This is a genomic window from uncultured Polaribacter sp. (assembly GCF_947495205.1).
Lineage (GTDB): Bacteria > Bacteroidota > Bacteroidia > Flavobacteriales > Flavobacteriaceae > Polaribacter.
In genome coordinates this window covers 57,672-115,342 of record NZ_CANLXV010000004.1, presented here as the reverse complement: position 1 = coordinate 115,342, position 57,671 = coordinate 57,672, and the positions used below count along the sequence as shown (strand labels likewise).

Here is a 57,671-nt window from a genome sequence, read left to right as displayed (position 1 = left end):
AAATTATAAATTTATCAAAAGAAAATGAAATATATGTTGGTTATGATTTATTAACCACTAAAGGGGAGGTTGTTTTTGGATCAGGTGATAAATTTAAATGTAAAAGAAATGCGTTATCAGAAATTGTTTGTCATTTACCCCCTAATTTTCTAAATAATAATCAATATCAAATATTTATTTATTTTCATACTTCAAATATGATAGAATTATATAAAAATAGGGAATTATTAACCTTTGAGGTAAAAGATGTTAAAAGAGAACAAAGTTATCTCGGTAAAATTAATGGATTGATTAGACCAAAATTAAAATGGACTATAAATAATGATCAGACATAATGAAAAAAATTTTAATATCACAATCAAATTATATTCCTTGGAAAGGTTATTTTGATTCTATATCTTTAGTAGATGAATTTATTATTTATGATGATATGCAATACACAAAAAGAGATTGGAGAAATAGGAATAAAATAAAAACGGCGCAAGGTTTAAAATGGTTAACAATACCAGTTGAAGTCAAAGGGAAATATTATCAGAAAATAAATGAAACAAAAATTTCGGATGATAAATGGAACACAAAACATTGGGATGTTATAAAACAAAATTATAGTAAAGCTACTTTTTTTAAAGAATACAAGTCTTTTTTTGAAGATTTATATCTCACAATGAACTATAAATATTTATCAGAAATAAACTACAGCTTTATTTCTACAATTTGTGATTTTTTTGAGATTAAAACAAAAATACGATTTTCTTCAGAATTCAATCTCATAGGTAACCCTACAGAAAAATTACTGAACTTGTGTAAAGATTCTAATGCAAAACAATATTTTACTGGACCTGCAGCAAAAAAATATTTAGATGAATTTTTGTTTAATAATAATAATGTTGAAGTAAAATATTTAGATTATAACAACTATAAATATTATAAACAATTATACCCGCCTTTTAGACACGATGTATCTATTTTAGACTTAATTTTTAATGAAGGTATAAATGCTAAAAAATTTTTAAAATTTGTTTAAATGAAAATAACTAATTTAGTAATAATCGGAAATACAAGTAATGCAAGGATCGCTCATTTTTATTTTTCTAGTGATACAAAATATAATGTTGTTGCCTTTTCAGTAGATGAAAAATATATTAATGAAAAACAATTTTGTAATTTACCAGTTGTTGCTTTTGAAAATGTTCACAAATTTTATCCGCCATCTGATTATAATGCTTTTGTTGCAATAGGATATAAAGATATGAACAATTTACGAAAAAAAATGTATCTTTTAACAAAAGAAAAGGGGTATTATTTACCAAATTATATTAGTAGCAAATGTACTTTTTTAACCAATGAAAAAATTGGAGATAATAACTTTATTCTAGAAGATAATACAATTCAACCTTTTGTTACCATAGGATCTAATAACGTTTTATGGTCTGGTAACCATATTGGACATGATGTTTCAATAAAAGATAATTGTTTTATTTCATCACATGTTGTGATTTCTGGGTTTACTTCTATAGAAGACAATTGCTTTTTAGGAGTAAACTCAACTTTTAGGGACGCAATAACTATTAGAGAATATTCTTTAATCGGTGCAGGTGCTTCAATCATGAGAAGTACAGAAAAAGATAGTGTATATTTAGCTCCTAAACCAGTAAAGCTAGATAAAAAAAGTAAAAGCTTAAAAATATAATTTTATGAATTGGAAAAAAGAAGGGCAAATTTTCAAGGTGAATTCTAGCAACCCTGATTTAATTTCCCATGCCTCTAATCCTCTTGCAATTCATTTGAAAGAAGATATATATAGAATCTTTTTTAGTGCCAGAAATATAGAAAATAAATCTTCTATATCTTTTGTTGATATAGATATTCTTAAAAAGAAAATCATAAAAATATCGGGAAAAACTATTATAAAATATGGTATTGATGAAAGTTTCTATTCACACGGTATTAGTATTGGAAATCTATTTAGAGATAAAAAAAATAAACAGTTTATTCTTTTTATGGGTTGGCAAATAAGAGAGGGGAATCATTGGAGGGGAGATATTGGTAAATTAGAATTAATTTCTAATAATAGTTTAAAATTAACTCAAAAAACTCCGTTTATGTCATCTGATAGTGAAGATAAAGTTAGTTTATCTTATCCTTTTGTTATTTTTCATGATGACATTTATAAGATGTGGTATGGGTCAACCATTAATTGGACATCAGAAAATAAAGAAATGATTCATGTAATTAAATATGCAACATCAAAAGATGGAAATATTTGGGAAAAACATGGAATAGCAATACCTTATGAAATAGGGGTTGCTCAAGCATTTTCAAAACCTTCTGTAATAATAGATGAGAATGGTTTTCATATGTGGTACTCTTTTAGAGGTGGTAATGGTTTAAAGTATAGAATAGGTTATGCTTTTAGTAAAAATGGTATAGAATGGCAAAGAAAACATAATTTAACAGGTATAGATGTATCTGATAAAGGATGGGACAGTGAAATGATTTGTTATCCTTTTGTTTTTGAACACAAAGAGAATCTCTACATGTTATATAATGGGAATAGTTATGGTAAAGATGGTTTTGGTTTAGCGCTTTTAATAAAATAGTTATTATGAGTATTTATAAACATATACCTTTTAATAAGCCTTATATGACTGGTGATGAATCTTTTTACATAAAAGATGCTGTTTTGTCAGGTAAGATTTCTGGAAATGGAAAATATACTAAATTATGTCAAAATTTTTTCGAACAAAAGTATGGGTTTGGTAAATGTTTGTTAACTACTTCTTGTACTGACGCCTTAGAGATGGCTGCTATTCTTATTAATATTTCTCCAGGAGATGAAGTTATAATGCCTTCTTATACTTTTGTATCTACTTCTAATGCTTTTGTATTAAGAGGTGCTAAAATTATTTTTATTGATTCAACAAAAGATAACCCTAATATAGATGTTTCAAAAATTGAAAAATTAATAACAAATAAAACAAAAGCCATAGTACCGGTTCATTATGCAGGTGTTGCATGTGATATGGATGTAATAATGGATTTGTCAAAAAAATATAATTTATTTGTAATTGAAGACGCAGCACAAGCCATAGATAATTTTTATATTTCTAGAGATGGTGAGAAAAAAGCTTTGGGTTCCATAGGTCATTTGTCAACTTTTTCATTTCATGAAACTAAAAACGTGATTTCTGGAGAAGGAGGAATGTTAGTTATAAATGATTCTAAATTTTATAGTAGAGCTGAAATAATCTGGGAAAAAGGAACTAATAGGAATGCTTTTTTTAGAGGTGAAGTGGATAAATATGGTTGGGTAGATATAGGTTCATCCTTCTTGCCATCTGATATAATAGCTGCTTTTTTATGGGCACAACTAGAACATATCGAAAAAATACAAAAAAAGAGAAAGCTACTATGGGAATTATATTATCAAAAATTAAAAGTTTATTGTAATAAAAATAATGTGAAAATGCCTTTTATTCCAAAGTACTCTGCTAAAAACGGTCATTTATTCTATTTAGTTTTTAAAAGTAAAAAGCAAAGAGATTTAATTATAAAGAAAATGAAAAATAATAATATTGATGCAGTTTTCCATTATTTAAGCCTGCATAAAAGTGAGTTTTATAAAGATAAATATAAAGGTGAACAACTTTATTTTAGCGATTATTATTCAGACAACTTGTTAAGACTTCCCCTTTTTTATAGTTTAAGTGAAAACCAATTAAATAGAATTGTTAGTATTATAATAAATGAAAAAATATAAAGTTTTATTTGTTGTTTCAGAATTTTTTAAAGGAGGTGCCGAAAGATTTACTTATGAAATAGATAGAGTGTTAGATAAAAGTAAATTTGAAGTTACAATATTATGTTTAAATGGCAAAAATGCGAAAAATTCTACATGGCATAGACACTACCACAAACTTCATTTGGCTTTAGGAACAAAAATTTTGTACAATGACGAGTTCTTAAATCCTCAAAACGCAATTATAAACAAGCTCAGAAAGAAATTAAGAATAAAATCAAAGGAAATTATAAATTATAAATTATTAGTCAATTACTTATCAAAATTTGATTTAATACATTGGATGGGAGAATATACTTTTTATAAAAAATTACCAAACTTTTTAATAAAAAAAAGCCTAATAAATATAATGTCTGCAAAATTTCAAAATCAAAACTTGTATAAAAATTTTGATAAAAAAAAGAAATATAATTTTATTTCTGGTTTTACAGAAAAGGAGGCCATTTATGAATTAAATGAGTTTCCACAAAAAAAACATTGGCACTTTCCATTAATATTTAAAATAGAAGAAAATAAAATATGGAATTTTAAAAATACAGTAATTAAGAAAATTGGAATTTTTACAAGATTAGATAAGTACAAGCCTTTAGACCCTTTTTTTTACGCTTTTCAATTATTGTTAACAGAAAACAAAAATATTGAGTTACATATTTTTGGAAGTGGCGACCCAGAAGAGCAAGGTTTAAATTTAAAATTAAAGAATTTAGATATTCTAGATAAAGTTTTTTTTAGAGGTCATCAAGAAAATATTACAAAAACAGCGATAATAGAAGATTTAAACTTATCTTGGTTTCAGGGTTATAACAATAATAGACCTGCAGGATATGCAGGGTTTGATATATGTTCAGTTGGAATTCCTTTAATATGTTGGGATTTTTATTATAAAAAAATTGAAAAAATTAATGAGGTTTATCCTCATTTCAAAAATTTAAGATATTTCGTAGATTACACAATTAAAATTTTAACAATTAAAGAAGAAGCAATTAAACTCTCTAATAATCAAATTAAAGATGTTATGTGTAATAGAGATTCTTCAACTAAAATTAAACAACTTGAAGCAATTTACCATGAAATTATTAATTAAATGGTTTCAATTATTACCCAAAAAAGTTTATGTATTTTTTAACTTTGTATTATTTGCACTTAAAGAATATAGAAAAATATTAAACTCAGATGTAATTTTTTTCTTTCCTTTTTACCAAACAGGTGGTGCAGAAACAGTTCATGTAAATATTGTTAATACTTTTAAAGAACAAAAAACTTACATTTTTTTTGAAAAACTATCTAATTCGGAAAACAATAAATCAAGTTTTATTAAATATAGCAATTTTTTTGAAGTTTATTATTTTTTAAATACTACAAATATTAGCCAAAAACTTTTTATTAAATATTTAATAGTAGTAATCAATAAATCAAAAGCAAAATCAGTTTTTGCTAGTAATAGCAATCTTTTTTATAAAATATTACCTAATTTAAAAAATAAAATAAAAAAAATAGATTTAACACATGCTTTTACACATTCAAATTACGGAGGTGAAATAGTTACTTTGCCTTATGTTAAGTATCTTACTAACAGGGTGGTTATTAATAGAAATACACTATTAGATTTTAAAGAATTATATTTAAAACATAATTTACAAAAGTATTACAGCAGGATTTTAATAATACAAAACGGAATAAAAATAGGAAATACTGATTTTATTGAAAAAGATAAAAAAGTAATAAATATTGGCTTTGTCGGAAGGTGGGCAAAAGAAAAAAGGCCAGAATTGTTTTTAGACATTGCAAGTAAAATAACATCCTTTGCAACTAACTATAATTTTTATTTTATAGGTAACAATAAAACTGAGAAATCAAAAGATATAACAAGAAGTAATATAATTGATCTTGGTGAGATTTTCAAGAAAGACAAATTATTTAGCTATTACAGAAAATTTCATTTTATCTTTATAACATCTAAAAGAGAAGGTTTTCCAGTTGTTTTAATGGAGGCTATGAAATTTGGAGTTGTGCCAATATGTACTAACGTTGGTGGCATTAGTGAGCATATTTTTAATAATAAAAATGGGTACTTGATAGATAATTGTGATAACGAAAAAGTAATTATAGAAAAATTTATTGAAAAATTGATTAGCATAAAGATGGATTCAGATTATTTAAAATTGTCCGGCAATGCAAAAATATATGCAAATAATAATTTTAATTTAAAAGAGTTTAAAAATAATTATAGAAAATTATTATTAGAGTAAGATGAAAACTATAAAAATAAATTTTGTTGACTTTTGGCCAGATATAATTAAAACAGATAATTATTTTTATAACTTATTAAAAGAATATTATTTAGTAGTTATAGATACGAATAATCCTGAAATTCTTTTTTTTTCATTATTTGGTAAGGAACATTTAAAATATAATTGTAAGAAAATTTTTTTTACAGGAGAAAATATAAGACCTAACTTTTTAAGTTGTGATTTTGCTTTTTCTTTTGATTACAATAAAAGAAAAAACCATTTCAGGTTACCTTTATATTCCCTTTATATTGACGATCATAAAAAGAAAGATACTATAGAAATTGTAAAATCTAAAGAGAAATTGAAAGAAATATGGAGTAAAAAATCGAAGTTTTGCTCAATGGTTGTCTCTAATCCTAGGGCCAAATTTAGAATAGAGTTTTTTAAGAGATTATCTAAAATTAGACAAGTAGATTCAGGTGGAGGTGTTTTAAATAACGTAGAGGGTAAGGTTAAAGATAAATTATCTTTTATAAATGATTATAAATTTGTGATTGCTTTTGAAAACGAAATTCATAACGGGTATACAACAGAAAAAATAATAGAACCTATTTTTAAAGATTGTATCCCAATTTACTGGGGTAATAAGTTAGTTAATAGAGATTTTAATCCTAATAGATTTATAAATTATCATGATTTTGAATCTGAAGAAGATCTATTTAATAAATTAATAGAAATAGAAAATAACCCGGATTTAGCTTTAAATATTATTTCACAGCCTATTTTTAGTATAAATAGGTTAAAATATTCAGAAGAAAGAATAGCTGTTTATAATTGTATAAATCAATTGTTTTTATCAAATAAAAAACCTGTTTCTAGACGCTTTCTTGGTAAATTATATTATTTAAACATAAAATTATGTTCAATATTAAAAAGTTTAAAAAAGAAATTTAAGTTATAAACTTATGATTAAAAAAAAACCAAAAGTATCTGTAGTTATTCCTTGTTATAATGATAAAGATTATATAGAGGAAACTTTGGAGTCAGTTTTAAAACAGACATTTAAAGATTTTGAAATTATAATTGTTGATGATGGCTCTAATTATGAAACTAAAGAAGTTCTTAAAAAATTAAACTTTAAAAATGTAAATATTTTAGAGCAAGAAAATAGAGGTTTGAGTAATGCAAGAAATAACGGCTTTAAAAAAGCTAAAGGAGAATATGTTTTAACAATTGACTCAGATGATACTTTTGATAAAACTTTTTTAGAAAAAGCAGTTTTTATTTTAGATAAAGAAAAAAAAGTTTCAGCTATTTCCTCTTATTGTAATATTTTTGTAGAAGATTATAAAATTATAAAAAAACACATCCCCAAAGGTGGTAATCTAAATAATTTTCTATTCGACAATAATAGTACCTCTTTTGCTTTAATAAGAAAATCTGTATGGAATAATATTGGTGGTTATGATGAGAAAATGATATACGGTTTTGAAGATTGGGAATTTTGGATTTCATTAACTAAACAGGGAGGTGAAGTTTATATTATAAAAGAGTTTTTATTTAATTATAGACATAAAAAAAGGTCTATGTCTAAAATTGCTAAAACAAATTATAGAGAAAAAAATTTAAGCTATATTTACAAAAAGCATAAAGATATCTATAAAGAACATTTTGAAGAAGCAATTGATTTTATAGCAGATTTAGCCATTAGACATAAAAGGAACGAAATAAAATATAAAACTTCAATAGACTTTAAAATTGGTAGAATTATATTATTCCCTATTCGTTTTGCTAAAAAAATTATACTTAAATAAATTAAAATATACGAAGATTTTTAATTTGGTTAATTTATGCGGTAATAAGCAATGTTTTATTAAGTTATTATAAAGTTTTTTGTTAAAAAATTAAGGTCTTATGATATTGAAATAAATTTAATTGAACTTTGTTTAAATCGAGTTGGTAACAATTTCTAATTAACTGATTTAATGAAATTGAAACCTGTCTTTTCTAAAGAGTTGAAGGCGATAATGATTTTTAACGTCATTATTTTAAATAAGTGATAAAACTCATAGAAAAATCAAATTAAATAATTTAAAATTTTGTAAATTTTACACGCTAGATAGTTCATGATAATATAGTTAATTAAAAATAATATAGGCCAAAAGGTCACAGAACCATTAAAAATTATTTAATTGAATGAGTAAATTTATCTTTTCAGTTTCGGTAATAATACCTACTTTTAATAGGTCTAAATATTTAGAAGAAGCTATACTTAGCGTAGTAAACCAAACATATGAGGATATTGAAATATTAGTTATTGACGATGGATCAAAAGAGAATTACGCAGAAAATATTTGTAGAAAATATAATAATTGTTTTTACTATCACAAAAATAACGGTGGTTTATCATCTGCAAGAAATTATGGGATTTCTAAAGCAAAAGGAAAATATATAGCATTCTTAGATGATGATGATGTTTGGAAGAAAAATAAATTAGAAGTTCAATGTAAAATTTTAGATAAAGATACTGATATAGCTTGCGTACATAGTTCTGCAATTGTAATTAACGAAAAAGGAAAAGTAACAGGAAAAGTAATTGGTGCCTCAGAAGCAAAAGCATACAAAAGGTCTGGAAATGTTTTTTGGAATGCTTTAGGGGTTTGGGTAGTAAAATCTCCAACGCCATTAATAAGGAGAAAAGTTTTCACAAGGGATTTGTTGTTTGATGAGACCATTAAAATCGGTGAAGATTTAGATTTTTATCAAAGAATGTTTTATCGTCACAAAGTAGTATATATCAATAAACCTTTAGCTTTTTACAGAGAATACCAAGATGTAACTAGACTTTCTTTACAGAAACAAAAATACATAGGAATTGAAAGGAAAATTTATAATAACTTTGTTAAAATGGGAATTAAAAACCCATTTGTACTACAAAAAATAGCTTCAAAGCTTTTAATTTCTGGCGTAAAAAGATACAACCTTTTGTATCCTAAAAAACCAATAGAATTAAGTTTTTTAGATAAATATATTTTTCCTCAAAAAAAAATAAAAGAATTAATTTAGATAAAAGATAAAATAAAGATGATAAATATTTTAGTTACAGGAGGAGCTGGAAATGTTGGAAGTTACCTAGTCGCAAAATTATCACAAAATAATAATAATACAATAGTTGTATTTGATAATTTGTTAACTGGTGATATTAAAAAAGTACCCGTAAAAAAGAATGTTATTTTTATTAAAGGTAATGCAAATAATTACAATGATATTTCAGCAGTTTTCCATAGATATAATTTTAATTATGTTTTTCATTTTGCTGCAGTAGTTGGCGTACAAAGAACTCTAAATAATCCTCTTTGGGTTTTAGAAGACATTAAAGGTTTTGAAAATATCTTAAGTTTATCAAAAAACACAAATGTATCTAAAGTTTATTTTTCATCATCTTCTGAAGTATATGGAGAGCCTTTTGAAATACCTCAAAATGAAAAGACAACTCCTTTAAACTCTAAATTACCTTACGCAATTGTAAAAAATTTAGGAGAATCTTATTTAAAGTCATATCATCAAGAATTCGGTTTAGAATATTCTATTTTTCGTTTTTTTAATACCTACGGACCAAATCAAAGTGAAGATTTTGTAATTCCAAAATTTATTAAATTAGCAAAAGCAAATAAAGATATTACCATTTTTGGAGAAGGAAAACAAACCCGCACCTTTTGTTATATAGATGATAATATAGATACTATACTTAAGATTCACGAAAATAATTTAGTAACTAATGATGTTATTAATATTGGAAATGATAGTGAGATAACAGTTTTAGAACTTGCAAAAACAATTATAAAAGTGACTAATAGTAAATCTAATATTGTCTTTTTACCGGCTCTAAAAGAAGGAGATATGTTAAGAAGGTGTCCAGACGTTACTAAAATGAAAAAAATTCTTAAAAGAGATTTATTGCCTCTAGAAGAAGGAATTAAAAAACTTATTGATTATTATGAGAATAGGGATTAATCCAAATAATCACAAAAATATAGATCTTTCCATGAAAGGTCATAGAGTTATTATACCAGTTTATATTCCTAATTTTGAGGGATATTTTAAAGATTCTTTAAATGTTTTTAAAATTTGTATAGAATCATTAATAAAAACAATAAATAGTGATATAGCTGTGACTGTAATTTCAAATGGTTCTTGTTTAGAGGTAAACAATTACATTACAGATTTGTATAAAGCTAATAAGATTGATAAAGCTGTATTTAATAAAGAAAATATAGGTAAAATGAATGCAATTATGTCTGAAACTAGAGCTTGTTTTGAAGATTTTATTACATATTCAGATGCAGATGTTTTTTTTGATAAAGGTTGGTTAAAAGAAACTTTTGAGATTTTTAAAACAATTCCTAAAGCAGGTTTTGTTTCTCTGAATCCAACGCCAGGTCATTTTAGTTATTCTAATTCTACTTTATTATCAAATATTAATCTTTTTTTTAAAAAATCAAAAATCACAAAAGAAGTCTGTAATTTCGAAGATCTCTTACATTTTAACACAAGTATAGGTAAAGATTTAGATTTCACTGAGAAGAAATATAATTCAAAAATATATTCAATAGAAAAAGGTAATAAAAGAGTAATTCTTGGCGCTGGACACTTTTGTTGCACCATAAGAAGAAACCCTACATTAAAATATGTTCCTTTAGAGTACTCAAAAAAAGGAGTTTCAGGTGGTTCAGAAGCAAAATACTTAGATGAGCCTTTTGATAAAACAGGCCTTTTAAGGCTTTCATCTACAAAAGCTTTCGTTTGGCATATGGGAAACATATTAGAAAATAGTTGGGCTAGAGAAAAAATTAAAAGTTTAGAAACATTTAAAGAACAAGATTTTAGTTTTAATCTAATTCCAGAAAAAAGTACAACATTAATTAACAGGTTAGTACCTTACTTTATTATAAAAAGAACAGTAGGTGTTTTAAAAAAAATAAAATTTATATGAAATTAATTCTTTTTTTTAAAAAAGTGATTTATCATATATTAAATAAATCAGAAATTAAACAAAATGTAAAACTTTCTGGTTTTTCTAGAGGCCTACAAAATGTTACTTTTAAAGGAAAAAATGCAGTCCCAGATAGGTGTAATTTTTCTGGAAAAATAACTATAGGACATGCCACTACATTAGGTTATAATAATTTATTCAATGGACAAATAAAAATTGGAAAGTATTGCCAATTTGGATCGGATGTTGCCTTACACGCAAGTAATCATCCTATAAATTATTTATCAACCTATATAAATAAAAATTTATTTAATGGAGAGTTAAAAACGCTAAAAGAGGAGAAAAAAATTGAAATTGGCAATGACGTTTGGATTGGTCATGGTGTAATTATAGTGGGTAATGTTAAAATAGGTAATGGAGCAATTTTAGCTGCAGGTTCTGTTATAACTAAAGATGTAGCACCATATTCTATAATAGCTGGTGTTCCAGGAAAAATGATTAAAAAGAGATTTTCGGATAATATAATTAAAGAGGTTGAGGAATTGAAATGGTGGGATTTCTCAGAAAAAGAACTTGTTGAAAATAAAGAATTATTTTTTAAAAATCTTAAAGATGTTAAAACAATTTACAGTTAAAATATGAATTCTCCCTTTATTATAGCAGAAATAGCACAAGCACATGATGGTAGTATAGGAATATTACATTCTTATATAGATGCTTTGTCTAAAACAGGTGTAGATGCTATAAAATTTCAAACGCATATTGCAGCCGCAGAAAGTAGTATTTATGAACCTTTTAGAGTACAATTTTCTAAACAAGATAAAACAAGATTTGATTATTGGAAAAGAATGGAATTTTCTCTTGAACAATGGAAAAACATAAAGCAACATTGTGATGATGTAGGGTTAGAATTTATGAGTTCTCCATTTAGCAATAAAGCTGTTGATCTTTTAGAAAAAGTGGGTATTAAAAGATATAAAATAGGATCTGGAGAAATTACAAACCTTTTATTACTAGAAAAAATAGCCAAAACAGGCAAACCTGTTATCATTTCTTCTGGCATGAGTTCTTTAGATGAATTGGATAGCACCACTAAATTTCTAAAAGAAAAAAAAATTAATTACGCTATTTTACAATGCACAACTGCATATCCTACAAAACCTACACAATACGGTTTAAATGTAATTAATGAGTTAAAAGAAAGATATGATGTAAAAGTAGGTTATTCAGATCATTCATCCTCAATTGGTGCATGTATTGCTGCAACTGTATTAGGAGCAGAAATATTAGAATTTCATGTGGTGTTTGATAAAGAAATGTTTGGCCCTGATGCAAAAGCTTCTTTGACAATTAAGGAAACAAAAAAATTAGTTAAAGAAGTTAGAAAAATAGCAATAGCAAATGCAAACCCAATAAATAAAAATAACAATACTAGTTTTAACAAATTAAAAACTATTTTTGAAAAATCGCTTTGTGTAAATAAAGATTTACCAAAAAATCATATTATTAATTTTAATGATTTAGAAGCAAAAAAACCAAGTAATAGAGGAATTCCTGCAAATGATTTTAATGCTGTAATTGGAAAAAAAATTAGTCATGCTATGAATAAGTGGGATTTCTTAAATGAATCGGATTTAATATGAGTAAAAGAAAAATTTGTGTTGTAATTACAGCAAGACCATCATATAGCAGAATTAAATCAGCTTTAACTGAAATAAAGCTGCATCCTAATTTAGAATTACAACTTGTAATTGCAGGTTCCGCATTATTAGGAAGATATGGAAACGCCATTGACTTTATAGAAAATGATGGTTTTAAAATTGATGAAAAAGTATTTATGGTTTTAGAGGGTGAAAACCCAACATCTATGGCTAAAACCACAGGTTTAGGTGTTATGGAACTGGCTAATGTATTTTATAAATTGCAACCCAATGCAGTAATTACAATTGCAGATCGTTTTGAAACTATTGCAACATCTATTGCTGCAGCTTATCAAAACATACCATTAGTACACATACAAGGAGGAGAGGTAACGGGAAATATAGATGAAAAAGTTAGACATGCTAATACAAAATTAGCAGATATTCATTTGGTGGCATCAGAAGAAGCAAAAGAAAGAGTTATAAAATTGGGAGAAAATCCAACTACAGTTTTTAATACAGGTTGTCCTTCAATAGATTTAGCAGCAGAAGTAAATAAAAAACCAACATTAAATTTTAATCCTATTCAAAAATATGGTGGCGTTGGAGAAAAAATAAAATGGGAGAATGGTTATATAGTTGTGATGCAACACCCAGTAACAACAGAATATAAATCTGCAAGAAAACATATAGAAGAAACGTTACATGCTGTTTTAGAATTAGGCATTCCAACTTTTTGGTTTTGGCCAAATGTAGATTCAGGTGCAGATGGCACATCAACAGGAATTAGATCTTTTAGAGAAAGAATGAAACCAAAAAACATTCATTTTTTTAAGAACATGGAGCCCAACGATTTTCTTAGGCTACTTATAAATAGTAAGTGTTTAATTGGTAACTCTAGTGTTGGAATTAGAGAGTGCTCTTTTTTAGGTGTTCCTGTAGTTAATATTGGCACTAGACAAAGTAGAAGACAAAGAGGCAGCAATGTTATAGATGTAGCCTATAATAAAGAATTAATAAAAGAAGCAATTTTAATAAATAGTGATAAAGAATTTCCTAACAATAAAATTTATGGTGATGGAAATTCTGGAAAAAAAATTGCAGAAATACTGGCAATTACAGAGCTTAATTTTCATAAAACCATTACCTATTAAATGAAATTTTTAGGAATAATACCAGCAAGAGGAGGATCTAAAGGAGTTAAGAAAAAAAATATTCGTTTGGTAAACAACAAACCTTTAATTGGTTATACAATTGAAGCTGCTCAAAAAAGTAAATTGCTTACAGATTTTTTAGTAACTACAGATTCTGATGAAATTATAGATGTTATTAAAAAATACAATTGTAACTATCAAAGAAGATCTTCAAAAAACGCCCAAGATAAAACGCCAATAGAACCTGTTTTAGTTGAAGTATTAGAAAATATAACAAAACAATATGATGGTGTTATACTTTTACAGCCAACAGCTCCTGCAAGAACTGCAGAAGATATAGATAATGTTATACAGATGTTTTCTGTAGACAAAAATGTAGCATGTGTGGTTTCTGTGGTAGAATTAGAAGACATTCATCCTGCAAGAATGTATACTATAGATAAAAATATGCTACAACCATTGCAAAAAGAAAATGAAAAAAAAAGAAGACAAGATTTAGCACCTGTCTACTTAAGAAATGGATGTATTTATGCCATTACAACTAAAGCATTTTTAGAGCATAAGAAACTAATTTTAGATACCAAAAAACCTTATATAATGCCAGAGTCTAAATGGATTAATATAGACACAGAGAGAGATTTATTGGTTGCAGAAACTTTATTAAAACATTATGGCTATTAATTTTTATGAATAAATTAATTACAAATATTTCTGGAATAAATAAACTGACCAAAGAAGCATTTGAATATTTGTCAGAAGTTTCAGATATTAATTATGTTACAATTTCAGGACAATATGAATTACAGAAATCCTTAAGTGAATGTGATGTTTTTTGGTTTAGATTAAACCATAAATTAACAGACGAAGTTTTAAAAACAGCCAAATGTAAGTTTATTTTGTGTGCAGTAACAGGTTTAGATCATATAGATTTGGAAGCTTGCAAAAAAAACAACATAACTATTGTTAGTTTAAAAAATGAACAAGAATTTTTAAAAGAAGTAAGAGCCACAGTAGAACACTCTTTTGGTTTAATGTTAAGTTTAATTAGACAAAACAAAGTTGCGTTTAAACATTCCGAAGAATACAAATGGAACAGAAACTTGTTTCAAGGAGAAGAGCTTTACAGAAAAAATATTGGAATTTTAGGTTTTGGTAGATTGGGTAAAATTATGGCAGATTATGCCGCTGCTTTTGGAATGAAAGTTTTTTACTTTGATAAAATTGAAGATAGAAACACTAGTTTTACAAGGTGTAACTCAATTAATGAGTTAATTAGCAAGGTGGATTTTTTATCTATTCATATAACATTCGACAGTTCTACACAATTTATTGTAAATGAAAATGTCTTAAAAAGCATACAACAAAAGTTATACATTATAAATACCTCTAGAGGTGGTGTGGTAAATGAAGACGATATTATAAAGTATTTAAAACTTGGTAAAATTAAAGGATATGCCACAGATGTATTATATAAAGAACCAGACATTCAAGAAAATAAATTAATAGCATATGCAAAAGAGCATACTAATGTTATTATAACACCACACATAGGTGGTTTTACAAAAGAGTCTATCGCAAAAACAGAAATTTTTATAGCGCGTAAGTTTATTCAAATTTTAAAAAAAAATAAATTTTGAAAATATTATTTTTAGTTCCTGATGGGGTAGGAATAAGAAATTATTTATACTCAAACTTATGCAAAGAACTTATTTCTAAAGGTTTTGAGATACAATTATACCATAAAGTTTCTAAAGCTGCATTGTTAGAAATAGAAGATGTTTGTTTAAATATTTCTAAAAATCATAAAAGATTACCAGATTTAAAAGAAGGTTTTATTTTAAGGTTTTTAAGGGAAGCCCCTGCATATGCAAGATTAGTTTATTTCTCTAAAGTTTTAAAAAATGATTCTATAAAATTCTTTTGGTCTAAGAAGCCAAAAACTTTAAAAATGAAGTTGTTTTATTTTTTATGTAAAACAATTGGAAAATTAATGTCTATTAATTACAAGTTAATACGATTTTTTGAGAAGAGATATGAAATACTTACAACAAAAACTTCAGCTTATAAAAATGTCATAGCAGATTTAGAAGAAATAAAACCAGATTTTATTATCAACTTGCATCAAAGAGCGCCAATTACTACTCCTGTAATAATGGCAGCAAAAGCATTAGGTATTAAGAATAGTACAGTAATATTTTCTTGGGATAATGTGCCCAAAGCTAGATTAATTTCTAGACCACAAAACTATTTTGTTTGGTCTGCGTTAATGAAAAAACAATTGTGCTTATTGTATAGAGAAATAAATCCTAAAAATGTTTTTGTAGTAGGATCTCCTCAGTTTGAGTTTCATAAAAGAGAAGAATTTAGATTAACAAAAGAAACTTTTTTTAAAGAATACAAGTTAAATAGCAACAAAAAAACGATTTGTTTTTCTGGAGATGATGTGATGACTTCACCATATGATCAAATATTTTTAGAAGATTTATGTGATGCTCTTTTAAATTTTAAAGAAGAAGATAGACCACAGATAATTTTTAGAAGATGCCCTGTAGATTTTAGTACAAGGTTTGATGCTGTTTTAGAGAAATACAAACACATTATTACAGTTATTCATCCAGATTGGAGGGTAGAAAAGGAGTCTGAAAAAAATTCCTTTTCATTAATTTACCCATCTTACAATGATTTAAAATTACTTGTTAATACTTGTTTACATTCAGATTTAGTAATTAACCTAGGAAGTACAATGGCACACGATTTTGCTGTTCACAATAAACCTTGCCTATACTTAAACTACAATCCAAAAGCGCATAAATATTGGTCGGTAAAAAAAACATACAAATATGAACATTTTAGGAGTATGACTGGTTTGGATGCAGTAGGTTGGGTAAACAGTGCAAATGATTTTTATCCTTTGATAAAAAGGATATTAAAAGATAAAAATTCTGTAGGAAAAGACAGGGAAATTTGGTTGAAAAAAATTGTAAATTATCCTATAGAAAAAAATGCTTTTTTGTTAGCCAATACTATTATTTCAGAAATTCATAAAAATTAAAAGATGCATATTTGTTTTATTGCTAGTGAATATCCTTTACCAAATAGATCTTTTGGAGGTATTGGTACATTTTTATTAACCTATTGTGATTTATTAATTAAAAGTGGTCATAGAGTTTCAATTGTTGGTGTTATAAAAGAAGATGGTGTACAAAAAAAAATAAATGGCGTGCATATTTTTTACAAAAAAAAATCATCAATAAAAGGTATATCTTGGCTTATTAACTCTAAAACAATTAGTAGTATTATAAAACGAGTACACCAAGAAAATAAAATAGATATTATAGAAGCACAAGAAGGAGGATTGGCTTTTGTAAAAATACCTAAAGAAATTTGTAAAGTGGTTAGAATGCATGGTGGGCATCATTTTTTTCATAGTTTTGAAAACAATAAATTAAGTTTAAGAAAATCTATTTTAGAGAAAATTACTTTTAAAAAAACAGACGCGGTAATTGCTACTTCAGATTTTGTAAAAACACAAACTTCTAAATTTTTAGACTTTTCAAACAAAAAAAATATTACTATCAATAATCCAATTCCTGTAGAACAATTTTACATAGGAGATAAGAATAAAGTAGTAAAAGGAGCAATTGTTTTTGCGGGCACAATATGCGAAAAAAAAGGGATACGACAGTTGTGTTTAGCGCTGCCTAAAATAAGAAAAAAGTTTCCAGAAGTACATCTTTATATTTATGGCAGAGATTGGTTTTTTCCAGACGGAACATTATATAAAGATTGGATGTTGAATCAATTTTCAGATGAAATAAAACAACATATTACATTTAGAAAACCTGTTCCCTATAAAGAATTACCTCAGGTTTACGAGTTTGGCGAAGTTTGTGTTTTTCCCTCTCACATGGAAGTACAAGGTTTAGTGGCTCCTGAAGCAATGTGTATGGAAAAGGTTGTGGTTTTTACGGAATATGGTCCAGGACCTGAAACTATTGATGATGAAATTAATGGATTTTTATGTAGACCCTTAGAAATTGATAATATTTCTGAAACTATTATTAAAGTTTTAAATAATAGAAAGAATAATAGATCCATAGAAACTGCTGCAAGAGAAAAAGTATTACAAAAATTTTCACCAGAGAAAATTTTAAATAAAAATTGTACTTTTTACAATTTTTTATTACAATAAGTTTAATCTAATTAAATTTTAAAATAGTGAAGTTTGCAATTATTACCCATGCAGTTCATAAAAAAGTAAATAATACATTATTTGCTTATGAGCCTTACGTACGTGAAATGAACTTGTGGCTTCAATATGTAGAAAAAGTTAAAGTTCTTGCTCCAATTTCTTCAGAAAAAATATCTGAAATTGATGAGAAGTACAACCATAAAAACATTTTACTTTTAAAAATTCCTAGTTTTAATGTTATTACTTTTTTTAACAAAGTAAAATCTATAATTCTAATTCCAATAATATTTATTAAGATATTCAAAGTAATGTTATGGGCAGATCATATTCATTTAAGATGTCCTGGAAATATAGGATTATTAGGCTGTTTTGTACAAATATTATTTCCTAATAAACCTAAAACAGTAAAATATGCAGGGAATTGGGATTCTAAAAGTAAACAACCTTTTAGTTATCGGTTACAAAAAAAAATTATCTCTAATACTTTTTTAACTAGAAATTGTAAAGTTTTAGTGTATGGAGATTGGAAAAATCAATCTAAAAATATTATCCCTTTTTTTACAGCATCTTATTATAAAGATGAAGTAGAAAATGTCTCTAAAAAAGAATTAGATGTTACTATAAATTTTATTTTTGTGGGCAGTTTTTCTAAAGGAAAGCAACCTTTGTTAAGTGTTAAAACAGTTGAAAAATTATTGCTTAAAAATTATGATGTTAAATTAAACATGTATGGAGATGGCGCTGAGTTTTCTACTTTAAAAAAATACATAGTTGACAAAAAATTATCTAATAATATTATTTTACATGGTAATCAACCAAAAGAAATAGTAAAAGAAGCATTTAAAAAATCTCATTTTTTAATTTTTATATCTAAATCAGAAGGTTGGCCAAAAGTAGTTGCAGAAGCCATGTTTTGGCGGTGTTTACCAATTTCTTCTAGAGTTTCTTGTGTAGATTATATGTTAGGAAACGGCAAAAGAGGAACTACAGTTCCACCTAACGTTAGAGAAGAAAATCTTGTAAAAATTATAGTAGACTATATGCATAATAAAGAAATTTATCAAAAAAAGGTTTTAGCGGCTCAAAAATGGTCTCAGAAGTTTAATTTAGATACCTTTGATATTGAAATAAAGAAATTATTGCTTAGTGAGTAAAATTGGAGTAATACAAATTATAGATTCTTTAAATACTGGTGGCGCAGAGGTGCTCGCAGTAAATATCGCGAATTTATTAGTAAAAGAAAATATTAATTCTCATTTATGCGTAACAAGGCAAGAGGGTAAATTAAGAGAAAGTATCAATAAAAATACGGGGTATTTATTCTTAAATAAAAAAAGAACAATAGATATTAAGGCTATTATAACCTTTAAAAATTATATTAAAGCTAATAACATTTCTATCCTTCATGCACATTCAAGTTCTTTTTTTCTTGCTTTTTGTGTAAAATTAATATGTCCAAAATTAAAAATTATTTGGCATGATCATTTTGGGAAAACCCAAGAACTAAAAAAGAGAAATATTTTTCCATTAAAACAAATTTCTTTTTTTTTTAAAGGAATTATAGCTGTAAATAATCAATTAGAAAAATGGTCTCTACACAATCTTTATTGCAAAAGAGTTTATTTGCTTAATAATTTTGCTGTTTTTAATAATTTTGAAAAACACACCATTTTAGAAGGAATTGAAGGTAAAAGAATTGTTCATTTAGGTGCATTTAGAGCGCAAAAAGATCATGAAAATTTGATAAATGCTTTTCATTTATTTCAAAAGGATTTTAAAGAATGGTCTTTGCATTTAATTGGTGGCTATATAGAGGATACTTATTATAAAAAAATCAAAAGAATGATTAGTGAAAAAGGATTAGAAAAACATATTTTTGTGCACGGAGTTTGCACAGATATTTTTAATATTTTGCAACAATGTTCTTTAGGAGTTTTATCTTCTAAATCTGAGGGTTTACCAATAGCACTGTTGGAATATGGTTTGGCAAAACTGCCAGTAGTTGTTACCAATGTTGGTGATTGTAATAAAGTAATTGTCAATAATAAAACGGGTTTTATAATAATGCCGAATAATAGTACGCTTTTAGCAGATAAGTTGAAACAATTGGCAAACTCTAAAAAATTATCGGCTTATTTTGGGCAAAACTTAAATATTCAAATAAAAAATAATTTCTCGCAAGAAAATTTCATGAAACAAGTGTTACATATTTATAAAAGTTAAATTTGATAGAAAAGATACTGAATAACAAATTATTATTTATAGGAATCCATATTGTATTTGGTTTTTTAGGTACGTTGCCTTTATTTCCGAAACTTTACGGTTCCTTAGTTATTATAATCCCTGTAGTACTTATTTATCTTTCACAAAATAATAATGAAGAAGCTTTTATATTAGCAGCTTATATTGCGGGTGCAGAGGTTTTTATACGAATGACAAAAGGTTTTATATTATATGAAACAGGAAAATATGGTGTCATTTTATTTTTAGTGCTCGGGATTTTATTTGGAAAGTACAAACAAGTTTTTTCTTTACAATACATTTTTTATATTTTACTCCTTTTATTGGGTATTGTATTTACACAAGTACCAGAAGGTGAATCGATAAGAAAAGCAATTGTTTTTAATTTAGGAGGCCCCATAGGGTTGGGTATTGCTGCTATTTATTTTTATAAGAGACCTATTAAAAAACAGGAATTTTTTAATGCACTTTTTTTTATGTTGTTGCCTTTATTTTCCATGGTGACTTATATGTATTTTAAAACCCCAGATTTAAAAGAAATTGTTTTTCATTCTGAAGCAAATTTTGTGACATCTGGAGGTTTTGGACCAAACCAAGTGGCTACTGCAATAGGTTTAGGGATGTTTGTATTGGTAGTCTTTATTGCTTCTAAAACAAAACTTTCGGGTTTTTTATTTCTAGACGCAATTTTTCTTATTTATTTTTCATATCGTGGTCTTTTAACATTTTCTCGAGGCGGTATACTCGCAGCAACGATATCTATAATTTTATTTTTGTTTTTTTATAGTTTATATAAAAAAGTTTCTATAAAAATACTTACAAAATATATTTTTATAGGAGGTTTTTTCTTAGTAGCAATATGGTTATATACTTCCAATATCACTGGAGGCATGTTAGACAATAGATATGCCGGTAGAAACAAAATAGGTGTTAAAGAAGATATTACCAGCGGTAGATTAGATATTATACAAGTGCAGTTTAACAATTTCTTAGAATACCCTTTGGGTATTGGTGTAGGAAATGGTAAATATGAAAGGCAAAAAAGTATTGGAAAAGTAACTGCAGCTTCGCATAACGAAGTAGGAAGATTGTTAGAGGAACACGGTATCATTGGTTTTTTCATATTAATTATGCTGTTAACAGTTCCGTTATTTAATTTTCTCAGGGGAGATAATTTTCAGAAAGCCTTTATCATTTCGTTTTATGTAATTTGGTTTTTAACCATAAATCATTCTGCAATGCGCATTGCAATTCCTGGCTTTATTTATGCATTAAGTCTTATTAGAATTACAGATTATGAAGAAGAAACCTAAATCTATTCTATATATTGGTAATAATTTAACCAAAAAATCCAAGTACAATTCTACTTTAACGGTTTTATCTAATTTATTTAAAAAAGAAGGTTTTACGGTTTACATTTCTTCAGACAAAACCAATAAATTTCTGCGACTATTGGCAATGCTATTGTCTGTTGTAAAATATAGAAATAAAGTAGCTTATATATTAATTGACACGTTTAGTACTACAAATTTTTATTATGCTTTTTTAACAGCTCAATTGGCCAGGTTTTTTAAAATTAAATACATACCTATTTTACATGGAGGTAATTTGCCTTATAGAATTTCTAAATCTGTAAGAATGTCTAATTTACTATTTAAAAATTCTTTTGCAAACGTAGCGCCATCCAATTATTTAAAAACTGAATTTGAAAAAAAGGGATATACTGTAAAATTTATTCCTAACATTTTAGAAATAGAAAACTATCCCTTTAAAAAAAGAGCAGATTTAAAACCAACATTACTGTGGGTTAGAGCATTTAAAGAAATTTATAATCCTACAATGGCAATAGAAGTATTGTTTTTATTAAAACAAGTATACCCAAATGCAAAATTATGTATGGTTGGTCCTTTTGTAGATAGTTCTTATGAAAAATGTCAAAAATTAGTTGAAAAATATCAATTACAAGCTGCTGTAGAATTTACAGGAGTTTTACCTAAAGAACAATGGCACAAAAAATCTAAAGAATTTGATGTTTTTATAAATACTACAAATTTTGACAATACACCTATAAGTGTTATGGAAGCCATGGCGTTGGGTTTACCTGTTGTAACTACAAATGTTGGCGGAATTTCTTATTTATTAGAAAACAATACAGATGCGCTTTTAGTAGCAAAAAACAATGCTATGGAGATGGTAAATGCAATTAAAAATATAGTAGATGGAAAACATAAAACATTGCCACTAAAGGCCAGACAAAAAGTAGAGAAATTTGATAGTTCTATTGTTATGAACCAGTGGAAAGAAATTTTAAATTAATGCGTTTCTTATTTAAAATATATAGCTTTTTACCACACCAAATTCAAAACATTGGAATTAGTATTTATGGTTATTACTGGAAAAATAGAAGACTAGGAAAAGAGTTTAAAAAAGAATTACTTTTATTTAAGGAAAGAGAAAGTTTTACTTTCAAAGAATGGGAAATTTATCAAGAAACGGAATTAAGAAAATTATTAATTTATGCTTTTAAAAATGTTCCATTTTACAAAGAAAAATATGCTAAAGCAGGTTTTTGTTTAAATGATTTTAAGCATTTTAAATTAGCTGACCTGCATAAATTACCGTTTTTAGAAAAAGAAGAATTAAGAAAGTACGGCACAACATTACTTTTATCAAAAAAGAAAGAAAAAGGAAAATTTTATTACAGTAGTGGCAGTACAGGAACGCCAGTAAGTATTTACTTTTCAAAAAAAACACATCAAAAATGGTTTGCAGCATATGAAAGCAGAGTATTAAATTGGGCTGGAGTTTCTATAAAAAATGCTAGAGGAATGATTGGTGGTAGAAAAATTATACACAAAACCAAGGCAAAACCACCGTATTACAGGTTTAATAAAGCAGAAAAACAAACTTATTTTTCTGCTTATCATATACATGAAAAATCGGTTAAAAATTATGTTAAAGGCATTGTAAACCATAAAGTAGAGTTTATGGTTGGCTATGCAATGAGTAATTATTTTTTGGCAAAACTAATTGCAGATAAAAATATTAAAGTACCTAAGTTAAAAGCTGTAATTACTTCTAGTGAAAAATTAACAAAAGAAATGAGAACTACTTTTAAAAAAGCCTATAATTGTAAAACTTACGATTCTTACAGCGGTATGGAAGCATGTGGTTTAATTTCAGAAAACCTTTTTGGAGATTTTCTTTTTAGCCCAGATACAGGCGTTTTAGAATTAATAAATGAAAATGGTAAAGAGGTTGTTAATGGAGAAGAAGGAGAAGTAGTTTTAACAGGTTTGTTAAACTTTGACCAACCATTAATTAGATATAGAATTGGAGATAGCGCTACAAAGAAAAAAAATCAACAAACAAAATCTGGTTTGCAAATGCCATCAATTTTAGAAATAAATGGTAGAGTAGAGGATGTTATTATTGGTAAAGATGGTAAACAAGTAGTTAGATTTCATAGTTTGTTTATAGATATTACAGGTTTAATAGTGGGCCAAATTATACAGGAAAATCTCAATGTATTTGTTATTAATTTAACAGTTGATCATAGTTATTCACAAAAATCTGAATCCACAATTTTACAAAGGTTAAATGATATTTTAGGTGAAAATAATACTGTAGATTTTAAATATTTACAGGAAATTCCTAAAAATAAAAATGGTAAATTTAGAGCAGTAATAAATAATATAAAGAATGTCTAAAACAATTTGGATAATAAATCAAACAGCAGGTAATTTAGATTCTGGTTGGGGAGAAAGGCATTATTTTCTTAGCAAATATTGGGTAAAGAAAGGATATAAGGTTAAAATTATATCTGGTTCTTACAATCATCTATTTATAAATCAACCTAAAACTTTAAACAAATGGTTTACCAAAGAAACTATAGAAAATAATATTGAATTTTGTTGGGTAAAAGTACCCGTTTATAAAAACACAGGTTTTAAAAAAATAATTAGCAACTTTGTATATACATTTCGTTTGTTTTTTTTGACAACTAAAATTTTAGAAAAACCAGATGTTATTTTGGTTTCTTCAATGCCAATTTTTCCTATTTTAAATGGTGTTTTTTTTAAGAAAAAGTTTAAAGCTAAAAAACTGATTTTTGAAATTAGAGATCTATGGCCATTAACGCCAATGTATTTAAAAGGCTATTCTAAAAGACATCCTTTTATCATGTTTTTAAGTTTTTTTGAAAAATATGCTTATAATAAATCAGACGAAATCGTATCTGTTTTGCCAAATACCTCTACTTATATTAATTCTCTAATTAAAGCAAATAAAAAAGTACATTACATACCTAATGGAATTGATGAAAACCTACTTAAAAATGAAAAATTAGATAAAGAAGTATTAAATTTAATTCCAAAAGATAAATTTATTATAGGTTATGCTGGTACCATAGGATTGGCAAATGCAATGGAGTTTTTTGTTGAAGCTTCTATCTCTATTAAAAATAGTAATATTCATTTTATTATAGTTGGAGACGGCTATTTAAAAGAATCTTTGCAAAAGAAAGTAATAAAGTCCACAAATATTACTTTTATAGAAAAAATTAATAAAGCTAAAGTGCAACATTTGATAAGTTTTTTTGATGTTTGTTACATTAGTAGATATAAATCTAAATTATACCATTATGGTGTTTCTTACAATAAATATTTTGATTATATGCTAGCTAAAAAACCAATTTTAGAATCATCAGAATATATTAGAGATCAGGTAGAGTTGTCTGGCTGTGGTATTATTGTAAAACCAGAATCAACAAAAGAAATTATAGAAGGAATTACAAAGCTTTATGAGATGAGTTCCAAAGAAAGAATTATTTTAGGTGAAAAAGGATACAATTTTATGAAAAAATATCACAATTTTTCTTTTCTAAGTAATTTGTATGAAAAAATATTTTAAAAGGAACATAGCAAATATTTTTTAATTTATCCTATTTTTGTTTCGAATCTAAATCTCTAGATACCAAACAAACTTATTATTCATTAGATGCCTCAAAAAAACTACTTTAACCTTTCTGAGAGAAAAATATTTTTAAAAATTATAGATTTATTTTTTTTAATTTCAGGTCTTTATGCGTCTTTTTTGTTTTTTGAATTTAACTATTTTAATTTTAATAGTAGTGCCATTTTAGGTTGGGTTTTCCTGTTATTTGCTTACTTTTTACTTTTTGGAGAAATTTTTCAACTCTTTAATTTAAATATTTCTAACAATAGATATCTGGTTGTTAGAAGTGCAGTAGTAACCACGTTTGCTACTGTAATATTTTATATTTTTACGCCTTATATTTCTCCAGAATTACCTACCAATCGTTTACAAATTATTTACTTTTTCCTAGCCATAACAATACCTGTTATAATTTGGCGATTCTTATACATATCTTTTATTTTTTCTCCAAAATACTTTAAAACCATCATTTTTGTAGGTAAAAAAGAGCGTATAGAAAATATGGTAAGACATGTGTATCATGACAATTTCCATAATTTAATTGCTTATTTTTCTAATGAAGAAATAGAAGGTGTAGAAGGGTATAAAAATATAGCAACTGCTAATATCATAGACGCTTTAGGGGGTTTGCCCGTAAACGAATTAATTATTGCTAGAGAAGGTTTAGATAACAAATATGTAGATAAACTAAACAAAGAATTAATTTTATTGTTTAAAAAAGGAATAAACATTGTTGGTTTGTCTAGTTTTTATGAAGAAGTTACGGCTAGAGTGCCAAAAGATTATTTAGACACTAATTTTTACGAATATTTAAATTTCAGTAAAAATAATACCAATAGATTTTATTTGTTTGGTTTACGTTTTGTAGACATTTTAGTGTCTATTATAGGTATTCTTGTTTTTTTATTAATTGCTCCGCTTTTAATTATAGGAAATTTAGTGGGTAATAGAGGTTCCTTATTTTATACGCAAATTAGAGTTGGTCAAAATGGCAACCATTTTAAAATATTTAAATTGCGTTCTATGGTAAAAAATGCCGAAAAAAATGGAGCAGTTTGGGCACAAAAAAATGATAGTAGAATTACAGCTTTTGGCAAGTTTTTAAGAAATACGCGTTTAGATGAAGTGCCACAGTTTTTAAACATTTTAAAAGGTGATATGAGTATTATTGGCCCAAGACCAGAAAGACCAGAATTTGTAAAAGATTTGGAAGAGAAAATCCCTTTTTACGCTATTAGACATGTGGTTAGACCAGGTTTAACAGGTTGGGCACAAGTAAATTATCCTTATGCAAATACTATAGAGGAGCAAGAAACAAAACTTAGGTACGATTTGTATTATATCAAAGAAAGAAATACCTTTTTAGATTTTAAAATCTTAATTAAAACCATATCTACAGTTTTATTTTACAGAGGTCAGTAGATGTTTCGTTAAATATACGTATCTAATTAAGAGTAAAATCAATACAGGAATTAGCGTAATTGGGAATATTTGCACTCCAAAAATCCAAAGTACTAGTGTTGCAAAAAGTAGTACAATAAGCAATTGAATATATTTAGAAACCCATTGTTTAGCATTGGATTTTAATACTATAAAAGCCACATAAATATTAGGTACAAATGCCCAAAGGATATTAAAATTATTTGGTGCTGTTTTGTGTGATGAAAAAAGCCATAAATACAGTAAAATAAGTCCAATAAAACCAGTAATAAAAAAGAGTGTGAAATCTAAAATTTTTGTTCGGTTTTTGGTTTTCATATTTTGAATTGTAATACCAATTACAAGGAGCAATAAGATGGTAAAAATTACAATAGGACTAAATAAAGAAAACGGTGCTTTTTTTTCTTCAAAATTAAGTAAGATATCTTCTCTTAAAATTATTTTTTTGGAATCTTTATTTGCATTTTTAAACAGTAGATATACATAATCAGGAAGATACATATAATCCGTTTGTGGTCTTTTTGTATCTAAAATTGTACCAGCAATTAGGTTTATTCCAAAATTACCCCAAGAGTTCCAATTCAATTCTTTATTCATTAAAGATCGTAAAGATTGGTTTTTTGGTATTTTAGGAGTGTTATAAGTTATCGCATTTTTAAAAACAAGCGAGCTAATATCTCTTAATTTGGTAGCACAATTGTTAAAAAAAGGGTCATACAAATAGGTAGCGTTTTCTTTTAGAGCATTGTTTTCTAAATAATTAAAAAAATCTTGTTTTTCGAATTGGTTTAAGTTTAAAACTTGTTGTTTTACCCAACGTTTGTCCTTTTTGTAACTATTTAAAAAGTATTTAAAATTATATTTCGCCAGTAAATAATACATTTTGCCTTGTGCAAAATTGGTGTAAAAATTAGGTGCATTAAAATCGAAAATACCGTAATTGTAAATAAAGTCTAAATTTAAAACAGGGTCTTTAACGCGTATTGCAGCATGACCAAACTTTTCATACAACTCCTCTCCAGGTCCTGCAATTACAAAAGAAATTTCTGAATACTCAGATAGGTTTATTTGTGCATTACTGTTGTGAAATCCTAAAAAGCTAAAAAGAAATAGTGTTATGTATTTTTTGAACATAAAAAATTATAATCTAAAAAAAGTATAATCAAAAGTAATTGAAAAAATATTAGAAAATAAGGCATTACCCACACTACCAATATTGCTTAAAGCGTAATCTATTTTTATTCCTTTATAATTAAAACCTACTCCAAAATTAGGTTGTAAAGAGAGCGCTCTAGAATCATCAAATTGGGTAATGTATTGCATATTACCAACGCCAGCTCTTAAATAAACAATACGATCATAATCTAATTGAAAGCCAATTGCAGGATCTATACTTGCAAACTCAGAGGCAAAAATATCGTTTGTTTTTGCAAAACGTACATTTAAATCTATTTCTGTTTGTAAATTCATAAATCTGCCAATTCTAAACGCTCTAGCAACGCCCATTTGTAGCTTGGGTTTTGTGAGTTCTGTAGTTTCAGGCAATTCTTGGTTTTGTTCAGGAATAGCATCTCTAATGGTATTAAATTCAGTTTCATCTATAGACCAAGTATTAAATGTAGTGGTAATATCTCTAATCATAAGACCAAACATCCAATTATTTCTTTCAAATTGTAAACCAAGGTCAAAACCAAAACCCCAAGAAGCAGCAAAATCACCAATAGTTCTGCGTATTATTTTTGCATTAACACCAAGTTTTAAATCTTTAAAAATTAGGTTTCTTGCATAAGCAAAATTAAAAGCATAATCTGCGGCAGAAAAAAGGCTAATTCTATTAAAATCTATATTTCCATCAGCATCAATTAATGCAGTGGTGTTTAAAATATCATCTACACCAAAACGAATTATAGAAATACCTAAAGCACTTTGTTTGTCTATTGGCATTGCAAAAGCAGCATGATTGTAGTTTGCGATTCCTGCAAAATAAGAGGCATGCATTAAAGAGCCTTGGTAATCTTCTATTCCTACCAAACCTGCTGGATTCCAGTAAACTGCATTTACATCATTAGTTGTGGCAACTACAGCTTTACTCATTCCTAAAGCAGCAGCATCTACACCAATATTTAAAAATTCGTTAGAATAATTTCTAAAGGCTTGTGCTTGCAATACGAAAGTTGCAAAGAGAAAAAGAACAGATAATTTAAATTTCAAATTTCAATTTTATTTAATGTAACAAATATCTGAAATACTATTAAAATAACAGGAGTTTTAGAAAGTTATTGTTTTAAAAAGTTAAATTCTTATTTTATTTTCAATAAATTTTAATATTCTGTTTTCTAACCATTGGTTTTCTTTTGGTTTAAATGAAGAAATAAACCCACAATGGCCACCATAATTAGGCATTTCTAAATAAAAATGATTTGATTGTAAAGCTTCTTTTCTAGGAAAACACGCCGGAGACAAAAAACTATCGTCTTTTGCATTAATTAATAAGGTTGGTCTATCTATTTTAGGAATATAAGGTTTTGCACTTGCTTTTTGCCAATAATCTTCTGGACTTTTAAAACCAAAAACAGGTATTGTATATAATTCTTCCAAATGTTTAAATTTGGTAGCTTTAAATAACTTTTCCTTATTTAAATTAAATGCAGGAAACTTATAAGCTTTTTCTAAAATTTTGTTTTTCATGGTTTTAAAAAATAATTCAACATAGATTTTATTTTTTAATTTGTCCATTTCTAATTCTGCAGTACCCATATCAATAGGCACAGAAACTGCAATACCACCTTTTATTTTTGATGATAATTTTTCTTGATATTCCCCTAAATACTTCAATGTTAAATTACCACCCAAACTAAAACCAACAATAATTAAGTTTTCGTGATTGTAGTTTTTTAAAAGATGCTTTACTACAAAATCTACATCTTCTGTTTTGCCACTATGGTAAGTTTCTAAACGCAGATTGTCTTCGCCACTGCAACTTCTTAAATTAAAGCAAACGGTGTCTATTTGGTTTGCATTTAATAAATTAACGGTAGCCACCATATAATTAGAAGCTGCACTGCCTTCTAAACCATGAATTAGTAAAACTAAGGTTTTTGAACCTACAAAAGAGCAATCTAAATCTATAAAATCATTATCCCAAGTAGTTATTCGTTTTCTATGATATGCACAAGTGTTTTTCATGAATAAAGGACGATACATGGTATTGAAATGTCCATTTTTAAAAGGCAAAGTAGCTGTAAAGTCTGATTTTAAAATAGGCATTGCTTGTAATTTTATTTTAGATTGAAAATTACGTAAAAAAAAAGAAATTTTTAAAACTTCAAAACAGGATTGCTTACTTTAGCTTTTTTTAAAATAATTATGAAAAAACATATTCCTAATTTAATTACACTTGGCAATCTTTTTTGTGGAACAATTGCTACTATTTTTGCAGTTCATGGTGCTTTTGGACTTGCTGCTTTTTTTGTTGTCTTGGGTATTTTCTTAGATTTTTTTGATGGTTTTGCAGCACGTTTATTAAATGTTTCTGGAGAATTAGGCAAACAGTTAGATTCTTTGGCAGATATGGTAACTAGTGGTGTTGTTCCTGGAATTGTTATGATGAACCTGTTAACTGATAAAAATGGTTTGAATTATTTTGGAGAAGAAACTACAGCAACTTATTTTAAAGATTTAGATATAGAATTATTTCCTTTTTTTGGTTTGTTACTAACTTTAGGTGCTTGTTACAGACTGGCAAAATTCAACATAGATACAAGACAAACCGATTCTTTTATAGGGTTGCCAACGCCTGCAATGAGTTTGTTTGTAATTGCTTTGCCATTAATAAAAATGAATACAGAAATTGAGTTGGTTTATACCGTTTTAAACAATCGTTATTTTTTAATTGCAATTACATTGTTGCTAACTTTTTTAATGAATGCAGAATTGCCTTTGTTTTCTTTAAAATTTAAGGAGTATTCCATAAAAAATAATCTAATAAAGTATTTGTTTTTAGTGGTTTCTTTAGCAATGATAATATTTTTACAATATCTATCAATTCCTTTAATAGTAACACTTTATATCGTTTTATCGGTAATTTCTAATTTTAATAAAAAAAAGGTTGTTTAATTAAGCTTTACTAAGTATTCAGCAGTGATTTTACTAAAATAATTTTCTTTTTTTCAATTCAAAATCTTTACCCAAATATACTTTACGCACCATTTCATCTGCTGCTAAGTCTTCTGGTGTGCCACTTTTTAAAATACTACCTTGGTACATTAAATACGTTTTGTCTGTAATTGCCAAAGTTGCCTGTACATCATGATCAGTAATTAAAATACCAATATTTTTGTTTTTAAGCTGTGCAACAATACTTTGTATATCTTCTACAGCAATTGGGTCTACACCAGCAAAGGGTTCATCTAATAAAATAAAATTGGGGTCAGAGGCTAAACAACGGGCAATTTCTGTTCTACGTCTTTCTCCACCAGACAATAAATCTCCTCTATTTTTACGCACATGACCAATATTAAATTCTTCTATTAAAGATTCTAATTTAATTTTTTGCTCTTTTTTAGACCTTCCTGTAAATTGTAACACAGACATAATGTTATCTTCTACAGATAATTTTCTAAAAACAGATGCTTCTTGGGCTAAATAACCAATTCCTTTTTGGGCACGTTTGTACATGGCATCTTGCGTAATTTCTTCATCATTCAAATAAATTTTACCAAAATTAGGTTTAACCATACCAACAATCATGTAGAAAGATGTAGTTTTACCAGCTCCATTTGGACCTAAAAGTCCAATAATTTCGCCTTGTTTTACTTCTAGCGAAATGCCTTGTACCACTTTTCTGCTGCCATAAATTTTTTGAATATTTTCTGCCTTTAAAATCATATTTTAAATACGTGTAATGGTTTAATTGAGGAAAATTTTAATTGTTGTTTTTGTAAAAGTAATAAAGAATACTTAGTGAGCATCTTAAAGCATTCACAAACATTTACAGGGTTAAATCAATAACAATTATGCTTCATTATCTTCTAGAAATTCCCAATATTCTAAGGCTCTTCTTAAATGAGGTATTACAATTGTACCTCCAACAAGATTGGCTATAGACATGGTTTCCATCATTTCTTCTGTAGTAACTCCATTTTTTTTTGCAGCTTCTAGGTGATATTGGATACAATCATCACATCTTAAAACGGCAGAAGCAACCAAACCTAATAATTCCTTTGTTTTTACAGGTAAATGGCCGGCTGCAAAAGTGTTGGTATCTAGGTTAAATATTCTTTTGATAACTTTATTATCAGTGGCTAGTATTTTTTCGTTCATTTTAGAACGATAGTCATTAAATTCTTGGACTTTTTTGTGCATTTTTTTGTTGTTTTTTAATTACCATTCTAGAAACTTTTATACTAATTTCATATAAGATTAAAATAGGTATGGCTACAATTACTTGACTAGCAATATCTGGAGGCGTAATTATGGCAGCTACTATTAATACTACCACAAGTGCGTGTTTTCTGTATTTTTTTAGAAATTCTGGTGTTATTAAACCTGCCTTTGTTAAGAAGTATACTAAAACAGGTAATTCAAAAAGAATAGAAACACCTAATAACATATTTGTAATTAAGCCAATATGAGATCTTAGTTTAAAACTATTTACAATTTCATCTGTTATTTGATAATTGTAAAGAAAATGTACTGAAATTGGTGCAATAACATAAAAACTAAAGGCAACTCCTATAAAAAATAATAAGGAAGCAATAAAAATAAATCCTCTTGAGCTTTTAATTTCTTTTGAAGTTAAACCTGGTGAAATAAAGCGCCAAATTTCCCAAAGAATGTAAGGAAAAGCCAAAATTACACCTAAAATAAAAGCGGTCCAAATGGCACTCATTAATTGAGAGGTTACTTCTATACTTTGCAGTTTGGTTTCTGAAAAAGAAACTTCACAAAAAGCACTATCGATATTAAATAATTGAAAAAAATCGCAAAAATAACGGTAAGTAACAAACTCTGAATTTAAATGCGCCAGTAAAAAGTGTTCATACACTTCTTTTTGAAAACTAAAAATAAGAATGGCTATTATTAGAATAGCTGCTGCACTTCTTACCAAATGCCATCTTAATTCTTCTAAATGTCCTAAAAAAGACATTTCTTTTTGTGTTTCTGCCATTAGAAAATCCCTTCTTTAATTAAATCGTGTAAATGTACTACTCCTTTATAATTATTTTGGTTATCAACCACTAAAATTTGTGTAATATTATTTTGCTCTAAAAGTTCTAATGCCTCAATAGCCATAGCGTCTATAGCAATTGTTTTAGGGTTTTTACCCATAATATCTTTTGCTACAAAATTATTAATATCTGTAGATTTTGCCAACATTCTTCTAATATCACCATCTGTTATAATACCAATTAATTTTTGATTTTCTAAAACGGCAGTAACGCCTAATCTTTTTTCAGAAATTTCTATAATTACTTTGGCTATAGTATCTGTACTATTAACTTGTGGAATTGCATTGTTTGTGATAAGATCTGCAACCCTTAAATATAAACGTTTTCCTAAAGCACCTCCTGGATGGTATTTCGCAAAATCTTTACTAGAAAAACCTCTTAACTCTTGCAAACAAATGGCTAAAGCATCTCCCATAACCAATTGTGCAGTTGTACTAGTTGTTGGTGCTAAATTATTGCGACAAGCTTCTTTTTCTACAAAAGTATTTAATTTATAATCTGCATTTTTACCTAGAAAAGAAGCTATATTTCCAGTAATTGCAATTATTTTATTGCCGTAATTTTTTATTAAAGGCACTAGTACTTTAATTTCTGGTGTATTGCCACTTTTAGATAAGCAAATTACGACATCGTTTTTTTGAACATTTCCTAAATCTCCATGGATAGCATCTGCAGCATGCATAAAAATAGCAGGTGTACCTGTAGAATTTAAAGTTGCTACAATCTTTGTTGCAATGTTTGCACTTTTACCAATACCTGTTACAATTACTCTTCCATTTGTGTTTAAAATGAAGTTTACAGCGTTTTCAAAATTATGATCTAAAAGATTTGCCATATTTTTTATGGCCTTACTCTCTGTTAAAATAGCATCTTTAGCGGTTTGTAAAATAGTATTTGAATTTTTCAAGCGTTTAGTATTTTATCAGAATAAAAAAAAGTTATACCTTTAGATTAAGAAATAGGCAAATTTACTATAAAAATTAGTTTCATCAAACATTAATATAGTTCGTAATTTGTTTTTAATTATTAAAATAATATTCTATAAATGGATTTACATAGTCCTCTTAAAAAGTTTTTTGGATTTAATAAATTTAAAGGCTTACAAGAACAGGTCGTAAAAAGTATCGTAGATGGTAATAATACTTTTGTAATTATGCCAACAGGTGGTGGTAAATCACTCTGTTATCAACTTCCAGCATTAATGCAAGAAGGTACTGCAATTGTAGTATCGCCATTAATTGCATTAATGAAAAATCAAGTAGATGCTATTCGTGGTATTTCAGAAAATAATGGTGTGGCACATGTATTAAATTCGTCTTTAAATAAAACGGAAATAACACAGGTAAAACATGATATTTCTACAGGAATCACAAAGCTTTTATATGTAGCCCCAGAATCTTTGGTAAAAGAAGAATATGTTGCTTTCTTAAAAACTCAAAAAATTTCTTTTGTAGCTATTGATGAAGCCCATTGTATTTCTGAATGGGGCCATGATTTTAGGCCAGAATATAGAAATTTAAAACATATTATAAAGGCTATAGATGATGTACCTGTAATTTGTTTAACAGCAACGGCTACTGAAAAAGTACAAGAAGATATTTTAAAAACTTTAGGTATAACAGATGCAAACCGTTTTAAAGCTTCTTTTAATAGAGCAAATCTGTTTTATGAAGTTAGGCCAAAAACCAAAGATGTAGAAAAAGACATTATTCGTTTTGTAAAACAAAGGGTAGGTAAATCTGGTATTATTTATTGTTTAAGCAGAAAAAAAGTAGAAGAAATTTCACAAGTATTACAAGTAAATGGTTTAAATGCAGTGCCATACCATGCTGGTTTAGACGCTAAAACAAGAGTAAAACATCAAGATATGTTTTTAATGGAAAACTGCGATATTGTGGTAGCAACCATTGCTTTTGGTATGGGAATAGATAAACCAGATGTTCGTTTTGTAATTCACCATGATATTCCTAAAAGTTTAGAAAGTTATTACCAAGAAACAGGTAGAGCAGGTAGAGATGATGGAGAAGGTTATTGTTTGGCATTTTATGCATACAAAGATATTGAAAAGTTAGAGAAATTTATGGCAAGTAAGCCCGTTGCAGAGCAAGAAATTGGGCATGCTTTATTACAAGAAGTTGTTGGTTATGCAGAAACTTCTATGAATAGACGTAAATATTTGTTACATTATTTTGGTGAAGATTTTGATGAAATAAATGGAGATGGTGCAGATATGGATGACAATTCTAGAAATCCGAAGAAAAAGCACGAAGCAAAAGAAGATGTTGTAAAATTACTTACTACGATTAAAGCAACATTACAAAAATACAAATCTAAAGAGGTGGTAAATACCATTGTAGGTAAAGAAAATGCATTATTAACCTCTCATAAAACCCATTTACAACCCTTTTTTGGTGCTGGAAAAGAAAAATCTGCCGGTTATTGGATGGCATTAATACGCCAAGTATTGGTTGTAAATTATATTAAAAAAGAAATTGAACAATATGGCGTTATAAAATTAACAAAAAAAGGAGCAGCCTATATGGAAAATCCTACTTCTTTTTTAATGACAGAAGACCATGTTTATTCAGAAGAAAATGATAATACAATTATTACAAATGCTAAATCTGCTGGAGGTGCCACAGATGAAAATTTGGTAAAACTTTTAAAAGATTTAAGAAAAAAGGTAGCTACAAAACAAGGAGTACCACCTTTTGCCGTTTTTCAAGATCCTTCTTTAGATGACATGGCATTAAAATATCCCATAAGTTTAGAAGAATTGGCTACTGTGCATGGAGTAGGTGAGGGTAAGGCTAAAAAATTTGGTAAAGATTTTGTAAAATTAATTACGGGTTATGTGAACGAGAATGATGTTTTAAGACCAGATGATTTAATTGTAAAAAGTACGGGTACAAATTCTGGTTTAAAATTATTTGTTATACAAAATACAGATAAAAAACTACCACTAGAAGACATTGCAAAATCTAAAGGTTTAGAGTTGCAAGAGCTAATTAAAGAAATGGAAGCTATTATTTTTTCTGGGACTAAATTAGATATTAATTATGCCTTAGATGATTTTTTAGATGAAGACCAGCAAGAAGAAATACATGAGTATTTTATGGAAGCTGAAACAGATAGTATACAAGAGGCTTTAGATGAGTTTGATGGCGATTATGATGAAGAAGAATTGCGTTTAATGCGAATTAAATTTATAAATGAAGTGGCAAATTAAAAAAGATATTTTTGATCTATAGCATACTTAACCAATTCATTACCAGAAGATAAATTTAATTTTCGAATCATATTTTTTCTATGCGTATCTATTGTTGTTTTGGCTAAAAATAGATTTTCTGCAATTTCTTTTGAGGTTTTGCCATTGGCTATAAGATTTAGAATTTCTTTTTCTCTGTTAGATAAGATAATCTTATCTGATTTGCCAACAGTTACATTTTTATCAATATAACTATTCATAAAATTAAAGGCAACATTAGGATCAAAAAACGTTTTTCCTTGTGCAACAGTTTCTATAGCCTCATGTAACATTTTTATACCAGAATTTTTTAATAGATAACCAGTTGCACCTGCATCTAACATTTGTTTTATGGCGTCTGGTTGATCAAACATAGTCATTGCTAAAACGTTAATATGCGGAAAATTCTTCTTAATTTTTTTGGTGGCCTCTATGCCATCCATTAGTGGCATTCTTATATCTGTAATTACAAGTTTTGGTTGTTTTAATGCAACAAGTTTAACCAATTCTTCACCATTATTTACAGATCCAATGATGGTAATAGCATCATCAAATTCAAAAAAAGATTTTACGCCATCAATTAACATTTGATGATCTTCTGCCATTACAACTGTTATCATAGTTTTTGTTATAAATTTAATATTTTATTTGCTTTTAAAAAATACCTATGATTAGGTAATTATGCAATGGGAATATCTATAATAAATGAACTTCCTTTACCTAAAGTTGTATCAATAACAAAGTTTCCTTTTAAATGATTTACTCTAGTTTCTATAGAGTTGATTCCTATACCATCTTTTAAATTTACTTTTTTAAGATCAAAGCCATCGCCATCATCTTCAACAATTAAATTAAATACATTATCATAAATAGCAATATTTATGGTTGCATTTTTTGCATTTGCATGTTTTAAAATATTCGTAATAAGTTCTTGTATAATTCTAAAAATGGTAATTTCTAAGGCGTTATTAAAACGTTGGTGTAAGCCAAAATCTATCACGTCAATTTTAATTTTATCTGCAGAAGATATTTTTTCTGCCATCATTTGTACGGCAGGTAAAAGACCTTGATTTGCTATAACACCAGCATTTTTGGCATGTGCAATTCTTCTTACTTTTAAATACGCTTCATCAATTAAATTTTCTGTTTTATTAAATAATTCTTCTTGATTTATCTTTTTTGATGCACTATTAATTTTTAAATTATCAAAATGTAATTTTAAAGTGGCTAATACAGAACCTAAATTGTCGTGTAAATCTTCGGCAACTCTTTTTCTTTCTTTTTCTTGCCCTTCTACCATGGCATTTATGGTATTAATTTCTTGTTCTTTTAAAAGGGTAAGGTTTTTTTGACTTTCTAATTTTTTTTCTTGTTCAGCCAGTTTTCTTTTTCTTTTAGAGTTTTTAAGAGACAAAGTTGCTATTGTTCCTCCAAAAATTATGAATAGGATGGAACCAATAATAAGATTTTTTTGTTGTTTGTTTTTTGCTTCTGTTTCTAAATTCTCTTTTTCTAAAGATAAAATATGTTTTTCTTTTTTTTCTGTTTGGTATTTTTTATCTAAATCTGATATGGCAATATTTTGTGCCGTATTGTTTAAACTATCTCTGGCAGTATTATATTTTTTTAAGTATTCAAATGCTTTTTTGTAGTTTAAATTTGATTTATAAGCGTTTGAAAAATTTTCATAAATTATTTTTTTATATTTTAATTGATATGTTTCAATTTTAACGGAATCAGCTTTTTTTAAATATTTTAAAGCATCATTATATTTTTGTTGATTTTGAAAAAAAAGCGCATAATTTATATAGGTTCCAATTAATTGGTTGTTGCTCATTAATTCTTTTAAATCTAATGTTTTTTTAAAATAATAAGCAGCTGAATCTGGGTATTTTTTAGTGTGTAAAAAAGCTAAATTAGAATAAATACTAATGCTATATTTTGATAGTTTTTTATTTTTTGTAAGCTGTAATGACTTTAAATAATATTTTTTTGGTAATTCTATGGAATCTGTGTTCCAGTAATATTCTGCGTATCTATTTAAAGATTTTAAAAGCAGAAAAGAATCATTTTTTTTTAAGGTATACTGATAATAATCATCTAAATAGGGTTTAGAGCTCTTTTCTAAATTGCTTTGAGAAATTATTAACTCAAACAACTCTAAGTTACATTTAGCAACACTATCTTCTAAATTTATTTTTTTATAAAGATTTAGTGATTTAATGTAGTTTTTATAAGCTTTAAAATGCTTATTTTCAAAATCAAACTGTTTAGCTTTTTTATAATAATAGTATGCTGAATCTTTTTTCGATTCTTGAGCATATGAAAAACTACAAATCATAAGTAAGATGATTTGTAGTTCTAAATATTTTAGATGTTTCAAAAAATACACTTTAAGGTCCTTCTACAATTACTCCACCACCAATTTCTCTAGGTTTAAAATAATCAATTTTTATTTTGTTATTTTCTTTTTGAATATGAAAATCTTGTAGTATTGTTTTTATTTCATCTTTATTTTTAGAAGCAAATGAATCATCATTTATTACTATAACCTCTAAAGAATCGCTTTTAGTTAAATTTAAAGATGCTCCAATAAAAGATGAAAAAGAAATTTTTTCTTCTAATAAAAAATCACCTAGAGAACCACTAATAGAAACAGGTTTACTGTCTGTTATTGTTAAAATAATCGTTTTTTTACCATTTAAAACTAAACTAAGAGTATGGTAGATTTTAAAATCAGTATTTGTAACAGGTATTCTTAATTGAAGATGTTCTTCTTTAAGATTAAAGTAGCTTTCACCCTTTAAAACATCTAAATTATTTTTTTTGGCTTTAATATATTTTTCTTTCTCCTTAGTTTTAAATTTTCTGGGAACTTTCTTTTTTTTGACTGTAACTTTAGATTTTAATTCGTTGGTAGTTTCGTTCGATTTTTTTTTACATGAAAATATAAAAATCATTAATAATAATGACAATAAAAATAATTTTTCTTTTTTTTTCATAATTTAAGTTTTAGTTAATTTTATCTTATTCAAATATCAACAATATTCAAAACAAAAACATCCCTACAAGTAGGTATATTTTATTCACTAAAAATAAGTAAAAAATTATAAAGTAAATATGGTTAATAAAATCCCTAAAAGAATTGCCGTAAATTTTTGCAAATTAAATTTATGATTTTCAGAACTTTCAAAAAGAATAATGGTAGAAATATGTAAGAAAACACCAATAATTAAAGCCGTAATTTCTGTAGCGTAAGTGCTAAAAAAGGTAATTTTGTCTCCTAACAAAACACCTAAAGGACTCATAATTGCAAATAAAAATAAAAAGGTAAAAATAGTTTTTTTAGAATATTTTGTATGTATTAAAAAAGTAGTTAACACAATAGCAATCGGTATTTTATGTACCAAAATTGCCCAAAGTAAATTATCATCAGAATTATGAATTGGTAAACCTTCAGAAAAAGCATGCAAAGACAAACTAAAAAATAAAAGTGAAGGAAACGTTTTACTATCTGAGTGCAAATGAATATGCCCATGTTCTGCACCTTTAGAAAAAGATTCTAAAACAGATTGAAATATAATACCAATTAATATAAAAATACCTACTTTTTTGTAATCTGTAGTTTCTGTATACACTTCTGGTAATAAATGTAAAATAGTTACAGACAATAGGTAAGCGCCACTAAAAGCTAGTAATAAGCGAACAATTTTAGTAGTTGGTTTTATTACAAAAACCAATAAAGAACCTAATAATACAGCTGTAATTAATAAAAGATACGTCATTTATTTTGCAACTATTATAAGGCGTTTAGATGTTTGCTCGTTAAAACTATCTAATGTATAATTTCCAAAGATGTTATCAATTGTAAAACCCACTGTTTCTAGGTAAGATTTCATTTTTTCTAAATCTATATATTTTACACGCTCTGTGTACGTATGCTGTTTATCATCAGCAAAAAAAGAAATATGTTTTTTAATAAAACCATTTTCAATTTCTCTTTGTATGTTAAAGGTAATGCCGTCTACAATTTTAGTTTCATGAGCTACCAAATTTTCTTTTACAAAAGATGCATTTAAAAAATCGAATACAAAAACACCGTTTTTAGTTAAACCGTTTTTAATGTTTTGTAAAATTAAAAGATCCTCTTTATCATCTTCAAAATAACCAAAGCTCGTAAACAAATTAAAAACAGCGTTGTAACTGTTTTTAAAAGGCTTACGCATATCGTGTACGTTAAAATTTAAACGATCGTTTTCAAATTTTTTGGCAGCAATTATACTGTTTTCAGACAAATCTAAACCGGTAACTTTATAACCTAAAGAATTTAAATACACAGCATGTCTTCCTTTACCACATGGTAAATCTAAAATAGTACTCGTTTTAGGAAGTTCTAAAAAAGTAGTTATATTTTTCATAAACAACTGCGCCTCAGTATCATTTCTATCTTTATATAAAGTATGATAATAAGCCGTGTTAAACCAATCTGTAAACCAATCTTTCTGTTTCATAAGTTTAAAAAAAGATTTTTTTTAGAAAAAAAACCGTTAAAATAAAATTCCTGTAAAAACAGAAATCTAAAAAGAATTTCTTTAAAATTTTTCTAAAGATGCGCTTTTAAAGTCTGTAAAAGTAGTTAAATCTTACTTCTTGTAAAATACATTTTTAAAAATAAGACAAAACAGCATTTAAAAATCTTTTGTAAAATTGCTTTATCTTATTGTATTTGTTGGTTTTAATGGTTATTTGTTTGCATTTAAATAGAAAATAGTTTACCAGTTTTCAACTTCATTCTTTCAACATATAATAGTAACTTTGCAAAATATGGATAGAGATTTTAAAATGACGGCAACCACACTTTTTGGTTTAGAAAGTGTTTTGGCAGACGAACTTAAAAAATTAGGCGCACAAGATGTTAAAGAAGGCATTAGAAGTGTTTCTTTTAGAGGCGATAAAGGTTTTATGTACAAAGCCAATATTGCATTGAGAACTGCAGTTAGAATTTTAAAACCCATAAAAGTTTGTAAAATTTACGACGAAGAAGATTTATACGAAGCCATTCAGAAAATAAAATGGGAAAATTATTTAGAGGCAGATGGTACTTTTGCCATTGGTGCTGTTGTAAATTCTAAGAATTTTACCTCAAATTCGCATTATATTTCTTTAAAATCTAAAGATGCCATTGCAGATTATTTTCGTCATAAATACCATAAAAGACCCAATGTAGATTTAAAATATCCAGACGTAAAAATTCATGTACATATTCATAAAGAATGGTTAACCGTTTCTTTAGATTCTTCTGGAGATTCTTTGCACAAACGTGGTTACAGAACAGCCACAAATATTGCGCCAATTAACGAAGTTTTGGCGGCTGGTATGGTTTTATTGTCTGGTTACACTGGCGATGAAAATTTTATGGATCCAATGTGTGGTTCTGGAACTATTTTAATAGAAGCTGCAATGATTGCCAATAATATTCCAGCAAACATCAACAGAAAACTCTTTGCTTTTGAGCATTGGAAAGATTATGACGAAGATTTGTATTTTACCATTCAAGACGCACTTTTAAAGAAAATTAGAAGCTCTCATTTTAAAATTATGGGGTTTGATAAAGCACCTTCTGCAGTACAAAAAGCACAAGCCAATATAGAAAATGCTAATTTAGACGAATTTATTGGCGTGCATCACGTTAATTTTTTCAACTCTAAAAAAGAAGTTTTTGGCAACACAACCATTTTGTTTAATCCACCTTATGGCGAACGTTTAAATATAGACACACACGAGTTTTACAAGAAAATTGGCGATACTTTAAAACACAATTATCCAGGTTCTACAGCTTGGTTAATTACTTCAGATACAGACGCTTTAAAATCTGTAGGTTTAAGAACTTCTAAAAGAATTGCACTTAAAAACGGAGATTTAAACTGTAAATTTGTAAAGTACGAGTTGTACGAAGGCACCAGAAAAATTAAAGAACCAAAAAACGATACAGAAGAATAAGATTAGATTTTTGTACTTACAAAACAGCAAGTCATTGCGAGGTACGAAGCAATCTGTAAAATTAAATTCCGATTTTTTTTTAGAAGCCATTTCGCGCTTTCACTACTCGCTTTTTTTCTGAAAAAGAAAAAAGAGCTCAAACAAACCGTTTAATCCCGGCTACACTTGTTTGGAAGTTTTTTGAGAGTTTGAAGTGGTTTTTGTTTTTGCTGACGGTTTTTATCAATTTTTTTGCGCTGATTAAGAACCTAGTTTCATAATTAATTACTGACGAAGAAAATACGCGAGGATTTTCGTAAATAGGCCGAAAACTAGCCATTAATTATACACGTTGCTATCTCTAGTTTTTTAGGTAATCACAATCAGTTTGTCTGTTTAACAAATCAATAAATTGAACCGTCTTTATAGCTCTTTTCAATCCAATTTTAAAAGTAGCTCCATTTGTATAAAACAAATCGTAATGATCAAGAGGATGCCTATGTGGTTTACCTTTATCTTTTGCTTCTTGATGTCCAATAGGATCATTATCATATCGAATATAACCATCTTCATACAACATAAGTTCTCTTATAAAAAACCATAAATCTTCATCATTATCTTCATTTTTTAGCTCATCGAGAGAATCTGCAAAACCAAGTACACAATCGTCTTCAAAGCTATTACAGTTAATAGCAGATTTTGTTTGAGATATTAAATAAGAGTTTACGTTTATGTTGTTTTTGAAAGACAAATCTAAATTTCCATTTATTTCATTAACAATAAAAGGAAATGCAATTGAAAATGATTTCTTTTCCGAAATGAAAAACAATCTACTCATTTTATCAACAACTAATTTAATTTGCCCTTTTGATTCGTTTTGTTTAAGTTTCGGATTTGATATAATATATCTACTGGCTTCAAGTAGAATATTGATAACTTGAATTTTAGTCTTTACCCTTACTTTAGGAAAGAAAAGATCTTTAGAAACTATGTCTATGTTAAAAGTCCAATCTTTCATTTGCTGTAAAACTCTTTATTTGCATTTATAAATCTAACAGTTTGATCTTTGTCAAATTGTTCAATATCAGTTTGTGTTATAGCTTTTTCTATTTTTTTTCTAAACTCATATACTATTTCAAGTTCATCAAAAATTTCGGTCAAAAATTCTTTATAAGATATATTTCTTTTATTCTGTAGCCTAACTAGTGTATTATTTATTTCCTCCTTTTCAATTTCTGTAGGTTCCTTTGTTTTTATTTTATTCTCTTTGTTGATTGTTTTTAATCCCTCTTTTAAAATATTCAATCCGTCTTCTTCTTTTTGAACTAATAGATAAGACTGTATAAAAGATCTTGTAAGCATTGTGTATAGGATATTTCTATATCGATAAGTGTTTTTAATAGAATATGTTATACAAATTACAAAAGGAAACTCTAAACCCTTAACATTATTAGGATTTGTAATGTAGAGTGCATCATTAGTTTTTTCCTTTGTTTCTACACCTCTGTTTACTTTCCAATTAAGCTTGTTTGAAATAGCATAACTTAATTTGTCGATGTAATCATATATTTTACTATTATCGTCTAATATTATAATTCCAACATCTTCTGGTTTTACGGTTGGATGAGTTTTTTTAATATCTTTAAGAATATTAATTACATTTGTTATTTTCGTTGAATCTTGAATAATAGTACTTTTGAAGTCTTCGGTATTCAAATCTTCAAATCGCCTTATTGGTTCCCTAGATAATTCAATTTCATTATTTTGAGATTTATTCATTTTATAACCTAATGCATTCCAATATGAATCTTCAAACCAATTAAGTTTTTTCTCTTCAAAAAGTCCTAAACCAATTGAGTGTGCAAACATTAAGGTTCTTGGGTCAGTTCGATAACATCTATTGAGAATTATATCTACTTCCAACTCGGTTTCTTTAGTGTTTTCAAAAATGTCTTGAAAAATATCTCCAGCGATATAGACTTTTTTACTTGCTACTTTTTCACACAATTCAAAAAAAACGTTTGGAAAATCTTGCCTTTCATCAATTAAAATATAATCAAAAGCATATTTAAAATTTGATTCATCGATTTTGTTAATATGTTCGAGTGCTTGACTGAAAATTTTACTATAATTCGTGGAAGAACTATATCTCAAAAAAGGAATGTTATAAAAATCACATAAATAACTATATAAACCTGAATTTATATCTCTTCTTGATCCCCAAGCTCTATTTACCCATAATTTAGAATTCCATTCAATTTGTTTTTCTACTTTCATAAAGTTGAAAAAAGAAGGTATTCTGCTTCTTAAAGTATTCGCTAAAGCAATATTATGACAAGTGAAGAAAATTTTAGCTTTTTCTTCGGTTACATATAATTCTTTTAATTTATGTAATAATAATTCGGTTTTTCCTGTGCCTGAAAGACCTTGTATAGAAACAGTCTTATTTGTGAATTTTTTATAAATGAATCTAGTTTGGTCACCGTCGAACAGTATAATATTCTGCTTTACTCTTTCAAGTATTGAGCTAGGTTCTTCCGCACCAATTTTGGCTATGTCATTTATACTTCCAGTAAGTAGTGATATTAATAATTCTCCTACTCTGTATTTATCTGAATCTAATTCATTCTGTTTTAGTAATTCAGATATTGATATTTCCCTATTATAATTTTCCTTTACTGTTATGTTTTTTTTCCATTCTCTAGGTCTGCCGATAAAATCTTTATAATTATACTTATCAGATATGTAGCTTAAATCCTCAATAAAATCTTCATAGAATGTTTCGAAGTCATCATTATCATCTTTTAGGTTTAGAAATATAATTTTATGTTTTGGTGATAATAAAACTATTGCGTTTTCAGAATATTCATATTCGTATTTTTCACCTAAAGGTGAGTCCAATAAATATACTTGTCTATCATTTTTCTTATTAGTATATTTTCTAATACTTTCAATGATATTCTTATTTAAGTCATTTTCCTTTATATGGCTGTAGAATAAGCTTTGTTCCATTTTTCTGTTGTTTGTTTAAATTAGAGCTAACTTTAACACGAATATGCAACGTTTTAATGTTTCACCTCCATAGTTAGCGAAGTTAGAATTTTTATAATAGAAAATCAACAATGAAAACAACTGTTTTCAAAAATTGTTTCAGGGAAATAATAAATTTTCAATCTTTAAACGCACTTACTTTTATTCTCAATAATTTCTGCATTTTTAGTTGTTTAAAGTTCTTAAAAATTAAGATTTCCTAAACCTAAGCTTTTTTATTTCAAAATTAATATTGTTTTTAAAACGTCTTAAAATAACTTCATTTTATGTAATTTTGATTTCTAAAAATTCATGGAGCATGTCAGTTCGAGTGATTCCGATTTTTCATCGGAATTGTATCGAGAACTTTTTTAATGTCAAGACATTTTTATCATTTCAATAGAAAAACCAATTTAAGTGACAAACCATTTTATAGACCTTATTTTACCACTTCCACTTCAAAATACATATACTTATAGTGTTACAGAAGAAGAAGCAAATTTCTTGCAAAAAGGAATGCGTGTGGCAGTTTCTTTTGGGAAAACTAAAATGTATACAGGTTTGGTTTTTAACATCCATACAACTGCACCAACTTTGTATGAAGTCAAAGATATTCATCAAATTTTAGATGAAACACCTTTGGTAAACGAGTTGCAATTGCAACATTGGCAATGGATTGCGAATTATTATATGTCTTCTTTGGGTGAAGTGTATAGAGCGTCTTTACCATCAGCTTTTTTATTAGAAAGCGAAACAATTATTAGTAAAAACATTGCGTTTACAGAAGAATCTATTTTAAGCGATGAAGAGTTTTTAATTTTTGAGGCTATGCAACATCAATCTCAACTTACCATTCACCAAGTTGCAGATATTTTAGGAAAGAAAAAAGTAATGCCCGTTGTAAATTCTTTAATTAAAAAATCAGCAATATTCATAAAAGAAGAAATTTACGAAACTTACAAACCAAAATTGGTAAAATACGTTCGTTTAAATGCAAATTATAATTCAGATAATGCTTTAAATACGTTGTTAGAAGAGTTGTCTAGAGCTAAAAAACAAAGAGAAGCCGTTTTAAGTTTTTTTCAATTATCAACCACAAAAAAACCGATAAAAGCCAAAGATTTAGAAAAATCTGCAAATGTTTCTGCATCAATTTTAAAGTCTTTAGTAGATAAAAATATTTTTGAATTTTATGAAATTCAAACAGATAGAATTCAGTTTAAAGGAGATACAAACGATTTAAAAACGCTTAATGAGCATCAACAAAAAGCACTTTTAGAAATTAAAGAAACGTTTACAAAAAAAGATGCAACACTTTTACACGGAATTACAAGTTCTGGAAAAACAGAAGTGTATACAAAACTGATTCAAGAAGTTTTAGATGCAGGCAAGCAAGTGTTGTTTCTATTGCCAGAAATTGCGTTAACTACTCAAATTATAACACGATTACAGTTTTATTTTGGCGATCAAATTTCTGTATTTCATTCTAAATATTCTATAAACGAAAGGGTAGAAGTGTGGCACAATGTTTTAGAAAACAAGACCAAAGCACGCATTATTTTAGGCGCAAGATCTTCGGTTTTTTTACCTTTTTCTAACTTAGGTTTAATTGTGGTAGATGAAGAGCATGAAACTTCTTACAAACAATTTGAACCTTCGCCAAGATACAATGCTAGAGATGCTGCCATTGTTTTGGCAAAAATGCACAAAGCAAAAATATTGTTAGGTTCTGCAACTCCTTCTTTAGAAAGTTATTTTAATGCGCAACAAAATAAATACGGTTTTGTAGCTTTAAATAGACGTCATGGAAATGTACAATTGCCCAAAATAGAACTGATTGACGTAAAAGAAAAGCATAGAAAAAAGGAAATGACAGGTCATTTTTCTGATAGAATGCTCAAATTAATTCAAGAAGCTTTAGATGAAAAAGAGCAAATAATTTTATTTCAAAACAGGCGTGGTTATTCGCCAGTGGTAGAATGTAAAACTTGTGGTGTTTCTCCAGAATGCCCAAATTGCGATGTTACCTTAACTTATCATAAATACAAACACGAGTTGCGTTGCCATTATTGCAATTACCAACGTGCAATGCCAAATAGTTGTGCAGCTTGTGGTAGCAATACTTTAGATACCAAAGGTTTTGGAACAGAGCAAATTGAGTTAGAACTTAAAGATTTATTTCCAGATTATAAAATTGGCAGAATGGATTTGGACACGACTCGTGGTAAATTTGGTTATCAGAAAATAATTGGTGCTTTTGAAGCCAAAGAAATAGATATTTTGGTGGGTACACAAATGCTTTCTAAAGGTTTAGATTTTGAGAATGTTTCTTTGGTTGGCGTTTTAAATGCAGATACCATGCTGAATTATCCAGATTTTAGAGCGCATGAACGTGCTTATGATATGATGGTGCAAGTTTCTGGTAGAGCAGGACGTAGCAAAAAACAAGGAAATGTTGCCATACAAACGTTTAATCCTTATCATAAAATATTGCAACAAGTTTCTACTACAAATTATACAGAAATGTATAAAGAACAATTGCAAGATCGTTGGCAATATAAGTATCCACCTTATTTTAGGTTGATAAAAATTACCTTAAAACATAGAGATTATAACAAAGTAGATACTGGTGTAAATTGGCTATTTAAAGCTTTATATACTTCTTTTGGAGAAAACGTTTTAGGACCAACTGCGCCAGCAGTTGCTAGAATTAGAAATCAGTATATTAAAAATATTGTGATTAAAATACCGCCAAAACAAAGTTTAGCAAACACAAAAGCACAAATTTCTAAAATTAGAAACACGTTTGAAGCTGTTAAAGATTTTAGACCAATACGTTTTATTATTGATGTAGATGCTTATTAATTTAGCTAAATTATGTCAAAAAAAAATTAGGATATAACTGTTTATAACTATTAATTGAAATTGCCTAAACCATCTCTTTAATTTTAGAAAAAAGCTTTTAGGAATAAAATTTTAAAAAATATTATAACTTAAAATTATAGAAGTAGCATTAAAACTACTTTCTATTGTAACAAAATTAGTTGTAAGATCTCTTGCAGAATAATATCTTAATTCAACACTAAGCTTGTTGTTATATTTGTAACCTACTCCAAAAGCATAATTGATGTTCGTTTTTATATCAAAATTTAGTGGCCTATTTACAATAGCAGCAATTGATCTAATCTCTGATTCCATTGTAAAATTTGGAACATAAAAACTATTTACAAAAAACTTAGATTTATCGTTTAAATACATATAATATCTAAGACCAATTGGTATATCTATAGCACTGTAATTTATTGTGGCAGAATTATCAGCCTCTGTTATCCTTTCCGTTAAATCATTATACATAGATGAGTAAGAAAGGTAGCTAGGGTTTACTACAATAGCCCACTTATTGTTATTAAAACCCATTACATACTCTGCTTCAACTCCAAAACCAAGTGCTATTTTGTTATCAAAACTTTCATTAAATCTTGGTTGAGAAATTGAAAAACCAAAAAAATTAGCATTTGCATTTATACCTAAATTAAATTGTGCCTTAGACTTTTTAGTGTTTTCCTTTGTGTAGTTCACAAAAGTGGCATTTTCACAATTATTATAATCTTCAAATAATTTAATTAATTTGCTACTTTTATACTCTAATTTTATGACACGATTTTTTTTGATATCGCTACATTTTAAATTATTTAATATTTGTTGCTTGAATCTTTCGTTTTTTTTGATGGTAAATCTATCTGCAGACGAATAACTTTTAAATACAAGTTGTTCTATGTTTTCTGTTTTATAGAAAAAACGAAGAAGACCAGGTTCAGCATATTTATAAAGACTTGCTTTTCCTTTTATTAATACTTTTAAAAATAATTGTTCATCAGTAAATTTAACTTTTTTGTTTAAACTAAGCTCTTTGTAGTTTTCACTAGACCTATCGATTTTAACAGTATGTCTCTCGTATTTAGAAATTTTATAAATTTCAAATTCCTTTACATTTTCTATTGTTGCAGTATTTTTTTTACCATTTAAAGACAATTTGTAAATAATATTATCTGGATTGTAAAGTAAATCTAAGTGTTTAATATAACATTCTATTCGTTCATCAGAATTATTGATAAAATATCCTTTTTCAAAAGAATTCTGACAATAAAAACTTATAGAATAGAAATTAATTAGTGTAATAAAAATAATTTTTTTCATGTTATTTTTTATAGAAATAGTAAAAATGATATTTAAAATATTTTAAATTTTTAAAGATAGATTTTGTAAAGTTGACAAAAATACTTTTGTAATTTATTACAAAAGTAAGCAATAAATAAGTTATAAATATTGTGATTAAAATTTCGCCAAAACAAAGTTTAGCGAATACAAAAGTACAAATTTCTAAAATTAGAAACACGTTTGAAGCGGTTAAAGATTTTAGACCAATACGTTTTATTATTGATGTAGATGCTTACTAGGAAAACTCAATTTTTTAAAGTTGAAATGCACTAAAAACGATAAGTTAAATAAAGCTCAATTTTACTGTTTGATGTAAATTTTTATAATTTCCTAAAATCTAACAAGTTTATTTTTTTGTTTTCAATACCAAAATCAAAAACTTTTATTTTTTTAGATTCTAGCTTTTTACCCCAATTAAAATAAGTAGTAACTTTTAAGGTTGTAGGGCTATATTTATGATTTCCTAAATAGGTGAAATTTACTAATAAATTTGTATTAGCCAATTGTTCAATTACAATTTCTTTAGCAGTATATCCATTTTTTTTCTGGTGATTATACAGTTCGTTATTTTCAGAAATAGAATTTTCAAGGTTAAAAATTTCTCCATTCTCATTTACAAATTCAAGAATAAACTCGGCATCAGAAGTATTCCATTCAAAAACCATTCTAACATCATAATTTTTTACTTTTTTAGCATCTGCTATTTTAATTTTAGCAGCATTGTTAAGAGAATCTTTAGTATAGGTTGTTTTAATTTCAGAAGTAATCATATCGCCAATATCATCATTTTCTATTTTTAAACCGTTTTTAAAATACAGTTTGTAAATCATCCAAAAATTTTTAAATTGATTTAAGTTTAAGTAACTCTGTGCAAGATCTCTGTAAGATTGTTTGTAATTGGGTCTTAAAGTTGCTACTTGTTTATAAAGGTTTAATGCCTTGTTGTATTCTTTTAAAGCATCATATTTGTACGCTATTCTTTTTAGTTCTTCTGCATTGTTTTTTACATGTTCGCTGTAATTTTTTAATAGCATTAAAATGTTTTCTTTATCCTTTGTTTCTTTACTTAAAAAATTTAATACGGTAAATAAATAGTTGGCTTGGTGTTTTTTATCTTGTTTGTTAAATGTTTCTAGAATTTCATCAACATTTTTAGTCTTTTTAAATTCTTTTAAATATTTAGGTAGAAAAGTTTTTAATTTTTGATAAGGAATTGCATCATTTTGATAAAAATCTTCATCAGAAAAATAGGCATTATTAAAGTTGATGTTTTTTACTTTTCTGTAATTTATATTTGTTTTTATTTTTACAATAAAGTTTTGGTAAAAGGGCTTTATCAGATAAACTTCTTTAATTTCTTCAATAAATAATGGTAAAGGTATGTCGTATAAATAACCATCAATAGACCATTTAATAGGACCATTAAGCTCATTTTCTTTAACGTACAAAAGGTTTTCTTTATATTGATTTTGTTTTGTATGCAGAAAAGAAACTTGCTCTAAAATAGCATCTGTAACAGAAAAAGCATTGGTGTTTAGGCTGTCTAATTTAATTTTAGTCACATACAAATCAAGGTTTTTTGCGCCAATTTTGCTACCTCCTAATTTTAAAGAATTGTTTTTGTTTAATTTGTGATTTGCATCATTTTGTGCTAATTTTAAATTTAATGTACTTGTAAGATCTTCAATATAAATAGCTATGGTTTTAAAACCAATATGATTGTACTCTAAAGTTTTGCCAACACTTGTTTTAATTTCATAAAAACCTTTAGCATTGGTAAATACAATTTTGTTAGAATTTAATTCTTTAACAGCAACATAAGGCAACGGTTTGTCTTTAAAAGTGATAAAACCAGAAATTGTTTTTAAATTATTTGGTTGTGCTACAATAGCTAAGGAAAATACGAGTAATGTTGTGGTAAGTATTTTTTTAATCATGTTAGCAAGGTATCAAAATTTATACCAAAATTCGCTCATAATAGTTTCAATAAAAAAGTAGTACGTTATAAATTAAACACTAACTATAGTTTAATTTTAAAGCTATAATTAAAGGAATTGCTACAATTAAATTACAATAGATTAGGAACAAATTAAAATTAAAATAATAATTAGGCAACCTTTTTAAAACTTTGGTAGTCTATATATTTGTAAGGCAACAACAACCAAACCCAAAAGCTTGAAAATTATAAAATTACAAAGCGAGAAATTGTTAATTAAAAAGGCAATTGACAACAAAAGAGAAGCGCAAAAACAATTATTTGAGCAACATTCTCCTAAAATGTTAGGCGTTTGTAGGCAATATGTAAAAGATTTACATCATGCAGAAGATTTAATGCTACAAGGCTTTTTAAAGGTTTTTAAAAACTTAGATAAATTTAAGTTTCAAGGTAGTTTTGAGGGTTGGGTAAGAAAAATTATGGTGAATACTTGTATTTCTTATTTGCGTAAAAAAAATATTTTCGATTTAACAGATGAAGAATATGTTTTTAATGATGCAGCCACAGAAAGTTTAGAAAATACAAGTGTAGCAGACATTCAAAAATTAATAGACAGTTTGCCAGAAGGTTACAAAATGGTGTTTAATTTATATGCCATAGAAGGTTATAAACATTCAGAAATTGCTCAAAAATTAAGCATTTCAGAAAGTACATCAAAATCGCAATTATTTAAAGCACGTAAATTATTGCAACAAAATTATACTAAAATGAATACAATAATTCATGAAAACGAATAAAATAGATCAAGAAATAAAAGACAAATTAGCAAGCAGAACATTTGCGCCATCGGCATCTGCCTGGGATCGTTTGTCTGCGCAATTAGATGAGCAACCCAAACAAAAAAAGAAAGCTTGGTTTTTTTATGCAAGCTATGCAGCCAGTATTTTGTTACTAATTTATGCAGGTTTTTATGTTTTTTCTAAAGATAAAATTCAAGGAAAACCAATAGAAAAAATTATTGTAAATCAACCAATAAGTATAGATACAGTTTCAATTAAAAATAAAATAGACAAAGTTTTTAAAGAGATAAATGAAGCGCCAGTTATTGTAGCAAAAGATATTTTAGAAAACAAAGAAGAGCAAATAGTAAAACAATCAAAAACTAGAAAATATAACAGAGCTAAATCAGAAATTGCTAAAACAGAAAACACAGAAAATAACAAGTTGAGTGTTAAAACCAATTTAACAATTAACAAAGAGGAATCAAACAAGCGTAACTTAAAAAAAGAAAATACACTTGTTGTAAAAGCTGATAAAGAATTGCAAGAAATAACAACGAACAAAAAGGAAAAGAAAAAGGAAAATAAGATTACAATTAAAGTAAATGGTGCAGATTTGTTATTCGCGGTAACACACACTAACCAAGAAGTAAAAGCCTATTATGCTAAATATGATGTAACCAGAGAACAGGTTTTAAAAACAATTAAAAGTGAGCTCAAAAAAACAAATTTAAAAGTAGATCCTGAAACAATTTTAGCAGAAGTAGAAAACACTATTAATGATGATGTTTTTAACAATAACTTTTTAAATGCATTAAAACGAAGGGTGTCAGACATTGCATTTGCAATAGCAACAAGAAATAATTAATGAAACGAAACAAAAAAATAAATTTAAAATCATGAAAAAAACAATACTTATAGTCGTTCTTTTGGTAACAACATTAGTTACCGCCCAAGAAAAAACATTTGAAAAAGAAGTGCGTAAAATTGCAAAACGCATAGAAATTATTACCAAAACACAAAAAGATTCTTTAAAAACAAAAGTGCTTGCAATAGATAAAAGATTAAAAAAAGGAGAAATTTCTGAAAATACTGCAACATCTTTAAAAAATGATGTGGCAGCTTACCATGCATCGCAAATAGAAATTAAAGTGAGTGAACAAGAGCGTTTGTTACAAATACTTGTGCAACATAAAACAAACGGTAAAATTGCCAGTGAAAATTTAGACGATTTAGATGATGATGAAATAAATGTTTTTAAAGTAGGCAATAAAACCTTTCGTTTTAAAATAGATGAAAATAATGATGAGAATGATGATAAACGTAAAAAAGGAACACAAAAAAGAAGTCAGAACAGAAGAACAACAAGTCAGTTTATTTTTGCCATGGGTGTAAATAATGTTTTAGAAGACCATAAATTTAGTTCTTTAAACGATTCTGACTATCAGTTTTGGAGATCTCGTTTTTATGAAGTGGGTTTAAGCTGGAAAACCAGATTTACAAAAGACGCTTCACAATTATATTTTAAATATGGTGTTTCTTTTCTTTGGAATAATTTAAGGCTAGAAAACAACCAATTCCACGTTAAAAATGGAGATGTTACAACAATAGAAGTTTTTCCAAGAGACTTGTCTGAAAGTAGATTAAGACATGTACAAATGAATTTTCCTGTGCATTTAGAATGGGATTTGTCTAAAAACAAAAAATATAAAGATGGTTTTGTTTATGATAGATCTAATGAATCTGTAAGAATTGGTTTAGGTGGTTTTGTAGGTTTTAAATTAGGAACCAGACAATATTTAGATTTTAGAGATATCAACAATGCAGAAATAGAACAAATACAATATAATAATTTTAATATGAATACTGTAAATTATGGTTTAAGTGCTTATGTTGGTTATAAATCTACTAGTTTATATTTGAAATACGATTTGAATCCACTCTTTAAAAACACAGAAACAAGAAATATTTCTATGGGTGTAAGATTTGATTTGGATTAAAGAATTTTAAAAAATAGTTTAAAAGTCAGACCTTAACGTCTGACTTTTATTTTTTCCATAATTTTTAACTTCAAATTCTTAATTTACATAGCTTTTTAAGATAAAAATACATAAAATCGTAAAAATTAAGTAAGCCAATGAATTCAATAGATATCAAAAAAAAAGAATGTAAATTTATACGCTTAAAATATCTAATTTAAGCAAAATGAAAATCGGAATTCCTAAAGAAATCAAAAACAACGAAAGTAGAGTAGGTATGACACCTGCTGGAGTTTTAGAATTAACCAAAAAAAATCATACAGTTTACATACAAACCACTGCAGGCGAAGGTAGTGGTTTTTTTGATGCACATTATTTAGAAGTAGGTGCTACAATTTTACCAACTATAGCAGAAGTTTATAGTAAAAGTGATATGATTGTAAAGGTAAAAGAACCAATTGCAGAAGAATATCCTTTAATTAAAGAAAATCAAATTGTTTTTACGTATTTCCATTTTGCATCTAGCGAACCTTTAACAAAAGCAATGATTAAAAGTAAAGCAATTTGTATTGCTTATGAAACCGTAGAAGATACAGAAGGTACTTTGCCATTATTAACACCAATGTCTGAAGTTGCAGGTAGAATGGCCATACAACAAGGTGCAAAATATTTAGAAAAACCTGTAAAAGGACGTGGAATTTTGTTGGGTGGTGTGCCAGGAGTTACACCAGGTAAAGTACTAGTTTTAGGTGCTGGAGTAGTAGGTGTACAAGCAGCAAAAATGGCAGCAGGTTTGGGAGCTCATGTAACTATTATGGACATTAATATGAAACGTTTACGTTATGTAAATGATGTTTTACCAAACCATGTAATTACCGCTTTTTCTAGTGAATATAGTATAAGACAACTTATAAAAACACACGATTTAATTGTAGGTGGCGTTTTGGTAAAAGGAGGTAAAGCACCAAAATTAATCACCAAAGATATGCTAAAAGAAATGAGACCAGGAACCGTTGTTGTAGATGTTGCAGTAGATCAAGGAGGCTGTATTGAAACTACAAAACCAACAACGCATGAAAACCCAACTTACATTATAGACGATGTTGTGCATTATTGTGTTGCAAATATGCCAGGAGCAGTGCCTTACACATCTACAATTGCACTAACCAATGTTACTTTACCGTATATTTTAAAATTAGCAAATAATGGTTGGGAAAAGGCTTGCGAAATAGACAAAAGTTTAGCTAAAGGTTTAAATATTATAAAAGGAGCTGTTGTTTATGAAGAAATAAATGAGGCGTTTGATTTAAATTAGATATTCTATTAAAAAGTTTTTTGTAACAAAAATATTTTTTAAACACTAATACATCAAACTTAAAAATTATAAAAATGAAAAAAAATATTTATTTCTTAACTGCATTCTTTTTTTATGGAACAACCATGTTTTCTCAACAATTAGAAAATGCCACACTTTGGCAAATTACAGGAAAAGATTTAACAAAACCATCCTACCTTTTTGGAACCATTCATATTACTTGTGATGCTACATTAAGCGAAGATGTTATTGAAGCTTTAGATAAAACTACCCAAGTTGTATTAGAAATTGATATGGATGATCCTGCTTTACAATCTAAAATGATGAGCAAAGTTTTTATGAAAGAAGGAAAAACTTTAAAAGACTTTGTAAATGAAGAAGAATATACCATGATAGATTCTCTATTGATAAAAAATGTAGGAATGTCTGTAAAAATGTTAGAAAGAATGAAACCTTTTTTTATTAGCACATCTTATTTGACTAAATTAATAGATTGCCCAATGGAATCCTTTGAAGCGGAACTTGTAAAAGTTGCTAAATCTCAAAACGAAGAAGTAAAAGGTTTAGAAACTATAGAAGACCAACTGCAGGTTTTTGATGATATATCTTATCAAGATCAAATTAATGATTTAGTTAAAAGTGCAAAAGATAATTTGGCATCAGATAAAGAGAAAATTAAAGTTTTATTGGAAATTTATAAATCGCAAAATATTACTAAAATGTTTAATGTAATGTTAGAAGATGATAGCGCTACAGCAAAGCACATGGATAAATTGTTAGATAATAGAAATACAAATTGGATTCCTAAAATAGCACTTTTTGCCAAAGAACAACCTACTTTTTTTGGTGTAGGAGCAGGACATTTAGCAGGAAAAAAAGGAGTTATTAATTTGTTAAGAAAAGCAGGTTATACAGTTACTGCAGTTCAATAATTAGATATTTTGTTGAAATGATCTAAAAATCAAACAATTACATTTTATGAATTCTTTTGTTTATATGTTTTATAAACATTGTAAGAATTAAAAAAGTTAGTATATTTGCACCCTTAAAAATAAACATTAAATTATTAATTTATGAATCATTACGAAACTGTTTTCATATTGAATCCCGTTTTATCTGATACTCAGATAAAGGAGACAGTACAAAAGTTCGAAGATTATTTAGTTTCTAAAGGAGCTAAAATGGTCGCTAAAGAAGATTGGGGCTTAAAAAAATTAGCTTATCCAATCCAAAAGAAAAAAAGTGGTTTTTACCATTTATTCGATTTTGAAATCGCTGGAGAAGAGATTTCTGCATTTGAGTTAGAATTTAGAAGAGATGATAGCGTTATGCGTTATTTAACTGTTAAATTAGACAAACATGCAGCTGCTTGGGCAGAAAAAAGAAGAGAACGTGTTAAATCTACAAAAAAATAACAAATGGCATCAATAGAACAACAAGCAAAAGGTGGTAAATCTGCTGACGTTAGATATTTAACGCCATTAGATATAGATACTAAAAAAGAATCTAAATACTGTAGATTTAAGAAAAAAGACATCAAATATATTGATTATAAAGATGCAGATTTCTTAATGTATTTAGTAAATGAGCAAGGTAAAATTTTACCAAGACGTTTAACAGGAACATCATTAAAATATCAACGTAAAGTTGCTCAGGCAATTAAAAGGTCGCGTCATTTAGCGTTAATGCCTTATGTTGGTGATTTATTAAAATAATAAAGACGTACAGACATGGAATTGATATTAAGACAAGACGTAGAAAATTTAGGATTTAAAGATGATGTTGTAGACGTTAAAAACGGATATGGTAGAAACTTTTTAATTCCTTCAGGACAAGCTGTTTTAGCAACTTCATCTGCTAAAAAAGTATTAGCAGAAAACTTAAAGCAACGTGCTTATAAAGAAGCTAAAGTAATTGAAGATGCTACTAAATTAGCAGAAACAGTTAAAGGTTACGAAATTAAAATTACATCTAAAACAGGTTCAGGAGACAAATTATTTGGTTCTGTAAACAATATAGATTTAGCAAACGCTTTAGAAAAAGCAGGAACTGCAATAGACAAAAAGTTTATTAAAGTTGTTGGTGGTTCTGTTAAAAGATTAGGTAAATACGACGCTTCTGTAAGATTACACAGAACTGTAGTTGCAGATATTACTTTTGAAGTTATTGCTGAATAGTAATAAAATTATTTTAGAGTTTACTCTAAATTTAGAAAAGCTCGTTAGAAATAACGAGCTTTTTATTTGTAACAATGTTATGAAAATAAAAGTATAAAAAATACACAAACCAATGCCTTCTTCCGCTTTGGCAGA

The 57,671-nt window shown here is 27.2% G+C and carries 55 protein-coding genes (1 of these 55 only partly in view); 39 read left to right on the top strand and 16 right to left on the bottom strand.

Features of this window, described 5'->3' with window-relative positions; genetic code table 11:
* From Q0762_RS05120 to Q0762_RS04995, 26 genes are all read left to right on the top strand, one after another.
* Positions 1 to 335, top strand: the 3' end of a protein-coding gene (locus Q0762_RS05120; protein ID WP_298764387.1) for an ABC transporter ATP-binding protein. Its footprint begins 943 nt before the window's first position; 335 of the gene's 1,278 nt are visible here — the last part of the coding sequence; the start codon falls outside the window, past its left edge; the stop codon is at positions 333 to 335.
* On the top strand, positions 335 to 1,024 hold the full coding sequence (locus Q0762_RS05115) for a WbqC family protein (protein WP_298764385.1): 690 nt from the start codon (positions 335 to 337) through the stop codon (positions 1,022 to 1,024). Before Q0762_RS05120 ends, Q0762_RS05115 begins: the two co-directional genes overlap by 1 nt.
* Positions 1,025 to 1,690 carry an acetyltransferase gene (locus tag Q0762_RS05110; RefSeq protein WP_298764383.1) on the top strand — a complete coding sequence of 222 codons (666 nt, stop codon included), beginning with the start codon at positions 1,025 to 1,027 and terminating at the stop codon, positions 1,688 to 1,690. It begins immediately after the preceding gene.
* A 4-nt stretch (positions 1,691 to 1,694) separates the two neighbouring features.
* Positions 1,695 to 2,600: a hypothetical protein gene (locus tag Q0762_RS05105; RefSeq protein ID WP_298764382.1), complete on the top strand. Its 906-nt coding sequence runs from the start codon at positions 1,695 to 1,697 to the stop codon at positions 2,598 to 2,600.
* 5 nt (positions 2,601 to 2,605) lie between these two features.
* A complete protein-coding gene (gene rffA / locus Q0762_RS05100; protein WP_298764381.1) occupies positions 2,606 to 3,760 on the top strand; it encodes a dTDP-4-amino-4,6-dideoxygalactose transaminase in 1,155 nt (384 codons plus the stop codon).
* Positions 3,747 to 4,883, top strand: coding sequence for a hypothetical protein (locus Q0762_RS05095; protein WP_298764379.1), 1,137 nt, complete (start codon positions 3,747 to 3,749; stop codon positions 4,881 to 4,883). The genes rffA and Q0762_RS05095 overlap by 14 nt, the downstream gene beginning before the upstream one ends.
* Positions 4,867 to 6,048 (top strand): glycosyltransferase, encoded by a 1,182-nt coding sequence (locus tag Q0762_RS05090; protein WP_298764378.1) that lies wholly within the window; start codon positions 4,867 to 4,869, stop codon positions 6,046 to 6,048. Before Q0762_RS05095 ends, Q0762_RS05090 begins: the two co-directional genes overlap by 17 nt.
* A gap of 1 nt (position 6,049) precedes the next feature.
* Entirely contained in the window at positions 6,050 to 6,991 is a 942-nt protein-coding gene (locus tag Q0762_RS05085; protein WP_298764377.1) for a glycosyltransferase family 10, read from the top strand.
* Positions 6,992 to 6,995: 4 nt separating this feature from the next.
* Complete coding sequence (locus Q0762_RS05080) at positions 6,996 to 7,844, top strand: glycosyltransferase family 2 protein (protein WP_298764376.1); 849 nt, start codon at positions 6,996 to 6,998, stop codon at positions 7,842 to 7,844.
* 382 nt (positions 7,845 to 8,226) lie between these two features.
* The gene (locus Q0762_RS05075; RefSeq protein ID WP_298764374.1) at positions 8,227 to 9,096 is read left to right on the top strand and encodes a glycosyltransferase; all 870 of its coding nucleotides are present in this window, start codon (positions 8,227 to 8,229) and stop codon (positions 9,094 to 9,096) included.
* Between the two features lie 18 nt (positions 9,097 to 9,114).
* On the top strand, positions 9,115 to 10,044 hold the full coding sequence (locus Q0762_RS05070) for an NAD-dependent epimerase/dehydratase family protein (protein WP_298764373.1): 930 nt from the start codon (positions 9,115 to 9,117) through the stop codon (positions 10,042 to 10,044).
* On the top strand, positions 10,028 to 11,023 hold the full coding sequence (locus Q0762_RS05065; RefSeq protein WP_298764372.1) for a glycosyltransferase family A protein: 996 nt from the start codon (positions 10,028 to 10,030) through the stop codon (positions 11,021 to 11,023). The genes Q0762_RS05070 and Q0762_RS05065 overlap by 17 nt, the downstream gene beginning before the upstream one ends.
* Positions 11,024 to 11,046: 23 nt before the next feature.
* On the top strand, positions 11,047 to 11,658 hold the full coding sequence (locus Q0762_RS05060; RefSeq protein ID WP_298764371.1) for a CatB-related O-acetyltransferase: 612 nt from the start codon (positions 11,047 to 11,049) through the stop codon (positions 11,656 to 11,658).
* A 3-nt stretch (positions 11,659 to 11,661) separates the two neighbouring features.
* Positions 11,662 to 12,666: an N-acetylneuraminate synthase family protein gene (locus Q0762_RS05055; protein ID WP_298764369.1), complete on the top strand. Its 1,005-nt coding sequence runs from the start codon at positions 11,662 to 11,664 to the stop codon at positions 12,664 to 12,666.
* A complete protein-coding gene (neuC, locus tag Q0762_RS05050) occupies positions 12,663 to 13,817 on the top strand; it encodes a UDP-N-acetylglucosamine 2-epimerase (RefSeq protein WP_298764367.1) in 1,155 nt (384 codons plus the stop codon). Before Q0762_RS05055 ends, neuC begins: the two co-directional genes overlap by 4 nt.
* A complete protein-coding gene (locus tag Q0762_RS05045; protein WP_298764366.1) occupies positions 13,818 to 14,498 on the top strand; it encodes an acylneuraminate cytidylyltransferase family protein in 681 nt (226 codons plus the stop codon).
* Between the two features lie 5 nt (positions 14,499 to 14,503).
* Positions 14,504 to 15,454 carry an NAD(P)-dependent oxidoreductase gene (locus tag Q0762_RS05040; RefSeq protein ID WP_298764364.1) on the top strand — a complete coding sequence of 317 codons (951 nt, stop codon included), beginning with the start codon at positions 14,504 to 14,506 and terminating at the stop codon, positions 15,452 to 15,454.
* Positions 15,451 to 16,869: a hypothetical protein gene (locus Q0762_RS05035; RefSeq protein ID WP_298764362.1), complete on the top strand. Its 1,419-nt coding sequence runs from the start codon at positions 15,451 to 15,453 to the stop codon at positions 16,867 to 16,869. Before Q0762_RS05040 ends, Q0762_RS05035 begins: the two co-directional genes overlap by 4 nt.
* A gap of 3 nt (positions 16,870 to 16,872) precedes the next feature.
* Entirely contained in the window at positions 16,873 to 18,009 is a 1,137-nt protein-coding gene (locus Q0762_RS05030) for a glycosyltransferase family 4 protein (protein WP_298764360.1), read from the top strand.
* 26 nt (positions 18,010 to 18,035) lie between these two features.
* Entirely contained in the window at positions 18,036 to 19,163 is a 1,128-nt protein-coding gene (locus tag Q0762_RS05025) for a glycosyltransferase (RefSeq protein WP_298764358.1), read from the top strand.
* On the top strand, positions 19,156 to 20,232 hold the full coding sequence (locus tag Q0762_RS05020) for a glycosyltransferase (protein WP_298764356.1): 1,077 nt from the start codon (positions 19,156 to 19,158) through the stop codon (positions 20,230 to 20,232). The genes Q0762_RS05025 and Q0762_RS05020 overlap by 8 nt, the downstream gene beginning before the upstream one ends.
* Before the next feature lie 2 nt (positions 20,233 to 20,234).
* Positions 20,235 to 21,563 (top strand): O-antigen ligase, encoded by a 1,329-nt coding sequence (locus tag Q0762_RS05015; protein WP_298764353.1) that lies wholly within the window; start codon positions 20,235 to 20,237, stop codon positions 21,561 to 21,563.
* Complete coding sequence (locus Q0762_RS05010; RefSeq protein WP_298764350.1) at positions 21,547 to 22,566, top strand: glycosyltransferase family 4 protein; 1,020 nt, start codon at positions 21,547 to 21,549, stop codon at positions 22,564 to 22,566. The genes Q0762_RS05015 and Q0762_RS05010 overlap by 17 nt, the downstream gene beginning before the upstream one ends.
* Positions 22,566 to 23,960, top strand: coding sequence for a hypothetical protein (locus Q0762_RS05005; protein ID WP_298764347.1), 1,395 nt, complete (start codon positions 22,566 to 22,568; stop codon positions 23,958 to 23,960). The genes Q0762_RS05010 and Q0762_RS05005 overlap by 1 nt, the downstream gene beginning before the upstream one ends.
* Positions 23,953 to 25,161 carry a glycosyltransferase family 4 protein gene (locus tag Q0762_RS05000; protein WP_298764344.1) on the top strand — a complete coding sequence of 403 codons (1,209 nt, stop codon included), beginning with the start codon at positions 23,953 to 23,955 and terminating at the stop codon, positions 25,159 to 25,161. Before Q0762_RS05005 ends, Q0762_RS05000 begins: the two co-directional genes overlap by 8 nt.
* Positions 25,162 to 25,248: 87 nt before the next feature.
* On the top strand, positions 25,249 to 26,628 hold the full coding sequence (locus Q0762_RS04995; RefSeq protein ID WP_298764343.1) for an exopolysaccharide biosynthesis polyprenyl glycosylphosphotransferase: 1,380 nt from the start codon (positions 25,249 to 25,251) through the stop codon (positions 26,626 to 26,628).
* Here Q0762_RS04995 and Q0762_RS04990 read toward each other — a convergent pair.
* The 3 genes from Q0762_RS04990 to Q0762_RS04980 form a co-directional block, all read right to left on the bottom strand.
* Positions 26,608 to 27,780 carry a DUF4105 domain-containing protein gene (locus Q0762_RS04990; RefSeq protein ID WP_298764342.1) on the bottom strand — a complete coding sequence of 391 codons (1,173 nt, stop codon included), beginning with the start codon at positions 27,778 to 27,780 and terminating at the stop codon, positions 26,608 to 26,610. The two genes, Q0762_RS04995 and Q0762_RS04990, sit on opposite strands and share 21 nt — an antisense overlap.
* A gap of 6 nt (positions 27,781 to 27,786) precedes the next feature.
* Positions 27,787 to 28,857 carry a PorV/PorQ family protein gene (locus Q0762_RS04985; protein ID WP_298764340.1) on the bottom strand — a complete coding sequence of 357 codons (1,071 nt, stop codon included), beginning with the start codon at positions 28,855 to 28,857 and terminating at the stop codon, positions 27,787 to 27,789.
* An 81-nt stretch (positions 28,858 to 28,938) separates the two neighbouring features.
* Positions 28,939 to 29,913, bottom strand: a complete 975-nt coding sequence (locus tag Q0762_RS04980; protein ID WP_298764338.1) for an alpha/beta fold hydrolase — start codon at positions 29,911 to 29,913, stop codon at positions 28,939 to 28,941.
* 99 nt (positions 29,914 to 30,012) lie between these two features.
* Between Q0762_RS04980 and Q0762_RS04975 the strand changes: the two genes are divergently transcribed.
* Positions 30,013 to 30,762: a CDP-alcohol phosphatidyltransferase family protein gene (locus Q0762_RS04975; RefSeq protein ID WP_298764336.1), complete on the top strand. Its 750-nt coding sequence runs from the start codon at positions 30,013 to 30,015 to the stop codon at positions 30,760 to 30,762.
* A gap of 33 nt (positions 30,763 to 30,795) precedes the next feature.
* Here Q0762_RS04975 and lptB read toward each other — a convergent pair whose 3' ends face one another.
* The 4 genes from lptB to Q0762_RS04955 all read right to left on the bottom strand — a co-directional run bounded on the left by lptB (position 30,796) and on the right by Q0762_RS04955 (position 33,783).
* Complete coding sequence (lptB, locus tag Q0762_RS04970; protein WP_298764334.1) at positions 30,796 to 31,533, bottom strand: LPS export ABC transporter ATP-binding protein; 738 nt, start codon at positions 31,531 to 31,533, stop codon at positions 30,796 to 30,798.
* A gap of 126 nt (positions 31,534 to 31,659) precedes the next feature.
* Entirely contained in the window at positions 31,660 to 32,010 is a 351-nt protein-coding gene (locus tag Q0762_RS04965; protein WP_298764332.1) for a carboxymuconolactone decarboxylase family protein, read from the bottom strand.
* On the bottom strand, positions 31,985 to 32,815 hold the full coding sequence (gene tatC, locus Q0762_RS04960; RefSeq protein WP_298764329.1) for a twin-arginine translocase subunit TatC: 831 nt from the start codon (positions 32,813 to 32,815) through the stop codon (positions 31,985 to 31,987). The genes Q0762_RS04965 and tatC overlap by 26 nt, the downstream gene beginning before the upstream one ends.
* Positions 32,815 to 33,783 carry a KpsF/GutQ family sugar-phosphate isomerase gene (locus Q0762_RS04955; protein ID WP_298764326.1) on the bottom strand — a complete coding sequence of 323 codons (969 nt, stop codon included), beginning with the start codon at positions 33,781 to 33,783 and terminating at the stop codon, positions 32,815 to 32,817. Before Q0762_RS04955 ends, tatC begins: the two co-directional genes overlap by 1 nt.
* A gap of 138 nt (positions 33,784 to 33,921) precedes the next feature.
* On the opposite strand from Q0762_RS04955, the gene Q0762_RS04950 reads away from it, so the two are divergent.
* Positions 33,922 to 36,105: an ATP-dependent DNA helicase RecQ gene (locus tag Q0762_RS04950; RefSeq protein WP_298764323.1), complete on the top strand. Its 2,184-nt coding sequence runs from the start codon at positions 33,922 to 33,924 to the stop codon at positions 36,103 to 36,105.
* Here Q0762_RS04950 and Q0762_RS04945 read toward each other — a convergent pair.
* The 5 genes from Q0762_RS04945 to Q0762_RS04925 form a co-directional block, all read right to left on the bottom strand.
* Positions 36,102 to 36,743, bottom strand: a complete 642-nt coding sequence (locus tag Q0762_RS04945; RefSeq protein WP_298764320.1) for a response regulator transcription factor — start codon at positions 36,741 to 36,743, stop codon at positions 36,102 to 36,104. The genes Q0762_RS04950 and Q0762_RS04945 overlap by 4 nt on opposite strands.
* A 59-nt stretch (positions 36,744 to 36,802) precedes the next feature.
* The gene (locus Q0762_RS04940) at positions 36,803 to 38,506 is read right to left on the bottom strand and encodes an ATP-binding protein (protein WP_298764317.1); all 1,704 of its coding nucleotides are present in this window, start codon (positions 38,504 to 38,506) and stop codon (positions 36,803 to 36,805) included.
* Positions 38,507 to 38,516: 10 nt separating this feature from the next.
* Entirely contained in the window at positions 38,517 to 39,125 is a 609-nt protein-coding gene (locus tag Q0762_RS04935) for a hypothetical protein (protein WP_298764315.1), read from the bottom strand.
* Positions 39,126 to 39,230: 105 nt separating this feature from the next.
* Positions 39,231 to 39,908: a ZIP family metal transporter gene (locus tag Q0762_RS04930; RefSeq protein ID WP_298764312.1), complete on the bottom strand. Its 678-nt coding sequence runs from the start codon at positions 39,906 to 39,908 to the stop codon at positions 39,231 to 39,233.
* The gene (locus tag Q0762_RS04925) at positions 39,909 to 40,634 is read right to left on the bottom strand and encodes a class I SAM-dependent methyltransferase (RefSeq protein ID WP_298764309.1); all 726 of its coding nucleotides are present in this window, start codon (positions 40,632 to 40,634) and stop codon (positions 39,909 to 39,911) included.
* Positions 40,635 to 40,947: 313 nt separating this feature from the next.
* On the opposite strand from Q0762_RS04925, the gene Q0762_RS04920 reads away from it, so the two are divergent.
* A complete protein-coding gene (locus Q0762_RS04920) occupies positions 40,948 to 42,123 on the top strand; it encodes a class I SAM-dependent RNA methyltransferase (RefSeq protein WP_298764305.1) in 1,176 nt (391 codons plus the stop codon).
* Positions 42,124 to 42,463: 340 nt separating this feature from the next.
* On the opposite strand, the gene Q0762_RS04915 is transcribed toward Q0762_RS04920, so the two are convergent.
* Positions 42,464 to 43,120 carry a hypothetical protein gene (locus tag Q0762_RS04915; protein WP_298764303.1) on the bottom strand — a complete coding sequence of 219 codons (657 nt, stop codon included), beginning with the start codon at positions 43,118 to 43,120 and terminating at the stop codon, positions 42,464 to 42,466.
* Entirely contained in the window at positions 43,117 to 45,114 is a 1,998-nt protein-coding gene (locus tag Q0762_RS04910) for an ATP-binding domain-containing protein (protein WP_298764300.1), read from the bottom strand. Before Q0762_RS04910 ends, Q0762_RS04915 begins: the two co-directional genes overlap by 4 nt.
* Before the next feature lie 435 nt (positions 45,115 to 45,549).
* On the opposite strand from Q0762_RS04910, the gene priA reads away from it, so the two are divergent.
* Positions 45,550 to 47,997, top strand: a complete 2,448-nt coding sequence (priA, locus tag Q0762_RS04905) for a primosomal protein N' (RefSeq protein ID WP_298764297.1) — start codon at positions 45,550 to 45,552, stop codon at positions 47,995 to 47,997.
* Between the two features lie 111 nt (positions 47,998 to 48,108).
* Here priA and Q0762_RS04900 read toward each other — a convergent pair whose 3' ends face one another.
* The gene (locus tag Q0762_RS04900) at positions 48,109 to 49,329 is read right to left on the bottom strand and encodes an outer membrane beta-barrel protein (RefSeq protein ID WP_298764295.1); all 1,221 of its coding nucleotides are present in this window, start codon (positions 49,327 to 49,329) and stop codon (positions 48,109 to 48,111) included.
* A gap of 131 nt (positions 49,330 to 49,460) precedes the next feature.
* Between Q0762_RS04900 and Q0762_RS04895 the strand changes: the two genes are divergently transcribed.
* Complete coding sequence (locus tag Q0762_RS04895) at positions 49,461 to 49,589, top strand: hypothetical protein (protein ID WP_298764292.1); 129 nt, start codon at positions 49,461 to 49,463, stop codon at positions 49,587 to 49,589.
* 81 nt (positions 49,590 to 49,670) lie between these two features.
* On the opposite strand, the gene Q0762_RS04890 is transcribed toward Q0762_RS04895, so the two are convergent.
* Positions 49,671 to 51,287 carry a hypothetical protein gene (locus Q0762_RS04890; RefSeq protein ID WP_298764290.1) on the bottom strand — a complete coding sequence of 539 codons (1,617 nt, stop codon included), beginning with the start codon at positions 51,285 to 51,287 and terminating at the stop codon, positions 49,671 to 49,673.
* A 238-nt stretch (positions 51,288 to 51,525) separates the two neighbouring features.
* On the opposite strand from Q0762_RS04890, the gene Q0762_RS04885 reads away from it, so the two are divergent.
* From Q0762_RS04885 to rplI, 8 genes are all read left to right on the top strand, one after another.
* Positions 51,526 to 52,083, top strand: a complete 558-nt coding sequence (locus Q0762_RS04885; protein WP_298764288.1) for a sigma-70 family RNA polymerase sigma factor — start codon at positions 51,526 to 51,528, stop codon at positions 52,081 to 52,083.
* Positions 52,070 to 52,933 (top strand): hypothetical protein, encoded by an 864-nt coding sequence (locus Q0762_RS04880; protein WP_298764285.1) that lies wholly within the window; start codon positions 52,070 to 52,072, stop codon positions 52,931 to 52,933. Before Q0762_RS04885 ends, Q0762_RS04880 begins: the two co-directional genes overlap by 14 nt.
* A gap of 31 nt (positions 52,934 to 52,964) precedes the next feature.
* Positions 52,965 to 54,065, top strand: coding sequence for a hypothetical protein (locus tag Q0762_RS04875; protein WP_298764282.1), 1,101 nt, complete (start codon positions 52,965 to 52,967; stop codon positions 54,063 to 54,065).
* 205 nt (positions 54,066 to 54,270) lie between these two features.
* Complete coding sequence (gene ald, locus Q0762_RS04870; RefSeq protein WP_298764279.1) at positions 54,271 to 55,359, top strand: alanine dehydrogenase; 1,089 nt, start codon at positions 54,271 to 54,273, stop codon at positions 55,357 to 55,359.
* A gap of 74 nt (positions 55,360 to 55,433) precedes the next feature.
* On the top strand, positions 55,434 to 56,291 hold the full coding sequence (locus tag Q0762_RS04865) for a TraB/GumN family protein (RefSeq protein ID WP_298764276.1): 858 nt from the start codon (positions 55,434 to 55,436) through the stop codon (positions 56,289 to 56,291).
* Between the two features lie 141 nt (positions 56,292 to 56,432).
* Complete coding sequence (gene rpsF, locus Q0762_RS04860) at positions 56,433 to 56,774, top strand: 30S ribosomal protein S6 (protein ID WP_298764274.1); 342 nt, start codon at positions 56,433 to 56,435, stop codon at positions 56,772 to 56,774.
* A gap of 3 nt (positions 56,775 to 56,777) precedes the next feature.
* Positions 56,778 to 57,074 carry a 30S ribosomal protein S18 gene (gene rpsR, locus Q0762_RS04855; RefSeq protein WP_298764272.1) on the top strand — a complete coding sequence of 99 codons (297 nt, stop codon included), beginning with the start codon at positions 56,778 to 56,780 and terminating at the stop codon, positions 57,072 to 57,074.
* A gap of 15 nt (positions 57,075 to 57,089) precedes the next feature.
* Complete coding sequence (gene rplI / locus Q0762_RS04850) at positions 57,090 to 57,536, top strand: 50S ribosomal protein L9 (protein WP_298764269.1); 447 nt, start codon at positions 57,090 to 57,092, stop codon at positions 57,534 to 57,536.
* Positions 57,537 to 57,671 lie beyond the last annotated feature (135 nt).

Excerpts from the sequence above, each read along its gene's own strand:
- Q0762_RS05115 (WP_298764385.1), top strand. The coding sequence starts at position 335 with ATGAAAAAAATTTTAATATCACAATCAAATTATATTCCTTGGAAAGGT.
- Q0762_RS05110 (WP_298764383.1), top strand. The coding sequence starts at position 1,025 with ATGAAAATAACTAATTTAGTAATAATCGGAAATACAAGTAATGCAAGG.
- Q0762_RS05105 (WP_298764382.1), top strand. The coding sequence starts at position 1,695 with ATGAATTGGAAAAAAGAAGGGCAAATTTTCAAGGTGAATTCTAGCAAC.
- rffA (WP_298764381.1), top strand. The coding sequence starts at position 2,606 with ATGAGTATTTATAAACATATACCTTTTAATAAGCCTTATATGACTGGT.
- Q0762_RS05095 (WP_298764379.1), top strand. The coding sequence starts at position 3,747 with ATGAAAAAATATAAAGTTTTATTTGTTGTTTCAGAATTTTTTAAAGGA.
- Q0762_RS05090 (WP_298764378.1), top strand. The coding sequence starts at position 4,867 with ATGAAATTATTAATTAAATGGTTTCAATTATTACCCAAAAAAGTTTAT.
- Q0762_RS05085 (WP_298764377.1), top strand. The coding sequence starts at position 6,050 with ATGAAAACTATAAAAATAAATTTTGTTGACTTTTGGCCAGATATAATT.
- Q0762_RS05080 (WP_298764376.1), top strand. The coding sequence starts at position 6,996 with ATGATTAAAAAAAAACCAAAAGTATCTGTAGTTATTCCTTGTTATAAT.
- Q0762_RS05075 (WP_298764374.1), top strand. The coding sequence starts at position 8,227 with ATGAGTAAATTTATCTTTTCAGTTTCGGTAATAATACCTACTTTTAAT.
- Q0762_RS05070 (WP_298764373.1), top strand. The coding sequence starts at position 9,115 with ATGATAAATATTTTAGTTACAGGAGGAGCTGGAAATGTTGGAAGTTAC.
- Q0762_RS05065 (WP_298764372.1), top strand. The coding sequence starts at position 10,028 with ATGAGAATAGGGATTAATCCAAATAATCACAAAAATATAGATCTTTCC.
- Q0762_RS05055 (WP_298764369.1), top strand. The coding sequence starts at position 11,662 with ATGAATTCTCCCTTTATTATAGCAGAAATAGCACAAGCACATGATGGT.
- neuC (WP_298764367.1), top strand. The coding sequence starts at position 12,663 with ATGAGTAAAAGAAAAATTTGTGTTGTAATTACAGCAAGACCATCATAT.
- Q0762_RS05045 (WP_298764366.1), top strand. The coding sequence starts at position 13,818 with ATGAAATTTTTAGGAATAATACCAGCAAGAGGAGGATCTAAAGGAGTT.
- Q0762_RS05040 (WP_298764364.1), top strand. The coding sequence starts at position 14,504 with ATGAATAAATTAATTACAAATATTTCTGGAATAAATAAACTGACCAAA.
- Q0762_RS05030 (WP_298764360.1), top strand. The coding sequence starts at position 16,873 with ATGCATATTTGTTTTATTGCTAGTGAATATCCTTTACCAAATAGATCT.
- Q0762_RS05010 (WP_298764350.1), top strand. The coding sequence starts at position 21,547 with ATGAAGAAGAAACCTAAATCTATTCTATATATTGGTAATAATTTAACC.
- Q0762_RS05005 (WP_298764347.1), top strand. The coding sequence starts at position 22,566 with ATGCGTTTCTTATTTAAAATATATAGCTTTTTACCACACCAAATTCAA.
- Q0762_RS05000 (WP_298764344.1), top strand. The coding sequence starts at position 23,953 with ATGTCTAAAACAATTTGGATAATAAATCAAACAGCAGGTAATTTAGAT.
- Q0762_RS04995 (WP_298764343.1), top strand. The coding sequence starts at position 25,249 with ATGCCTCAAAAAAACTACTTTAACCTTTCTGAGAGAAAAATATTTTTA.
- Q0762_RS04990 (WP_298764342.1), bottom strand. The coding sequence starts at position 27,780 with ATGTTCAAAAAATACATAACACTATTTCTTTTTAGCTTTTTAGGATTT.
- Q0762_RS04980 (WP_298764338.1), bottom strand. The coding sequence starts at position 29,913 with ATGCCTATTTTAAAATCAGACTTTACAGCTACTTTGCCTTTTAAAAAT.
- Q0762_RS04975 (WP_298764336.1), top strand. The coding sequence starts at position 30,013 with ATGAAAAAACATATTCCTAATTTAATTACACTTGGCAATCTTTTTTGT.
- lptB (WP_298764334.1), bottom strand. The coding sequence starts at position 31,533 with ATGATTTTAAAGGCAGAAAATATTCAAAAAATTTATGGCAGCAGAAAA.
- Q0762_RS04965 (WP_298764332.1), bottom strand. The coding sequence starts at position 32,010 with ATGCACAAAAAAGTCCAAGAATTTAATGACTATCGTTCTAAAATGAAC.
- tatC (WP_298764329.1), bottom strand. The coding sequence starts at position 32,815 with ATGGCAGAAACACAAAAAGAAATGTCTTTTTTAGGACATTTAGAAGAA.
- Q0762_RS04950 (WP_298764323.1), top strand. The coding sequence starts at position 33,922 with ATGGATTTACATAGTCCTCTTAAAAAGTTTTTTGGATTTAATAAATTT.
- Q0762_RS04945 (WP_298764320.1), bottom strand. The coding sequence starts at position 36,743 with ATGATAACAGTTGTAATGGCAGAAGATCATCAAATGTTAATTGATGGC.
- Q0762_RS04935 (WP_298764315.1), bottom strand. The coding sequence starts at position 39,125 with ATGAAAAAAAAAGAAAAATTATTTTTATTGTCATTATTATTAATGATT.
- Q0762_RS04930 (WP_298764312.1), bottom strand. The coding sequence starts at position 39,908 with ATGACGTATCTTTTATTAATTACAGCTGTATTATTAGGTTCTTTATTG.
- Q0762_RS04925 (WP_298764309.1), bottom strand. The coding sequence starts at position 40,634 with ATGAAACAGAAAGATTGGTTTACAGATTGGTTTAACACGGCTTATTAT.
- Q0762_RS04920 (WP_298764305.1), top strand. The coding sequence starts at position 40,948 with ATGGATAGAGATTTTAAAATGACGGCAACCACACTTTTTGGTTTAGAA.
- Q0762_RS04915 (WP_298764303.1), bottom strand. The coding sequence starts at position 43,120 with ATGAAAGATTGGACTTTTAACATAGACATAGTTTCTAAAGATCTTTTC.
- Q0762_RS04910 (WP_298764300.1), bottom strand. The coding sequence starts at position 45,114 with ATGGAACAAAGCTTATTCTACAGCCATATAAAGGAAAATGACTTAAAT.
- Q0762_RS04900 (WP_298764295.1), bottom strand. The coding sequence starts at position 49,329 with ATGAAAAAAATTATTTTTATTACACTAATTAATTTCTATTCTATAAGT.
- Q0762_RS04890 (WP_298764290.1), bottom strand. The coding sequence starts at position 51,287 with ATGATTAAAAAAATACTTACCACAACATTACTCGTATTTTCCTTAGCT.
- Q0762_RS04880 (WP_298764285.1), top strand. The coding sequence starts at position 52,070 with ATGAAAACGAATAAAATAGATCAAGAAATAAAAGACAAATTAGCAAGC.
- Q0762_RS04875 (WP_298764282.1), top strand. The coding sequence starts at position 52,965 with ATGAAAAAAACAATACTTATAGTCGTTCTTTTGGTAACAACATTAGTT.
- ald (WP_298764279.1), top strand. The coding sequence starts at position 54,271 with ATGAAAATCGGAATTCCTAAAGAAATCAAAAACAACGAAAGTAGAGTA.
- Q0762_RS04865 (WP_298764276.1), top strand. The coding sequence starts at position 55,434 with ATGAAAAAAAATATTTATTTCTTAACTGCATTCTTTTTTTATGGAACA.
- rpsF (WP_298764274.1), top strand. The coding sequence starts at position 56,433 with ATGAATCATTACGAAACTGTTTTCATATTGAATCCCGTTTTATCTGAT.
- rpsR (WP_298764272.1), top strand. The coding sequence starts at position 56,778 with ATGGCATCAATAGAACAACAAGCAAAAGGTGGTAAATCTGCTGACGTT.
- rplI (WP_298764269.1), top strand. The coding sequence starts at position 57,090 with ATGGAATTGATATTAAGACAAGACGTAGAAAATTTAGGATTTAAAGAT.